This window comes from Microcoleus sp. FACHB-68, from assembly GCF_014695715.1.
GTDB lineage: Bacteria > Cyanobacteriota > Cyanobacteriia > Cyanobacteriales > Oscillatoriaceae > FACHB-68.
The window spans coordinates 1-57,671 of record NZ_JACJOT010000001.1 but is presented as its reverse complement, the minus strand read 5'-3'; the positions used below and the strand labels follow the sequence as shown (position 1 = coordinate 57,671).

Annotated in this window: 51 protein-coding genes, 1 pseudogene, 1 CRISPR repeat array and 1 riboswitch (1 of these 54 running past the window's edge); of the genes and pseudogenes, 19 read left to right on the top strand and 33 right to left on the bottom strand. The window is 45.0% G+C overall.

Features of this window, described 5'->3' with window-relative positions; translation table 11 throughout:
- The 3 genes from ileS to H6F73_RS00255 form a co-directional block, all read left to right on the top strand.
- On the top strand, positions 1-229 hold the final stretch of the coding sequence (gene ileS / locus H6F73_RS00265; protein ID WP_190756837.1) for an isoleucine--tRNA ligase. It extends 2,648 nt beyond the left edge of the window; 229 of the gene's 2,877 nt are visible here — the last part of the coding sequence; its start codon lies beyond the left edge, outside the window; it ends in the stop codon at positions 227-229.
- A 603-nt stretch (positions 230-832) separates the two neighbouring features.
- Positions 833-1,543, top strand: coding sequence for an alpha/beta hydrolase-fold protein (locus tag H6F73_RS00260; RefSeq protein WP_190756836.1), 711 nt, complete (start codon positions 833-835; stop codon positions 1,541-1,543).
- A 688-nt stretch (positions 1,544-2,231) separates the two neighbouring features.
- Complete coding sequence (locus tag H6F73_RS00255; RefSeq protein WP_190756835.1) at positions 2,232-2,675, top strand: YbhB/YbcL family Raf kinase inhibitor-like protein; 444 nt, start codon at positions 2,232-2,234, stop codon at positions 2,673-2,675.
- Here the strand turns inward: H6F73_RS00255 and H6F73_RS00250 are convergent.
- Positions 2,672-3,001, bottom strand: a complete 330-nt coding sequence (locus tag H6F73_RS00250; protein ID WP_190756834.1) for a YbjQ family protein — start codon at positions 2,999-3,001, stop codon at positions 2,672-2,674. The two genes, H6F73_RS00255 and H6F73_RS00250, sit on opposite strands and share 4 nt — an antisense overlap.
- 116 nt (positions 3,002-3,117) lie before the next feature.
- Here H6F73_RS00250 and H6F73_RS00245 point away from each other — a divergent pair, with 116 nt between their 5' ends.
- Positions 3,118-4,209 carry a tetratricopeptide repeat protein gene (locus tag H6F73_RS00245; protein WP_190756833.1) on the top strand — a complete coding sequence of 364 codons (1,092 nt, stop codon included), beginning with the start codon at positions 3,118-3,120 and terminating at the stop codon, positions 4,207-4,209.
- 225 nt (positions 4,210-4,434) lie between these two features.
- Here H6F73_RS00245 and H6F73_RS00240 read toward each other — a convergent pair whose 3' ends face one another.
- Together H6F73_RS00240 and H6F73_RS00235 are read right to left on the bottom strand one after the other, a co-directional pair.
- Positions 4,435-6,381, bottom strand: a complete 1,947-nt coding sequence (locus H6F73_RS00240) for a CHASE2 domain-containing protein (RefSeq protein WP_190756832.1) — start codon at positions 6,379-6,381, stop codon at positions 4,435-4,437.
- Between the two features lie 673 nt (positions 6,382-7,054).
- The gene (locus H6F73_RS00235; RefSeq protein ID WP_190756831.1) at positions 7,055-7,231 is read right to left on the bottom strand and encodes a hypothetical protein; all 177 of its coding nucleotides are present in this window, start codon (positions 7,229-7,231) and stop codon (positions 7,055-7,057) included.
- A gap of 901 nt (positions 7,232-8,132) precedes the next feature.
- Here H6F73_RS00235 and H6F73_RS00230 point away from each other — a divergent pair.
- The 4 genes from H6F73_RS00230 (at position 8,133) to H6F73_RS00215 (ending at position 12,762) form a co-directional block, all read left to right on the top strand.
- Positions 8,133-9,533, top strand: coding sequence for a carotenoid oxygenase family protein (locus tag H6F73_RS00230; protein ID WP_190756830.1), 1,401 nt, complete (start codon positions 8,133-8,135; stop codon positions 9,531-9,533).
- Positions 9,534-9,852: 319 nt separating this feature from the next.
- A complete protein-coding gene (locus tag H6F73_RS00225; RefSeq protein WP_190756829.1) occupies positions 9,853-10,260 on the top strand; it encodes a hypothetical protein in 408 nt (135 codons plus the stop codon).
- A gap of 332 nt (positions 10,261-10,592) precedes the next feature.
- Positions 10,593-10,689: riboswitch (TPP riboswitch) on the top strand.
- Positions 10,690-10,696: 7 nt separating this feature from the next.
- Positions 10,697-12,070 (top strand): phosphomethylpyrimidine synthase, encoded by a 1,374-nt coding sequence (thiC, locus tag H6F73_RS00220; protein WP_190756828.1) that lies wholly within the window; start codon positions 10,697-10,699, stop codon positions 12,068-12,070.
- A 248-nt stretch (positions 12,071-12,318) separates the two neighbouring features.
- Positions 12,319-12,762 carry a tellurite resistance TerB family protein gene (locus H6F73_RS00215; RefSeq protein ID WP_190756827.1) on the top strand — a complete coding sequence of 148 codons (444 nt, stop codon included), beginning with the start codon at positions 12,319-12,321 and terminating at the stop codon, positions 12,760-12,762.
- Positions 12,763-13,018: 256 nt separating this feature from the next.
- Here the strand turns inward: H6F73_RS00215 and H6F73_RS00210 are convergent, their stop codons facing one another.
- Entirely contained in the window at positions 13,019-14,221 is a 1,203-nt protein-coding gene (locus tag H6F73_RS00210) for a C1 family peptidase (protein ID WP_190756826.1), read from the bottom strand.
- 953 nt (positions 14,222-15,174) lie between these two features.
- On the opposite strand from H6F73_RS00210, the gene H6F73_RS00205 reads away from it, so the two are divergent.
- Positions 15,175-16,719: an adenylate/guanylate cyclase domain-containing protein gene (locus H6F73_RS00205; RefSeq protein ID WP_190757067.1), complete on the top strand. Its 1,545-nt coding sequence runs from the start codon at positions 15,175-15,177 to the stop codon at positions 16,717-16,719.
- 130 nt (positions 16,720-16,849) lie between these two features.
- Positions 16,850-21,783: direct repeats of the CRISPR family, unit length 37 nt; unit sequence GTTTCAATCCCTGATAGGGATTCAAGGGAATTTCAAG.
- Positions 21,784-21,892: 109 nt separating this feature from the next.
- Here the strand turns inward: H6F73_RS00205 and cas2 are convergent.
- From cas2 to cas3, 9 genes are all read right to left on the bottom strand, one after another.
- Positions 21,893-22,165, bottom strand: coding sequence for a CRISPR-associated endonuclease Cas2 (cas2, locus tag H6F73_RS00200; protein ID WP_190756825.1), 273 nt, complete (start codon positions 22,163-22,165; stop codon positions 21,893-21,895).
- Positions 22,166-22,178: 13 nt separating this feature from the next.
- Positions 22,179-23,249 carry a type I-D CRISPR-associated endonuclease Cas1d gene (cas1d, locus tag H6F73_RS00195; protein ID WP_347239439.1) on the bottom strand — a complete coding sequence of 357 codons (1,071 nt, stop codon included), beginning with the start codon at positions 23,247-23,249 and terminating at the stop codon, positions 22,179-22,181.
- Entirely contained in the window at positions 23,198-23,791 is a 594-nt protein-coding gene (cas4, locus tag H6F73_RS00190) for a CRISPR-associated protein Cas4 (protein ID WP_190756824.1), read from the bottom strand. Before cas4 ends, cas1d begins: the two co-directional genes overlap by 52 nt.
- 40 nt (positions 23,792-23,831) lie before the next feature.
- Entirely contained in the window at positions 23,832-24,680 is an 849-nt protein-coding gene (cas6, locus tag H6F73_RS00185) for a CRISPR-associated endoribonuclease Cas6 (protein ID WP_190756823.1), read from the bottom strand.
- A gap of 75 nt (positions 24,681-24,755) precedes the next feature.
- Positions 24,756-25,466: a type I-D CRISPR-associated protein Cas5/Csc1 gene (gene cas5d / locus H6F73_RS00180; RefSeq protein WP_190757065.1), complete on the bottom strand. Its 711-nt coding sequence runs from the start codon at positions 25,464-25,466 to the stop codon at positions 24,756-24,758.
- Positions 25,467-25,477: 11 nt separating this feature from the next.
- Positions 25,478-26,506: a type I-D CRISPR-associated protein Cas7/Csc2 gene (cas7d, locus tag H6F73_RS00175; RefSeq protein WP_190756822.1), complete on the bottom strand. Its 1,029-nt coding sequence runs from the start codon at positions 26,504-26,506 to the stop codon at positions 25,478-25,480.
- Positions 26,507-26,592: 86 nt separating this feature from the next.
- The gene (cas10d, locus tag H6F73_RS00170) at positions 26,593-29,982 is read right to left on the bottom strand and encodes a type I-D CRISPR-associated protein Cas10d/Csc3 (RefSeq protein WP_190756821.1); all 3,390 of its coding nucleotides are present in this window, start codon (positions 29,980-29,982) and stop codon (positions 26,593-26,595) included.
- A gap of 337 nt (positions 29,983-30,319) precedes the next feature.
- Positions 30,320-30,517: a hypothetical protein gene (locus H6F73_RS00165; protein ID WP_190671147.1), complete on the bottom strand. Its 198-nt coding sequence runs from the start codon at positions 30,515-30,517 to the stop codon at positions 30,320-30,322.
- A gap of 253 nt (positions 30,518-30,770) precedes the next feature.
- Positions 30,771-32,954 carry a type I-D CRISPR-associated helicase Cas3' gene (gene cas3, locus H6F73_RS00160; RefSeq protein ID WP_190756820.1) on the bottom strand — a complete coding sequence of 728 codons (2,184 nt, stop codon included), beginning with the start codon at positions 32,952-32,954 and terminating at the stop codon, positions 30,771-30,773.
- Between the two features lie 82 nt (positions 32,955-33,036).
- Here cas3 and H6F73_RS00155 point away from each other — a divergent pair, with 82 nt between their 5' ends.
- The 4 genes from H6F73_RS00155 to H6F73_RS00140 all read left to right on the top strand — a co-directional run bounded on the left by H6F73_RS00155 (position 33,037) and on the right by H6F73_RS00140 (position 36,433).
- Complete coding sequence (locus H6F73_RS00155) at positions 33,037-33,897, top strand: WYL domain-containing protein (RefSeq protein ID WP_190756819.1); 861 nt, start codon at positions 33,037-33,039, stop codon at positions 33,895-33,897.
- Between the two features lie 397 nt (positions 33,898-34,294).
- Positions 34,295-35,266, top strand: a complete 972-nt coding sequence (locus H6F73_RS00150) for a sodium-dependent bicarbonate transport family permease (RefSeq protein WP_190756818.1) — start codon at positions 34,295-34,297, stop codon at positions 35,264-35,266.
- Positions 35,267-35,270: 4 nt separating this feature from the next.
- On the top strand, positions 35,271-35,582 hold the full coding sequence (locus tag H6F73_RS00145) for a P-II family nitrogen regulator (protein WP_190756817.1): 312 nt from the start codon (positions 35,271-35,273) through the stop codon (positions 35,580-35,582).
- 134 nt (positions 35,583-35,716) lie between these two features.
- Complete coding sequence (locus H6F73_RS00140; RefSeq protein ID WP_190756816.1) at positions 35,717-36,433, top strand: carbonic anhydrase; 717 nt, start codon at positions 35,717-35,719, stop codon at positions 36,431-36,433.
- Positions 36,434-36,708: 275 nt separating this feature from the next.
- On the opposite strand, the gene H6F73_RS00135 is transcribed toward H6F73_RS00140, so the two are convergent.
- The 7 genes from H6F73_RS00135 to H6F73_RS00105 are packed head-to-tail and all read right to left on the bottom strand — an operon-like array spanning position 36,709 to position 40,653.
- Positions 36,709-37,368, bottom strand: a complete 660-nt coding sequence (locus H6F73_RS00135; protein ID WP_190756815.1) for a Na(+)/H(+) antiporter subunit B — start codon at positions 37,366-37,368, stop codon at positions 36,709-36,711.
- On the bottom strand, positions 37,365-37,979 hold the full coding sequence (locus H6F73_RS00130; protein ID WP_190756814.1) for a DUF4040 domain-containing protein: 615 nt from the start codon (positions 37,977-37,979) through the stop codon (positions 37,365-37,367). Before H6F73_RS00130 ends, H6F73_RS00135 begins: the two co-directional genes overlap by 4 nt.
- The gene (locus H6F73_RS00125) at positions 37,976-38,257 is read right to left on the bottom strand and encodes a monovalent cation/H(+) antiporter subunit G (RefSeq protein WP_190756813.1); all 282 of its coding nucleotides are present in this window, start codon (positions 38,255-38,257) and stop codon (positions 37,976-37,978) included. The genes H6F73_RS00130 and H6F73_RS00125 overlap by 4 nt, the downstream gene beginning before the upstream one ends.
- Positions 38,254-38,505, bottom strand: coding sequence for a hypothetical protein (locus H6F73_RS00120; protein ID WP_190756812.1), 252 nt, complete (start codon positions 38,503-38,505; stop codon positions 38,254-38,256). Before H6F73_RS00120 ends, H6F73_RS00125 begins: the two co-directional genes overlap by 4 nt.
- Entirely contained in the window at positions 38,502-38,891 is a 390-nt protein-coding gene (locus H6F73_RS00115) for a Na+/H+ antiporter subunit E (RefSeq protein WP_190756811.1), read from the bottom strand. Before H6F73_RS00115 ends, H6F73_RS00120 begins: the two co-directional genes overlap by 4 nt.
- Positions 38,888-40,321, bottom strand: a complete 1,434-nt coding sequence (locus tag H6F73_RS00110; RefSeq protein ID WP_190756810.1) for a cation:proton antiporter — start codon at positions 40,319-40,321, stop codon at positions 38,888-38,890. Before H6F73_RS00110 ends, H6F73_RS00115 begins: the two co-directional genes overlap by 4 nt.
- Entirely contained in the window at positions 40,318-40,653 is a 336-nt protein-coding gene (locus tag H6F73_RS00105) for an NADH-quinone oxidoreductase subunit K (RefSeq protein WP_190756809.1), read from the bottom strand. The genes H6F73_RS00110 and H6F73_RS00105 overlap by 4 nt, the downstream gene beginning before the upstream one ends.
- A gap of 201 nt (positions 40,654-40,854) precedes the next feature.
- On the opposite strand from H6F73_RS00105, the gene H6F73_RS00100 reads away from it, so the two are divergent.
- Positions 40,855-42,000 (top strand): AAA family ATPase, encoded by a 1,146-nt coding sequence (locus H6F73_RS00100; protein ID WP_190756808.1) that lies wholly within the window; start codon positions 40,855-40,857, stop codon positions 41,998-42,000.
- 124 nt (positions 42,001-42,124) lie between these two features.
- On the opposite strand, the gene H6F73_RS00095 is transcribed toward H6F73_RS00100, so the two are convergent.
- From H6F73_RS00095 to H6F73_RS00040, 11 genes are all read right to left on the bottom strand, one after another.
- A complete protein-coding gene (locus H6F73_RS00095) occupies positions 42,125-42,445 on the bottom strand; it encodes a HAMP domain-containing sensor histidine kinase (protein WP_190757064.1) in 321 nt (106 codons plus the stop codon).
- 46 nt (positions 42,446-42,491) lie between these two features.
- A complete protein-coding gene (locus H6F73_RS00090) occupies positions 42,492-43,346 on the bottom strand; it encodes an HIT family protein (RefSeq protein ID WP_190756807.1) in 855 nt (284 codons plus the stop codon).
- Between the two features lie 284 nt (positions 43,347-43,630).
- Complete coding sequence (locus H6F73_RS00085; RefSeq protein WP_190756806.1) at positions 43,631-44,230, bottom strand: RloB family protein; 600 nt, start codon at positions 44,228-44,230, stop codon at positions 43,631-43,633.
- A complete protein-coding gene (locus H6F73_RS00080; protein WP_242072280.1) occupies positions 44,223-45,452 on the bottom strand; it encodes an ATP-binding protein in 1,230 nt (409 codons plus the stop codon). The genes H6F73_RS00085 and H6F73_RS00080 overlap by 8 nt, the downstream gene beginning before the upstream one ends.
- 363 nt (positions 45,453-45,815) lie before the next feature.
- Positions 45,816-46,889 (bottom strand): catalase, encoded by a 1,074-nt coding sequence (locus tag H6F73_RS27165; protein ID WP_347239449.1) that lies wholly within the window; start codon positions 46,887-46,889, stop codon positions 45,816-45,818.
- A 69-nt stretch (positions 46,890-46,958) separates the two neighbouring features.
- Positions 46,959-47,450 (bottom strand): transposase, encoded by a 492-nt coding sequence (locus tag H6F73_RS00070; RefSeq protein ID WP_190756804.1) that lies wholly within the window; start codon positions 47,448-47,450, stop codon positions 46,959-46,961.
- A 94-nt stretch (positions 47,451-47,544) separates the two neighbouring features.
- A complete protein-coding gene (locus tag H6F73_RS00065) occupies positions 47,545-47,904 on the bottom strand; it encodes an IS630 transposase-related protein (protein ID WP_190756803.1) in 360 nt (119 codons plus the stop codon).
- Positions 47,905-47,929: 25 nt separating this feature from the next.
- Positions 47,930-49,918: an AAA family ATPase gene (locus tag H6F73_RS00060; protein WP_190756802.1), complete on the bottom strand. Its 1,989-nt coding sequence runs from the start codon at positions 49,916-49,918 to the stop codon at positions 47,930-47,932.
- A gap of 123 nt (positions 49,919-50,041) precedes the next feature.
- Positions 50,042-50,680, bottom strand: coding sequence for a Uma2 family endonuclease (locus H6F73_RS00055; RefSeq protein WP_190757063.1), 639 nt, complete (start codon positions 50,678-50,680; stop codon positions 50,042-50,044).
- A 133-nt stretch (positions 50,681-50,813) separates the two neighbouring features.
- Positions 50,814-52,214, bottom strand: coding sequence for a sugar porter family MFS transporter (locus tag H6F73_RS00050; RefSeq protein ID WP_190756801.1), 1,401 nt, complete (start codon positions 52,212-52,214; stop codon positions 50,814-50,816).
- Between the two features lie 868 nt (positions 52,215-53,082).
- Positions 53,083-53,394, bottom strand: coding sequence for a transposase (locus H6F73_RS00040; protein WP_190756800.1), 312 nt, complete (start codon positions 53,392-53,394; stop codon positions 53,083-53,085).
- Between the two features lie 9 nt (positions 53,395-53,403).
- On the opposite strand from H6F73_RS00040, the gene H6F73_RS00035 reads away from it, so the two are divergent.
- Together H6F73_RS00035 and H6F73_RS00030 are read left to right on the top strand one after the other, a co-directional pair.
- Complete coding sequence (locus H6F73_RS00035; RefSeq protein WP_190756799.1) at positions 53,404-53,886, top strand: helix-turn-helix domain-containing protein; 483 nt, start codon at positions 53,404-53,406, stop codon at positions 53,884-53,886.
- Positions 53,887-53,910: 24 nt separating this feature from the next.
- A complete protein-coding gene (locus H6F73_RS00030) occupies positions 53,911-54,237 on the top strand; it encodes a transposase (protein WP_190756798.1) in 327 nt (108 codons plus the stop codon).
- Positions 54,238-54,430: 193 nt separating this feature from the next.
- Here H6F73_RS00030 and H6F73_RS25830 read toward each other — a convergent pair whose 3' ends face one another.
- The gene (locus H6F73_RS25830; RefSeq protein ID WP_199330340.1) at positions 54,431-54,928 is read right to left on the bottom strand and encodes an IS630 family transposase; all 498 of its coding nucleotides are present in this window, start codon (positions 54,926-54,928) and stop codon (positions 54,431-54,433) included.
- 2 nt (positions 54,929-54,930) lie between these two features.
- Positions 54,931-55,431 (bottom strand): helix-turn-helix domain-containing protein, encoded by a 501-nt coding sequence (locus tag H6F73_RS25825; RefSeq protein ID WP_199330339.1) that lies wholly within the window; start codon positions 55,429-55,431, stop codon positions 54,931-54,933.
- 297 nt (positions 55,432-55,728) lie between these two features.
- Here H6F73_RS25825 and H6F73_RS00015 point away from each other — a divergent pair, with 297 nt between their 5' ends.
- The 3 genes and pseudogenes from H6F73_RS00015 to H6F73_RS00005 all read left to right on the top strand — a co-directional run bounded on the left by H6F73_RS00015 (position 55,729) and on the right by H6F73_RS00005 (position 57,505).
- The gene (locus tag H6F73_RS00015) at positions 55,729-56,088 is read left to right on the top strand and encodes a helix-turn-helix domain-containing protein (protein WP_190756796.1); all 360 of its coding nucleotides are present in this window, start codon (positions 55,729-55,731) and stop codon (positions 56,086-56,088) included.
- Positions 55,989-56,684: an IS630 family transposase gene (locus H6F73_RS00010; RefSeq protein WP_190756795.1), complete on the top strand. Its 696-nt coding sequence runs from the start codon at positions 55,989-55,991 to the stop codon at positions 56,682-56,684. The genes H6F73_RS00015 and H6F73_RS00010 overlap by 100 nt, the downstream gene beginning before the upstream one ends.
- A 59-nt stretch (positions 56,685-56,743) precedes the next feature.
- Positions 56,744-57,505, top strand: a pseudogene (locus H6F73_RS00005) (IS5 family transposase).
- Positions 57,506-57,671: the final 166 nt, after the last annotated feature.

Below are 57,671 nucleotides of genomic sequence, written 5' to 3'. Positions count from 1 at the left end.
TGAACTGCGCTACCTATTTATTTCCTCTGAGGTGGAATTACTAGATTCACCGGCATCTCTGGAAGGAGTACAATATAAATCCCAATCTGAAGCGCTGGGAATTGGCGTTGTTAAAGCAGATGGAGAGAAATGTGATCGCTGCTGGAATTACTCAACTCATGTTGGTGAATCAACCGAGCATCCTTTAATTTGTGAAAGATGCGAGCCGGCGTTGGCTGGGCAGTTTTAAACCTGTGAAATGAAAAGAGGAAAAGATGCCGGTTGTTTATCTCGGCATCTTTTTTATTGTCTTATAATGATTCCTACCCTGTTGCGTTGCTTGGCGAAGCTTAAACAGAACAATTCATAATTGTTTAGAAACAGTTTTTCTAGTTCTAACCTACTAATAATTTTTAGTTTCAAAGTAGCGAATCTCCATTATCTTAACTGGAATAAACTAGCTGAACAATTCTAGGTTAAAATCGGCACGATTATTGTGTATTATGTCACGTGGAAAGTTAACAATTCAATGAGCCTGAATCTTCCGAAAGAGAGAGGATAAGAAACCATCGAACGTCTTAGCGTGGAGGCATAATTTTCACTGATTGGATAAAGTCTTTGAGATTGTCAAACACACAGATATAGAAGATTTCTATATTTTCCCGCACCGGGACACTTATGTCCTCCGGTGTAGGCTCAGGAAATGCCTAATAGGACAAACGCTATGAGGCAATATAATCGGTTTCTCCCTAACTGGACACGACGACAACTTCTTCGGTTTGGGGTAGCCGCTGTTGTCTTACCCCTCGCTGTCTCTCAAATATCCAGTTGCCTAAAACAGGACTTATCGATTATGAGAAGCTCGAAGCAAGCTGGTTCAGCTGCGACTGAAGGACGATTGCGTTCTCGTCCAAGTCAGCCCACAGAAGCCGGAATTCCCGGACTCCATCCGTTGAAGTTGGATGTTAAGCGAGATGGCTTCCTCTACGTGCCCAAGGGCTATCGCCCTGAGCGTCCCGCCCCTCTCGTCTTGATGCTACACGGTGCAGGAGGCGACGCTGAGGGCGCACTGAATATCGTTCGCAGCCTAGCAGATCCATACGAGACGATTTTGCTCGCTGTAGACTCACGCCGGCAGACTTGGGATGTGATTATGGGTCAGTATGGACCCGACATTGCCTTCATGGATCGGGCACTGGCACAGACCTTCAGCCGTTATGCCATAGATCCAAGCCGGCTGGCAGTTGCCGGCTTCTCTGATGGCGCTTCCTATGCTCTCTCGGTTGGCGTCACCAATGGCGACTTGTTTACCCATGTCGTTGCCTTCTCACCCGGATTCATGTCACCGGCAGCCCAAGTTGGCAAACCCCAATTGTTCATCTCTCACGGCCAACGGGACGAGGTTCTACGAATTGATCGATGTAGCCGTCGAATTGTACCTGTAATGCAGCGAGCCGGCTATGAGGTGGTATACGAGGAATTTGATGGGCCTCATACGGTTCCTGGGCCAATTGCTCAGAAAGCCTTAGAGTGGTTTAGAGAAGCATCCCCAACTGAGAGTTGACCATCCCTTCTGCTTGAATCATTGAAAAGGCAGCTTCTCCTAAAATCCTGGGTGCTGCTGTTGCCGTTATGAAGCCAACCCAGAACAAAAACTTCTGTGGGTTCCCATCGTTACATTGATACAGCCAAACTTTCTCGGAGCGTGTTAGCATCTAGAGCCGCAATCTTCTAGCCAGAATGCTATTGACTTAATACCCTGACCGTATCCTAGGAGAAATGTTTACGGGATTCAAGACGATTTTGTTCAGCCGTTTGCCACGCGCTCCGGCGAATCGCATCTTCAACTTCAGCAATTGTGAATCTGTGTTGGCTTATGTAACCGAAAGTGTGTTGGGAAAGCTGAATCGGTTTTACTTTTGATTCAAATGTTCTCTAGATATTTCACCACTATTTGTGTTACTTCAAATTCAATCTTTGAGCTTTCTGATTTTCAAGCTTCATCTCCAGAAAACCAATCCTCATCTTTTTTTATTCTATAAGTTTTACTCAGAAAAAGCTTTCCAGAATTTTTTAGACAGGCTCAAATTAATCAATTTGTCACTGACATAAACCGGCAAATTTTTATTCGGCAAAGTGCGGGTTTGACAGGGTTGATGGGGAGCGGATTTCTCGACTTTTGTCAAGATACGTTAAAATCTGTCTCTACAACCAATCCTAGTCCGATATAAACACAAACGCTGATTGAGCCTATGAAACTTAAAAGTCACGCTTTTGCTGTAGACCAGTTGATCCCCGCTAAATATACCTGCGATGGGCAAAATATTTCCCCACCGCTGAGTTGGGATGAAGTGCCGGCAGAAACCCAAAGCTTCGCGCTGATCGTTGATGATCCCGATGCACCAGGGGGGACATTTGTCCACTGGGTTCTTTACAACTTGCCGGCAGAAACTCGCCAACTGCCAGAGAATGTAAGCAATCCCGGCGGCTTCCCAGGAAAAAATAATTTTGACACATTTGGTTATGGTGGCCCTTGTCCCCCAAGCGGCACCCACCGCTACTTTTTCAAACTCTACGCCTTGAATGACAACCTGGAACTCGAAGCTGGGATCGAAAAGGACGATTTGTTGAGAGCGATGGAAAGCCACATTTTGGCCACAGCAGAACTCGTAGGACACTACACCCGAAAATCTTAGCGCTGTAGCTTCACGGCGGTGCCGGTAGCAGTAATGAGCAACAGACTGCCGGCTCCGTCAATGTTAATCGTGCCGGTGTCTATTTCGACGCCAATCACCGCATCTGCACCCATACGCTGAGCGCGTTGTTCCAGTTCTGCAAGTGCATCCCGTTGCCCACGTTCAAACACCTGTTCGTAGCTGCCGGTACGCCCACCGATGATATCGCGAATGCCGGCAAAAAAATCTCGCACAGCGTTGGTGCCGTAAACCACTTCAGCCGTTACAATCCCCAAATAATCTTGAATGACCATCCCTTGAAGAACGTCAGTTGTTGTTACAATCATTGGTTGTCCTCGCAATGTGAAAAAAGTCGCACAAATCCGGATATCAATATCAATCATGGCTGATTGAATATTGAAGCAACAGTAGCACATTAGATTTGGCAGGAATATCTTAGGCCGTGCAAAAGCAAACTCTGTTCGTCGTCAGTTTCTGGTTGTTGGGATCGCTCCCCGCCACCCAGCCACCTGTCGCCCAAGCTCAAGCACTTGTGGCGCAAAACAACAACAACCAACAGCTGGGCAAACTTCTCCAGCAAGCCCGTGAATTAGTGAACAAAGGAGATTTTCCCACCGCCTTAACACTTTACGAACAAGCAGCCAACTTAGACCGCAAAAACGCCCGAATTTTCTCTGGCATAGGCTACGTGCAAGCGCGTCAGGCAAACTACGAAGCAGCAGCAGAAGCCTACCGGCAAGCCGTTGCCATTGAACCCAATAATGGAGATTTTCAATACGCGCTGGGATTCAGTTTAGCTCAAGCCGGCGATAATGCCGGTGCTGCCGGTGCCTATCGTCGCGCCGCCCAAATTGATCCGAAAAACATGAATGCTTTGGTGGCACTAGGCGTTGTGCTGATGCGCCAGGAAGACTACAAAGGCGCTGAGAATGCGTTTCAAAAAGCCATTGATCTTGACGGCAAATACTGGAAGGCTTATGAGTCGATGGGGTTATCGCTCGTACGGCAAGGCCGGCATCAGGAAGCAATTGAGGTGCTGCAGCGAGCCGCTGGAATGGCTCCCAGGCAAGCAAGTGTGAAGCTGGGTTTAGGCACCGCTTACTTGGCGCAAGGCAACTTAAACGCTGCGAGAGTGGAATTAGAACGAGCTGCCCAACTAGAGCCGCGTAATGCTGACATTCACTTCCAAGTTGGCAAAATATATCAAGCGCAAAATGATTTGGCTCGTGCTCTCGTAGCTTATAAACAAGCTATAACCATTAATCCCAAATCTGTAGAAGCACAAGCGGCAATTGGTGACGTTCGGTTGCAACAGCAGGATTATTTAGCAGCGATTGTGGCTTACGAAGAGGTTATTGAACTCGCTCCTGAAAATGCGGGAGCTTACTATAACCTGGCTCTAGCATTTAAAGGTCGCGATCGCCAGAAAGAAGCAAAAGAAGCCTTTGAGGAAGCCCGCAAACTCTATAAAAAGCAGGGCAACAATGAATGGGTGGAAAAAGTTGATAAAATGCTGCGAGAACTCAAAAACTGATTAGATTTAGAACTCAGGTAAAAATGAAGAATTAAGCATTGAAAATAGAGTCTCTTAATTCTTCATTTTTCTCAAGTTTCGTACCCTGGAAACGCGAACATATAACGTCTCCACTGCCCCAGAAACGAAGTTCATCTAGACTTATCGACCTATACCCAACAGTAGGCTATCACTCACATCTGCGTTGATCTGCGGTTGAAAAAAACCCAATTGCCGGCAGAACCTTTACTGACTTGGACTCACAGACCGGCGGCCAACCACCCGGTAAACATCAACCGTTTGCTGCTTACCCTTCAAAGCCAGGGGACCCCAGTGTTCTACGAAAAACTCATCTTCAATGTGAACCAAAGTTTCCTTAGCAATTAACACCCGGCAAATGCTAGATTGCCGGTCTTTCTCGCAACTTTCTAGCCGGGAAGCAATGTTAACACTATCGCCAATGATGCCGTATTCCATCCGCTCTTTGCCCCCCAAACTGCCGGCAACAACCGGCCCCGTAAAAATCCCTACCCGCATTTGAACCACCGGCAACCCCCGCCGCTGCCAGTCCGCGTTAATTTCCTTGAGGCGTTCTCCAAATGCCATCCCGCAAGACACGGCATGACGCGCATCCTCGGCAATCTCGGTATCACTGCTGCGAACCATTGGCACTCCAAACGCGGCCATAATGCCATCGCCGGTAAACTTATTAATAATGCCTTTATGCTCCCGCACCGTCTCACTCAAAACGCTGAGATATTCGTTTAACCACTCCAGCAAAACTTCTGGCGGCATTTGTTCTGAGATCGTGCTGAAATCTTTAAGGTCTGTAAACATCATGGTGGCGATCAGCTTTTGTCCGGAAAGCTTTCCCGACTTGAGTAAACGATCGCGACTGTTCCAAAGCGCCTCAGCCACTTCGGGGGAAGTATTTTGCCCCAAAAGCTTCATGACCATTTGTTGTTGCTGTTGGGCTTGATAGCCCCGGTAAGCAAGAACTAAACCACCAGTGACTAAGGTGGCTAAAGCCGGCGTTGCGGTGGAAACCCAACCGGCACGGGTGAACAGATAAAAGCTGGTGCCAAACACGATCACAACCACCCCGGTTACACTCATGATCAGCCCCACCGGATGGCGGACATACCAAGCCAAAGTTCCCCCAACAACTGCCCAGAACCCAACCCACAACACCTCCGCCCATTCTGGCCAAAACCAGAACAGAGGGCGTTCTCCTAGGGTTGCCGTGAGGATGTGGCTAACCATTTGCGCGTGAACCAATACCCCAGCCATCTTGGGTTCCTGCTTTTGGCTGGGACTGTAGGGGGTCAAGAAAAGGTCTCTTTTACTTGGCGCTGTGTAGCCAATGAGAACGATTTTGTCTTTTATCCAAGCCGGCTCGATCTGGCCATACAACACCTGCGTCAAGCTGACGACGCGTGCAACATTGCGAGCGGATCGATAATTGAGCAAGACCTGATAACCTTGGGCATCCAGCTTTTCATAGCCCCCAGAATTGGGCTGTAGCTGCGTAAATGCTGCCTTTCCCCAATAGATGAGGTAAGGGTCACTTTTGCTGTTTTGAGGCTCGATCCCGCGCTGTGCTAAATAGCTGGAGGCTAACTGTAAGGCGAACGAGTAAAGAACGGTGTCTGGAGTGAGGTTGCCAAACAGCAAACTGCGACGCACAACGCCGTCTGCATCTTGCAGGATGTCGTTAAACCCGATGCGTTCTACCGGCACACTTGGTGGCGGCGGCACTTCCAGTCTGCCGGTATTAGACAGACCCATTTTAGTAATGGCGATCACGTTGGGCTTTTTCAGTTGCACCTCAAGTTGATCGATCCCGGTTCCTTGGGCAATGTCTCGAAAGATGTCTAAACCAATGACTGCCGGCTGATATTGCTGTAATTTCTCCAGCGCTATGGCTACGAACTGATCCGAGACCGTTGATTGCTTAAGAGTTTGGATATCATCTTCTGTAATAGCGACCACCAGCAGCCGGGGATCTGGGCCTTCATCTGCCCTGCGTAGCACCATCCGGTCGAAAACCGCCAGTTCTACAGGTTGCAGCCAGCCCAACTGCCGCGCTGCCAGCACTGCGCCGGTTACAGATATAGAGGCGATGAAGACGGCCCCCCAACTCGTTAAGTCCGGTGTTTTATGGTGAAGCCGGCGAAAAAACTTAGAAATCACGGACGATCTAGATTCAAAGCCCTGAAACAATGGTGCCACACAGGTCGAGATCAGGGCGGACAAGTTTTTCGGTTTGCTGTTCAATCAACCTGCTTCTCTCTTAATAACTAGATTTCCAAAGGTTAATAATGGCAATTCAGAGGTTTGATTACCTTTTTTATCTGTCTGGGCTTAACAACCCTCCCTGCGGGTAAACCCTCATTGCTCTTAGCGCCTGATTCGCCTGTCCGGTTCGGCTAAATTCATCCAACTTTATTAAAAATTGTTTAGCCTTTTACGAGCGCACCGTCTGTTCAAACCCAACCTATTTTTTGCAGTGTTCTTATCATTTATTTTGCTGAGAAGGCATTTTCAAGCGCTTTTCTATAAAACAGTTAGCGCTGTATTTTTACAAAATATGGTGATAGCATAGCTGCGGTTAATCGAGTTTGTACAGATTTTTTATTGAAAATGATAGTAGACTACTCATAGACTAAAACATTTTTACATTCAAGTCGAGGGGTTGAGCCAAGCGAGTGTCAAACCCCTAGGCTGGCCGTCCGCCTGGTTGCAAACACCAAACTGAAGCCGGTTCTCAAAACACCCTAACTCAGCACTGATCACTCAAAACACCCTCCGACTCAGACAGTTGGGGAATTTGCGGGCCGGTTGTTACATTCGACAGCTTAATCGTTTAGTCATTGCCGGCACCGACTAAAATTTTCCCATCCCTGCTCATAGCCAGTGCCAAAATTGGCAGAGAATGACCGGCAAGGGTATGAATGACTTCGCCGCTGTTCAAACTCCAAATTTTGATAGTTTGTTCCCGACTGACACCAGCGATCACCGGCACTTCACTTTTTGTCCCCACAGCTTAACTGATGACGACGGCTGAATGTCCCGACAGGGTACGAGCAAGCTGATTTTGGATCTTAAAGTTTTCCCAGCTAGGCACCTCTTCCCTGGCTGCACTAACCGTGACAGATCTTAAGCTAGTGCAAAAAAGGCTAATGAGCGCGATCAAAGCTATCCTTTGCAATGGCATAATGATTTGATGTATTAATTCTTGAATGGATTTCAGTGTAGTCTGCTTTTTTCAACGTGCCTAAACAGCAGCGCTCGGTATAGCAGCACAGGGATTGCCATCTACATTTGTGCTTTATTTTCCCAAAATATATCTATCTCAAGAGTGAAGTTGGGTATTTAATCGCCCCAGTATAATTTTCTCTGTATGAGTATTAATTTACAACCTGTAAAGGTTAAATTTTATTATGTGGAATAACTTATACTCTCAAAAATTGAGAATAGCCGTCATAAAAACCACTAGAAAAATTTCAGAATATTTAATTAAAACGCGTCTTACTGAAGTTAATGATAAAATAACTGAAGTAATTAAAAAATGGGAAATCCCCTTAATAAATGAAACTTCTAAAGATCATATACATTTTGAAGGAGAAAAAGATATCGACAGCTTATAAAAAAATAAATCAAATTAAGAAAATATAAACTCATCTAATAGCTTTTCCAAAGTCGTCATTGTAATTTTTTTATCAATGTTTTAAGGATAGCTAAGCGCAAAAAACGTTGTTTTGGTGAAAAACGCGGTTGGTTGCTCCGATTTTCAAGGCTTGATCGATATCTTATTGCAGAAGCCGGCAACCAATTCTATAGAGTGTATCGGCATTTTTACAACTCCCCTATCGGGTGAGCCTGGATTTTCTGTTTTTAGCTAAGCTTTAAATAAAGAGATATCTATCATTAGAGCAAACACAATGGCTGTAACAGCAGTTGATCCCTTTTTACAGGGCAATTTTGCGCCGGTGCGCGAGGAAATCACAGCAGATAATCTTAAAGTGATTGGCGAGTTGCCTCCTGAGTTATCTGGGATGTTTGTGCGAAATGGCCCGAATCCGCAATTCTCACCCATTGGTCGCTATCACTGGTTTGATGGGGATGGGATGTTGCATGGGGTGCAAATTAGCAACGGCAAAGCTTCCTATTGCAATCGCTATGTCCGGACGCGGGGATATAAAATTGAACACGATGCCGGCAAGGCGATTTGGAGTGGGCTGTTGGAACCGCCGCAACCGAATAATCCCCACGGCCCTGGAAAAAATACGGCAAACACGGCTTTAATCTGGCATGATGGTCGCCTTTTGGCACTTTGGGAAGGGGGAGAACCTCATGCAATTGAGTTACCCGGTTTGGAGACTGCCGGCACCTATAATTTTGATGGCAAGCTGGTTTCTGCGTTTACCGCACATCCTAAGGTAGATGCGGTAACGGGTGAGATGATGTTTTTTGGCTACTCGATCGCGTCTCGACCTCACGTCAAATATAGTGTAGTTTCAGCAGAAGGTGAACTGTTGCGAACAGTGCCGATTGAGCTGCCGGTGGGTGTGATGATGCACGATTTTGCCATCACGGAAAACTACACAATTTTTATGGATTTGCCGCTGACTTTTCGCATGGATCGAATGCAAAAAGGTCAACCTGGTTTGATGTTTGAGCGAGATCGTCCAAGCCGGTTTGGGATTGTGCCGCGTCATGGAGATAATAGCAATATTCGCTGGTTTGAAAGTCCGCCCTGTTTCGTATTTCATACCCTGAATGCCTATGAAGATGGGGATGAAGTGGTGTTGCTTGCCTGCCGCATGAATTCTACCAGTGTGTTGGTGTCAGAACCGACACCCGGTGAAACAGAGGGAGAATTTGCTCGTTTATACCGTTGGCGATTTAATCTCAAAACCGGCACTGTGCAAGAGGAAGCATTAGATGATCGCCCTTCAGATTTTCCTCGGTTAAATGAACAATTCATGGGGCGATCTCATCGCTACGGTTACACAGCAAAAACCGCAGCGACTCCGATGCCGGTGTTTGATGGTTTGATTAAGTACGATCTCAATTCTGGAAGTTCCGAAACCCATGAATTCGGACGGGAACGCTTTGGCGGTGAGGCTGTCTTTGTACCCCATCCGGATGCAACAGATGAGGATGCCGGCTGGTTGATCACCTTTGTTTATGATGCCAAAGACGATGTTTCTGAATTAGTCGTTGTCAATGCTCAAGATATGAAATCTGAGCCGGTGGCACGGGTGATTATTCCCCAGCGTGTGCCTTATGGCTTTCACGGAATCTGGGTTTCTGATGAGCAAATAAAAGCAACTGTCTGAAACTTGTAATGCACCCCATCGTAAGGAAGAGAACCCCGGTTTGTTAAAGCAACCGGGGTTTTTCGTGTTCATTCGCAGAAAAATTACCCAAAAAACTTTCCTCAACTCTTCCTGTGGTGAGATTATCGGCAAACCCGTCACTTACAACCTTGGGGTGATGTTTGTGCCGGCTCCAACCAGATATAAACAAACTAGGACAGCAACACAATAATTGTTGTCAGTAAAAAACAGGGGAAATGCACAGAAAATAATATCCCCTAAATGCTTAAAAGCGATTCCCACAGGAACGCAACGAACTCAATCAGAGGAGGAACAACCCATGAAAATATGTGCCGCAATCCTTTCTATTGCCTGCTGCGGGGCAGCAGCATTAGTAGCGCAGAGCGCATACGCATCGGGTGAGTTTAAGGTTGCAGATTTTTCCGAGGCGTCTTGGAGTGCCGTACCAGAAACAGAATCCCCACGGGGCGGAGCCGCACATATAAACCTCAACACTCTGAAAAGGGATGGAGATTTAGTGGTTTATGATGTTGTGATTCCTGATGGTGAATATGGTCGGAATATCGCAAATTGCCAAACCCAAGAAACTCGGACTTTGCGCTTAGGCGGTTTTGATATTCCCTCTGTTGCCTCTTACAAAGAATTAAATTATCCTTGGACTAAGTCTTCTGAATATCAAACAAAGCTTTTAGAATTTGCCTGTTCGGTTTCCGTAGCGCAGAGATAATACGGATAAACTTGTAAGGTTTTTTAAAGTTAAATGCTAGATAGCCTCCCAGTAGCCTTACTGGGGGGTTATACACGTTGTTTGGCATTGAACAAATTTGTGAAATGCGGAATTTAGCAGAGCAATCCGCAAAACAGCGTTTTCACTCAGAGGACGGCTCAACCGGCAAGGGTAGAGAGAAAGATTTTTAAAGAGTGCCGGCACCGCTCAAGGTTGGATACGGCTGTGATCGCTTGGTAAAATTAGCGATTACTTCCAGTCTCTTATTTACCCAACCCATTAAGATTTGCTGAGTTAAGCCAATCTGGAGCAAATCAAAGTGATACAATCCTCAACCAAGCTAGGGGTGCCTGGATAATCAGGCTGAGATTAGACCCTTAGAACCTGAGTCCGGCTAATACCGGCGGAGGGAAGCTGTTTATTGAGGGAATGAAATATGCGTTCAGAATGGATTGCCAAGCGGCATGGACACAAAAACGTGTCTCAAATGCACTACGCTCGTCAGGGTGTGATTACGGAAGAAATGCACTATGTCGCCCAACGGGAAAACCTGCCGGCTGACTTAATTCGGGCAGAAGTGGCGCGGGGACGCATGATTATCCCTGCCAATATTAATCACACGAATTTAGAGCCGATGGGTATTGGCATTGCCTCTAAGTGCAAAGTCAACGCAAATATTGGCGCATCGCCGAACTCTTCTAACCTGGATGAAGAAGTCGATAAGCTGAAGTTAGCGGTGAAATACGGTGCGGATACCGTGATGGATCTGTCCACCGGCGGCGGCAACTTGGATGAAATTCGCACGGCAATTATCAACGCTTCGCCGGTTCCCATCGGCACAGTGCCGGTTTACCAAGCACTGGAAAGCGTCCACGGTACGATTGAAAAGCTGACCCCAGATGATTTTCTTCACGTCATCGAAAAGCACGCCCAGCAAGGGGTTGACTATCAAACCATTCACGCCGGCATTCTGATCGAACACTTGCCTTTGGTGAAAAGCCGCCTCACCGGCATTGTCTCTCGCGGCGGTGGTATCCTCGCACGCTGGATGCTACATCACCACAAGCAAAATCCGCTTTACACCCACTTCCAGGACATCATCGAGATTTTCAAGAAATACGATGTTTCCTTCAGCTTAGGCGACTCTCTGCGTCCCGGTTGCGCTCACGATGCCTCAGATGCCGCCCAACTTGCTGAACTCAAAACCCTCGGACAACTCACCCGCAGGGCGTGGGAAGATGACGTGCAGGTGATGGTGGAAGGGCCAGGTCATGTGCCAATGGATCAAATCGAGTTTAATGTCAAGAAGCAAATGGAAGAGTGCTCTGAAGCGCCTTTCTATGTGCTAGGGCCATTGGTAACGGATATCGCTCCCGGTTATGACCATATCACCTCTGCGATTGGGGCGGCGATGGCCGGCTGGTATGGCACGGCAATGCTGTGTTATGTGACGCCCAAGGAACACCTGGGACTGCCGGATGCAGAAGATGTGCGGAATGGGTTGATCGCTTATAAAATTGCGGCTCATGCTGCGGATATTGCACGGCACCGTCCCGGCGCACGCGATCGCGATGATGAGCTTTCTCGCGCCCGTTATAATTTCGATTGGAACCGGCAATTTGAGTTATCACTTGACCCGGAACGCGCACGGGAATATCACGATGAAACATTGCCGGCGGATATCTATAAAACCGCTGAATTCTGTTCAATGTGCGGCCCCAAATTCTGCCCAATGCAGACGAAGGTTGATGCTGATGCTTTAACAGAACTTGAGAAGTTTTTGGCAAAAGAGCCGGTGGCTCAAGGTTAAATTGCTAACCGAGTAATAGGGTGGGCAAAGCCCACTCTATTATTTAAAGCAGTTATCTTCAAGACAAGCTTTCTACTAAACTTTTATAAATTAGTGAGTAAATTGATAAAATAACATTGACATTGTCTTAATAAAATATTAATTTTTTACTCAAAAATCAGTTAATAAAGAAAGAATTAAGTTATTTGCCGGCAACAGAGAAAACGATGCTAGAATTTTGACCGCTCACCTTTAAGCCTTTAAAATCTATGGGCCGGTACGAAGTAATTTTTCAGAGTGATGCGGACATATCAGAGGAACTGACACCAGAAGAAGCCGGTGTTGCTATCTGTATGATGACAATGTATGCAGATGGTGAACCTTCCGATGAGGAAATTGAACTGTTAAATTCCTATTTGGAAGGTGCGGAACTGATAGAGAAAGCTGAACTCGATGCGGTTATAGAAAAAGTCAACGGCATTGCTAAGCGAGAAGGGCCGGGGCCTTTGTTTAATGCCGCAGTGGCAGCGACTCCTGAAGATGTGGTTCCAGACATTTATCAGTTAGCGCTTTATATTGCTGCCGGTGATGGAACAATTACGGAAGATGAAGCGGAGTATGCTGAACTTCTTGGTGAAGCTTTAGGGCTTTCTGAAGAGGAAATGCAGGAAATTATCGATGAAGTGTTTGCTGAGGAAGAAGAAGAAGAATGAAGATATTTTAGTTTAACTGAAAATTTCTCTGAATCGCTTGTAGTGCCGGCATCTTGCCGGCAAGAACGATGAAACAGATTTAGGGTTGCTATAGAATTGACAGAAATATTGACAGAAATTTTGTAAAAAACTTGGGTAGGCCGGCATCAAAGTCTATCCCACCTAAGAATTTATTACAGAAGTAAGTAGATATTATTCAACTAAACCTCTGATATAGGTTGGGTTCGTTCCTTAACCCAACCTACAAATCTAAAAATTACTCTTCTTCTTCTTCGTCCTCTTCTTCCTCTTCCCCTTCCTCATAATCTTCCTCTTCGTTCTCTTCTTCCTCTTCCTCTTCTTCTTCGTCCTCCTCGTAACCTTCCTCTTCTTCCTCTTCGTCCTCTTCTTCCTCTTCCTCTTCTTCTTCGCCCTCCTCGTAACCTTCCTCTTCTTCCTCTTCTTCCTCTTCTTCGTAAGAGTTTTCTACGTCTTCTGACTCTTCCTCCTCTTCATATTCATATTCTTCTTCCTCATAGTAGTATTCGTACTCTTCTTCCTCCTCTTCATCATAGGTGTAGAAATCCTCATCATCTTCCGCCCAGACGCCGGCACTAAAATCGAGGTCACTGACACCCCGAATTGTCCAGCATTGCCTGCAATATTCAGGATTAGTCATGTAATCATAGGGGATGTAACAATAGCCTTTATCTCCCCAATTTTCACCCCAAGAGTTACGCACCACAAATACTTTGTAGGGGTCAGAATAACCGACACATAGCATTGCGTGATTGCCGTGTTCTTCGCGACCATCTTCGTGATTCAGATCCGGCATGGGGACTCCTCCTTTGTGGCCGGCTTTATCAAAAGATTTGAAAAGCCTTAATCCAAAAGCAAAGGGATAGCCTTCTGCCAGACAGTGTTTCATGGCGAACAGATGGACATCAATTTCCTCTGCTTCTTCGATTAAAAATCTTGTCGCTTCGTCGTAAGCTTCAGTGTAGGGTTGTTCATCCCACAGTTGCGGATCGTAGGGCCAGGTGCCTTCTGTACAAGCGCCCATTTCTTGCAACACTCGGATGCTGGTGGTGATGCTGCTGCCTGCATCGCCTTCGATTCCATCGAATTTTCGGGCGTTGTAATAGATAAACAGCCGGCTGACATCTCCGGCGTCTCCCATTGCGCGTTTCGCTAGATATTCGTAAGCGCCGGCAATCGCGTTTGCCGTACAGCTAGCGACTTGTCCCTGATCTTCTACTTTCGTTAAGTAATGACGCAGATCAACCCTTATGGGCAACTCGGAAGCGCTAAACCGGCTGGCTGTATAATGCTTAGATTTGGGTGGCTTTTTCTGGGAGGGAAGGCAACCATTGATTCTGAGTTTTTTGCCGCTGGAACGTTCGACCAAGTAGGAAGCAATACTTTGTTTTTTGACGCTGGAACGTTCGATCAAGTAGGAAGCAATACTTTTTTTAGCCATATAATCCCTTTGGGCGCTGTCAGACAGGTTAAAAATTGCGAAATTTGCCGGTTATCCGCTTTCGACTGTCAAGTTGAGAAAGCGTGCTGACAAGTAGTTATTCGCTACAATTCTTGTCAAGTAGAGGAAAAGATACCTCCGGGAAAATACCTAAGTTTTTTATCAAATTGCTGAAATTAATTAAGCGCTCTTAACAAGGAGTTACCAAGTTAAATTTTAAGGCGTCTCAGGAAAAGCTAACTTCAGTAAAAATAACAAAAGTTCGGGTGCATCCCACATTGGTAAAAATATTAGGAGTGGGAGCATCTTGCGCCCTGAGATAACAGCCAGCCGGCAAGATGCCTGCGCTCCAAATTGACAAATAGCGATTGCAAATTGAGGCTACACAGACTAAACTTGTCACCGGCACGCGTTCAAAAATATACCTGAAGGCAATAGCTTTCTCTTTAGGAAAGTATAAAATTACTTTATTTGAATTGAATTAAAAATTTTTCTCTAGCAATTATAACACGAGTAGGTGCCAAGCAGCTAGGTGAGGAAAAACCCCTCGCAGTTTTTCACTTTATAGCGCTACAGTAAATATTCAAGATATTGCTTTAAAAGGGAAAAATTTTGCCGGCACTTTGACAAGTCACCAACAATAGTTTGTTGTAGTTTTATGTAAAAATTCGCTAGGCTAAGCGTATGAATCGTTCTAAAGTTTGCTTAATTTAGCCTGTTTGTTGCGATTGGGTAGAGAATTTTGAGTTGGAGAGTGCCTCAAAAAGATGAAGTTTGGCGTTTTTAAGGAGTATGGGGTTTTGCCTAAACCGGCTTTCTATAAAAAAACTCGTCAAAAAGGTTTTTATAAAAGTGTTACCAGGCTTGCCGGCTGGCTGACGAAGCTAGTCAAACGCTTAAAAAGTTCGCTAACTCGCTCTCCTAAGCGCCGGCCTCCTTCAACAATACCACCGATGCAAGTGGCTCCCAAACCCAGCAACGAGGAGGAGAGACTCAAGGCGCTGAATGAATATAACATTCTCGACACGCCGCCAGAAGAAACGTTTGATGACTTAACGCGTTTAGCAGCATCGATTTGCGGCACGCCTATCGCCCTCGTCAGCCTCATTGATAGCAACCGGCAGTGGTTTAAGTCAAAAGTTGGGATGGAACCCCTAGAGACTCCTGTAGAGCAGGCTTTTTGCGCTCACGCGATTCTCAATCCCGATGAAGTGATGATCGTTCCCAATGCGTTGGAAGATGATCGCTTCGCCGGCAACCCGTTGGTGACTTCTGCGCCAGATATCCGGTTTTATGCCGGCAACCCTTTAGTGACGCCGGATGGTTTTCCGATTGGGACGCTTTGTGTGCTGGATCGGATTCCCCGCGAACTGACCCCAGAACAGCTAGACGCGCTCCAGGTTTTAGGCCGGCAGGTGATCGCTCAGATGGAGTTGCGGCTAAATGTGAGCCGGTTGGAGCGCCAACTCGCCAGATATCAGCAAGTGGAAGCAAAATTGCGAGCATCTGATCAGCAAGTTGTTGATTTGCTGGAAAGTATGACAGATGCTTTTTTTGCCCTCGATCCGCAGTGGCGATTTACCTACGTTAATCAAAAAGCTGCTGAAATTTTGCAGCGAAATGCTGATGAACTTTTGGGTCAGAATATATGGGAAACTTTGCCGGAAATGGTGGGTTCGATGTTCGATGAGCAGTACCATAAAGCGGTTGCTCAACAAGTGAGTGTGAGTTTTGAAGATTTCTACTGGCCGACAAAGAAATGGTTTGAAGTTCGAGCGTTTCCTTCTTATGAAGGTTTGTCTGTTTTTTCTCACGATATCACCCGGCGCAAGGTAATAGAAGAGGCGCTGCGCTATCAGCAAGAGCAATCGGATCGGCTGTTACTTAATATTTTACCAGAGCCGATTGCCGATCGCTTAAAGCAGGAAGAAGACATCATTGCGGATAGCTTTGATGAGGTGAGTGTTCTGTTTGGGGATTTGGTTAATTTTACCCAAATGGCTAGTAGAATTTCTCCAACTGAATTGGTTGCTTTACTGAATGATATTTTCTCAATTTTTGACGACCTGACGGAAAAGCATGGGTTAGAGAAGATTAAGACAATTGGGGATGCTTATATGGTTGCCGGTGGCGTTCCGCTACCGAAGCGTGATCATGCAGAAGCGATTGCAGAAATGGCGCTGGATATGCAATCGAGTATTGAAGATTTCAATATTAAGCGAGGCACAGATTTTTCCCTGCGAATTGGGATTAACACCGGCACGGTTGTAGCTGGGGTGATTGGCACGAAAAAGTTCATCTATGATTTGTGGGGAGATACGGTGAATACGGCTAGCCGCATGGAATCTCACGGCGCTGCCGGCTGCATTCAGATCACTGAGACAACTTATCATCACATCCAAGATAAGTATCTATTTGAAGATCGGGGGGTTATTTCTGTTAAGGGTAAGGGAGATATGCAGACTTATTTTATTAAGGGCAGACGTGTTAATTTGTAAGGGAATTGACTGTGTATGCCGGTTGACTGGTGGGATATCTGTCCTGCCGGTGGTGTTGGCATAGAAGCCGGTGATTGATCTGGTGCCGGTTTACTATCAAAAATTAGTGGTTCTCCCATCGGTAATTTGATCAGCCTTACCTGATAGGGATTCAAGGGAATTTCAAGATGCAGATGCTTGTGTCGCTGCATTATGGATTCGTTTCAATCCCTGATAGGGATTCAAGGGAATTTCAAGTAAATAATCATTGTATGATCCCTCACAACGTTCTGTATGATAGTTTCAATCCCTGATAGGGATTCAAGGGAATTTCAAGTCTAATCGAGGTTAGCAAGTCAGATGAGCGTGATATGTTTCAATCCCTGATAGGGATTCAAGGGAATTTCAAGCAATTTCCGCACCTTTCCACGCTTTGTTATTATTGGTTTCAATCCCTGATAGGGATTCAAGGGAATTTCAAGGTACAATTTCCGCACCTTTCCACGCTTTGTTATTATTGGTTTCAATCCCTGATAGGGATTCAAGGGAATTTCAAGTCAAGCTCCATGTATTTAAATTTACAGCAACCAACAGAAAAGCGCGTTTCAATCCCTGATAGGGATTCAAGGGAATTTCAAGAGAACTCCTCTTGCCTATGAAAATATAGAATACAAAGTTTCAATCCCTGATAGGGATTCAAGGGAATTTCAAGCCTGGCCGGCGTGGATTGTTCGCACAAATCACACACGGGTTTCAATCCCTGATAGGGATTCAAGGGAATTTCAAGCCAATCACCCTTAAAACTTGATTGATATGCCACTGATTCGTTTCAATCCCTGATAGGGATTCAAGGGAATTTCAAGTTTTGAATTCATCCAAATACAAATATCGAATTCAATTTTATTTTGTTTCAATCCCTGATAGGGATTCAAGGGAATTTCAAGATTGCAGATCAGTTAAAAGTGTTGGGAATTAATTAGTTTCAATCCCTGATAGGGATTCAAGGGAATTTCAAGTCAGCGCTCGGTGGCGTGTTGTTTTCTCTCCATGTAATAAGTTTCAATCCCTGATAGGGATTCAAGGGAATTTCAAGAGATAGACTTGCACAAATTAAACTGATAGCTTAGAGTTTCAATCCCTGATAGGGATTCAAGGGAATTTCAAGTACAGCCTATCGCATTGCCAACTACATCTATTTCTCGTTTCAATCCCTGATAGGGATTCAAGGGAATTTCAAGTTAAAGAATGGAGGATTCAAAGTTAAGTAAAGTCTGTTTCAATCCCTGATAGGGATTCAAGGGAATTTCAAGCGGACGCCTCCATTAGGGAAGCCACTATTCATGATGGGTGTTGTTTCAATCCCTGATAGGTATTCAAGGGAATTTCAAGTAGCCCGAAATCTTCCATCTCTAAAGCTCAGCCGCAGTTTCAATCCCTGATAGGGATTCAAGGGAATTTCAAGGGCAGGATATCGAAAAGCATCAACCCACTCAGCCGCGTTTCAATCCCTGATAGGGATTCAAGGGAATTTCAAGCTTCCCCACCATGTCAGGGAGATAGCCGCGCTCGGTTTCAATCCCTGATAGGGATTCAAGGGAATTTCAAGCTTCTACTCCCCACAACAGGAAGCGTAATTATCATGTTTCAATCCCTGATAGGGATTCAAGGGAATTTCAAGTTAGGCTGGTCTTTCTGAGGTTTGGTAAGAAAAAAGTTTCAATCCCTGATAGGGATTCAAGGGAATTTCAAGTAATCGGTACTATAACCCCAATCAGTGCAATTGAGGTTTCAATCCCTGATAGGGATTCAAGGGAATTTCAAGCAGTTGGTCGGCAGAATTGGGCAATAAATAGGGCGTTTCAATCCCTGATAGGGATTCAAGGGAATTTCAAGAGTTTAACCTAGCACAAAGCCGGCAGCGCCACCCTTGTTTCAATCCCTGATAGGGATTCAAGGGAATTTCAAGTTAGGGTCATGCTACACTGCGGTAACTACAATGCTGAAATTTTGTTTCAATCCCTGATAGGGATTCAAGGGAATTTCAAGCTGAAGCAAGATGGCCCAAGATCCCTGCTGGGAAGTTTCAATCCCTGATAGGGATTCAAGGGAATTTCAAGATGTGCTGGCTCAGTTGGGGCTGCACGAGTTTGAGTTTCAATCCCTGATAGGGATTCAAGGAAATTTCAAGTTGGTAGCGGTGCGTTCCTTCACTTGATAACACCCGGTAGTTTCAATCCCTGATAGGGATTCAAGGGAATTTCAAGAATCTCTGTAATGCAATCAGCAAACTAGGTGGAGTGTTTCAATCCCTGATAGGGATTCAAGGGAATTTCAAGAAGTTATGCAGCTAAGAATTGTAGAAATGCCTTTGGGGTTTCAATCCCTGATAGGGATTCAAGGGAATTTCAAGTACAGATTGCCAGTCACCACTGCTAAATTTTTCCTGAAGCGTTTCAATCCCTGATAGGGATTCAAGGGAATTTCAAGGACAGGAATTCTCTACCTGAGACTTTCCGACAATTCCAACCCTACGTTTCAATCCCTGATAGGGATTCAAGGGAATTTCAAGAATTAGGCTTGCCTGTATTGATTCAGCCGAATCAGGTTTCAATCCCTGATAGGGATTCAAGGGAATTTCAAGCCCTGATTTTAGCGTAGGAAGCTCCGCACAGAATGTTTCAATCCCTGATAGGGATTCAAGGGAATTTCAAGCAGCAACACGCTTGCGCTTACAGGTGGATCGAAAGGGTTTCAATCCCTGATAGGGATTCAAGGGAATTTCAAGCTTCTGAAAAGTAATCATGCTCTGGGTATTCCGGAGCGTGTTTCAATCCCTGATAGGGATTCAAGGGAATTTCAAGTTGAAGGCTGTCTTGATTTAGGACTAGATATTGTTTTCTTGGGTTTCAATCCCTGATAGGGATTCAAGGGAATTTCAAGTTTGAATCATATTGGGATGTCTCACCCTGGCTTGCTGGTTTCAATCCCTGATAGGGATTCAAGGGAATTTCAAGATGCAGTGCAATCGATAAAGCATTAAATCGTCAAGTTGTTTCAATCCCTGATAGGGATTCAAGGGAATTTCAAGTTACTAGCACTGACGGCGGAACGTTGGCAACAATCTTGTTTCAATCCCTGATAGGGATTCAAGGGAATTTCAAGTGGGGTCGCTGATATTTTTTTTTTCATCCTCTTCTGGGGGCGTTTCAATCCCTGATAGGGATTCAAGGGAATTTCAAGCGATACCGCCAGAAGCAAAGAAGTGCAAGCGAAAATTCTAGTTTCAATCCCTGATAGGGATTCAAGGGAATTTCAAGACTACAAGAATGCATTAGTTGAAAACACGGATTCGTTTCAATCCCTGATAGGGATTCAAGGGAATTTCAAGCCAAAGCATCCTTTTAATGATGCCCCAAGAAGTCTTGTTTCAATCCCTGATAGGGATTCAAGGGAATTTCAAGTGGCCAAAGCTGCCATAAAACTTACTGAATTTAACGTTTCAATCCCTGATAGGGATTCAAGGGAATTTCAAGCCGGGGCGCACCGCAGAGCTAGAGTCTAAGGCTGGCGTCGCTGCCTGTTTCAATCCCTGATAGGGATTCAAGGGAATTTCAAGCATTTACCGCTTGTACTAACAACTTACAGCCTAAGTTTCAATCCCTGATAGGGATTCAAGGGAATTTCAAGAAGGAAAGAAAAACGCCCATTTTACAACTCTCTTAAAGTTTCAATCCCTGATAGGGATTCAAGGGAATTTCAAGTCTCTAAACTTCTATAGCAATCCCCAGTTTCCAGAAGTTTCAATCCCTGATAGGGATTCAAGGGAATTTCAAGATGAGCGGCTATACGGGCCGCCCATTGAGTTAGCAATCGTTTCAATCCCTGATAGGGATTCAAGGGAATTTCAAGGTTGTCCCTGAAAAGACAAAGTTGTCCGATTCGGGTTTCAATCCCTGATAGGGATTCAAGGGAATTTCAAGTCAGCAAACCCTTTAACTAGCAAAAATAGCCATGAAGTTTCAATCCCTGATAGGGATTCAAGGGAATTTCAAGTCAGAGGGAAGCTCAGACCGACGAACCAATAAAGAGTGAGGGTTTCAATCCCTGATAGGGATTCAAGGGAATTTCAAGGCAGTTCCCGCAGTACCAAGCCGTTGGGCAGTGGGATGGGTTTCAATCCCTGATAGGGATTCAAGGGAATTTCAAGCTGCTGAATGCTTAGCATCGCTATTGGATGGCACGTTTCAATCCCTGATAGGGATTCAAGGGAATTTCAAGTTTCTGCATTTTGATGGAACAAATCACTCATGCTGCAGTTTCAATCCCTGATAGGGATTCAAGGGAATTTCAAGAGGGGACAGCCGCGCCCGCACTACTGCCAAGTTCGCTCATCCTGTTTCAATCCCTGATAGGGATTCAAGGGAATTTCAAGCTATTTTTGCTAGTTAAGGTTTGCTGAGGCAGTTTGTTTCAATCCCTGATAGGGATTCAAGGGAATTTCAAGTGCCAAGGTTAAGGCCGGCACCATCGATATGCTCGGTTTCAATCCCTGATAGGGATTCAAGGGAATTTCAAGTCGCATTGCTGGGATGCTACTGTTTGGCCCCTGCCTGTTTCAATCCCTGATAGGGATTCAAGGGAATTTCAAGCATCCATTGGTAGAGCGCCTTGATTACACTGTCGAGTTTCAATCCCTGATAGGGATTCAAGGGAATTTCAAGGATAATTACTCGTGATGATGAGCAAATCCAAGTCGTTTCAATCCCTGATAGGGATTCAAGGGAATTTCAAGGTGCTGATGAAGGGCAGACACTTCGCAGGCCCCATTGTTTCAATCCCTGATAGGGATTCAAGGGAATTTCAAGAATCGCATTCTGGTATATGGTCCCACCGGCAGCGGCAAGTTTCAATCCCTGATAGGGATTCAAGGGAATTTCAAGTTGGCAGGGTTTGATTTAGATTGTGCTCGGTAAGCGTTTCAATCCCTGATAGGGATTCAAGGGAATTTCAAGTCCTGCCGGCTGGCGGGAAAAGCAGGTGACTCACACGTTTCAATCCCTGATAGGGATTCAAGGGAATTTCAAGTAGCTGTTTCCTTTAAGAGAGTACAAAATTTTAACTCTTACAACATAGGAACTCAGCTCGGATTTTCCACCCCATCTCTGCTAAACACCAACCCATCCGCGCAATAACCTCAAGCAAAAAACACTGTTGTATCCCTCACCGGCTCGCCCCCAATTCTTTCTACCTTGCCGGCACAGCAAGCGCATAGAAAATAAAATCGAATATTATCTTCCGGCGCTTTAATCAACTTAGCCAGACGCGAACGCAGCCTAGCATACTGTGTTTCCGTCAAGTCACACTCAAAAATTGAATACTGAACCCATTGCCCGTAAGACTTCAGCACCTTGTGGATTTTGGTGCGCCGCTTATCCTCAGAAACATCATAGGACACCACAACAAACACAGCCCCTCACCCCCTACTTCAACAGCAGTGGCGGATATTTCTCAATCTCTCCCATCAGGTACTTCGCCAGCAAGCGAGATTGAATTTCAAATGCCTCTCGATAAGTACACTGGCGATCCATCACCGGATGCTTAAATTTCACCTGTTTCTTTTGTTCATACAGGCGCAAAAACGTCCGCAACCCTTCAGGCGTGAGAGAAACTGCCCCACTCAGCGGTTCAACGGTAAAATCATTGGGGGAAATCACACGCTTGTTGATCGCACCCAGCACCACCGCATCCACCACCGGCCTAAATTCTTCCATCAAATCTAGCGCCAAAGAGGGACGCCCGTAGCGTTCGACGTGCAAATATCCCAAATACGGATCAAACCCAACAATATTCACCGCCCCCTGCACATCGTGGCGCAGCAAAGCATATCCCAAACTCAATAGCGAATTCACCGGATCAGTCGGAGGGCGTCGGCGTCGCGCTTCAAAACTGAACCCATCTGCCCGGATCAGCCGGTTAAAACAGCCAAAATAGGCGGCGCTGCCGGCACCTTCTAACCCCCGTAAAGAATTAACGGAATCGGTTTTATTAATCGGTGCGATCGCTGTTTCTATCCGCTCAATTCCCTTACTCAAATCCAAAGTAGAATTTTCTCGCTGATATCTCTGCAAAATATGGCGATAATTTTTCAACTTTCCCCGCACAAAAGCCTGCACCGCCTGAATTGCTTTTTCCGACTCCCCGGCAGCCTGCCACTGCGCTTTTCTAACGAAAATATTCTTCGTCACCTCCGGTTCCAGCCGGCCTAAATAACGTCCGCCACTGGTCATAAAAGAAAGCGGAATATGCCGTTGCAACAATTCCATAACCGCTGCCGGTGAAATCGTCGCCCGTCCTAAAATCACGACCCCATCCACCTTAATTAGCGGTACATCCTGTAGGATTTCCTTATTCAATTTCACACACAACCGCTCATCAACCTTAGCGATAAACGCATCTTCTTTCGTAATGTAGAGCGTTCCCATGATTTCCTCCTTTTTTATTAACCCACTTCCTGATACCGGCTCACCTTCGCCACCGCTTGTGGCAAACATTGCTGATACAAACTGCATCCCTTGCAGCGTTGGGAGTAAACTGCCGGTGGCATGATGCCGGTTTCCAGCAATTGCTGCACCGCCTCAATCGTTTCCACCGTCATCTTTCGCATTTCTTCCGTAATTTCCACCGGCACCCTTTGATGGGAGTGCGTGTAGTAAACATAGCCACGTTCAACCGTCTTGCCGGTCATTTCTTCCAAACACAAAGCTTGAGCGCAAACTTGCAATTCATCATTTTCCCAATCGCCGGTTTGCCCCCGTTTGTACTCCACCGGATAAAAGCAACCGTCACTTTCTTCAATCAAATCCGCCTTACCAATTAACTGATAGCGTTCTGATTTCAACCAAATTGCTCGTACTTGCCAAACTTCCTGCCGGTGTCCCTCTCCCAGGGTGTGAACTCGCTGATGTAAACTCGTTCCTTCGATGGTGTAATGGTTATCAATAAATTCGCCGGCGCAGAACATTCTCCAACAGCGATGAGCGCAGTAACTAAATTGATTCAGCGCTGCAATTGGAATCTCATTCAAATCATTCATGATTAATCGTTCCCTGATAGAACGTGAGTTATCGCCTACCCTAGGGGCGAACTTTTGTATGTACCCCTACCCGACGGATCATTCCCATTCCCATCGGCGTTTTTCGCCCAATTCCACAGTAAAGTGCAAAATCTGCAAGCGCATTAATTTGCTTAATCGCTTGCGGTTCTACATCCCCTAAAATCCGATAGCTTATTTCTCCCAGACAACCAATAAATTTACTCCGAGAATCGGCCACCATTTCTGTGCGAATATCGAAAAAACTCGGAAAAACCTTTTCTAAAAATTCCCCAGAAAACTCGATGCCACTGTATTTATTCCAGCGGTGTAAAAGACTACCAAAAACACATTCTCGCGTCGGCAAAGCAGAATCATACTGTCCTTGACGGAAGCCGGCTGGGGAACAAATTGTCAGGGCAATTTGGCGATCCACCTCAGATGCTTGCTCGTATAATTGAGCGTAGGTAGTGGCATTTGCCCAAGGTTGAGAAGATCGGGGAGTGCCTAGGATGCCGGTGATGTGTAAATCTGCCGGTCCCAAGTGCCAAGGTTGTTGAGGGTTAAGATTTAGCCACAAAGGAGTCAGCCGGCTAAATAAAGTATCATCCAACAGGGAAACACGCCACCAACAAGGAGTGCCGGCTGGAATCGGTTTGTGATATTCCCATTCCAGGGAATAAATACCGTGAGAAAATCGCTGATGTCCGTTAATTTGCAAAGGACTGAGGGTGAAAGCTTTTTCACTTTTTTCGTTATGCAAATTGTCACCAAGCTGTTGATCAACAGCGCTAACAAGGGTTAGAAAAAGAGCGTGCAGATGTCTGCCGGTGAGGTATTGCGGGGAAATCGGTGATTGAGGAAGTAAGTTAAGGACAAGGCTGTGAGGCATATTAATCTATTTCATGTGAAGTTTCAGCCGTAGGTTGGGTTGAGCAATAGCGAAACCCAACTCCAACCCACCCGATTAAGCCGTAAAGCGATATTCCATGAGTGCGGGCAGTTTTAGCTTGTCATTAAAGCGGTAAAAATAACCCTGCATTCTGACATTTTGAATTAAACTAACCGGCGGCATATTCACAGTGTCGTAAGTCAAAACTTGATGAGAAAACATCACATCAAGGGGATTGAGCGGATAAGCAAAAGAAAAGTTTTCCTCAGAACTTGAGGCATTCACTTCTTGCGTTTCCTCAACTTTCACTTCTGCCTTACTCGCCCACTTTCCCAACCGAATCCAGCGACGGAATTTCAGAGGTTTTTGCCGGCTAATTACAAAAAACTCAAACTTGCTCTCGGCTGCAATCTCTTTTGCACGTCCAAAACTCGGAATATTCTTCTGAGTTTTTTCCATCTCAACATGATAGTTATTGTTAGCATATTTCCAGGTATGCAAAACTGCCGTATGGTTGAGAGAACGAGCGGGAGTGATATAAATGCCGGCTTGATTCAGCGGAGTCAAGTGTTCCTGATATTTCGGCACTTGTTCCGGGCAAAAATAGCGATAAGAATGTTCTTCAGCAACAGTAGTGGCGTAGATTTCGCTATCCACAATTCCCAGCGCATAGCAGAGTGCGTAGTTGTGAATCACCGGCTCAGTTTCATAAAGCCGGCCAATTTCACGAGTTGCAAAGTAAAGGCTGTCGTGAAGTTCTAATTGACATCGGTAAATAAATGCCATTTTTGTCACCTTTACTTTCCTGATTTGCCGGCTTTTGCTTTTTCCCCTTCAGGCTTTTGCTTGATGTGTTTTTTCGCATAAGCTTTTGCTTCTTCATCAGCTTTTTGCAAAATCGCTTGAATGCCGGTTTCACTGCCGGTGAGTGCTTTCACCTCATTTAACAAAGGAGAAAATTGCTCTCCCAAAAAATCTGTATGCACAATAAATTCCTCGGACATTAAGGTTTGAATTGTACTTCTGGCAGCAGCTAGCGCATCATCTTCATTCAGCGGATCTGCGGAGTTTATTTTTCCTTCACTTTGCAATTGATCGTAAATTGCCTGAGTCCAGCGCAGGTTACTTGTAATTTCCCCATCCGCAAAAATAACTCCGACCAACTCATTTCGCACGCGCCCTGTTCGCGTTGTTTGTGCCCCATAATGGCGGGTGCGAAGAATGTTGTTGAAAACGTATAAAAAGCCAGCTTCAGTTGGATCTTTTAGAGTGACGATGCTGGGAAAGAAAACTTGGGGCTTAATGTGATCTTGCTGGTTAATTCGGCTAGTCACTTCCCCTACTTTTGAATCTCCTTCCCCTTTAGATGCCATTGTCCCATTTTCAAAAGGGGCATTGAGCGTGAAAGTTTCGTGCGATTCATCAAAACCTGTAATTGAAAACGCTGTATCAACAACCACCTTAGATTTCTCAGAACCAGAGTCACCAATAGCAAAGCCGTAAATAATGCAATCGGGATTATTCATGGCGAATTTAACATTATATTCGCAATCTTCGGCTGTCATCAAGCCGTAATTCCGCAGCAATTCCCGACCGACTAAACGCTCTGGGGTGGACTGTTTGCGCTTAAACATGGTGAGCCGGCTAATCGGTTTTGCTTCTTGAATGCCGGCACGCACTCGCGCTTTATTTAATTCGCCATCCGTTTGAAACAGCGGGTAAGATTCTGTGACGCGCACAGTCAGAAAGTGAGCGTATTTTCCCATTGGTTTGTAGGGAATTTCGTCATGGAAAGCTTTAGAATCAACCGTTTTTAGCAAAGCCATAATTTACCTCTAATGAATTGATATTTTTTGAGCAAAAATTTTCAAGTGGGTACTTTGGATAGAGACACCGCATTGCTGCGTCCCTACTATTCCTCTGTTGCCTCAGATTCTTCCTCGGCATTTTTGTTGTCTTGCGCTTTATTGTATTTATCGTTCTCCAAACGATATAAAAATTCGCAAGTATCTTTGTACAAGTTAAGCTGACGGCCAGCTAAACGAGCGCGATCGCCGGCAAAAGCTTGCTCAAATACATCCACAACAAAGTAGCGAGCAAAATCTAAAATCGCTTCGCGTTCTTCCTCTCGGTTGCTTATCACCGCAAAGCCTTCCGCACGCGAAGCGCGAACGCGATCCATTAACTTAAATACTTCTGCCGCCACTACATGAACTAATGCCTCGCCTTCAAAACTTGGATCGGCTTTGAGAAGGGTATCTGCCGCCACATCTATCGGCTTTAAAACTGCATTTGCCTTGGGATTGTAGCGCTTATTGGCGCGGTAAAATCGGCAGTATAGTTCCGTCAATTTCTTCGGATGGTTCATGCTAGATTTAACCTCATTTTTTACCATTAATGTTGCGGTTTCAGCGTCAAATTCAACGTAAGGATCAAAACAAGGATAAAAGCGGTGGGCATACAGTTTGATTTTCTCAATCCGAGCCGTTTCAACTCCTTGATTGCGAACCCATCGATTTAGATACGCAAAAACGTAAAGCGGACTGGTTTCAAGATCCTTAGCCAGTTCGGAAAATTTCCCCCAGTTAGGGTCATAACCAGTTTTACCCTGGCGAGCGTTGACATCAAGATGAATGGCATAAGCAGCAGTAAGAACCTTTAAAGGTGCTGGGTATTGTCTCTCGCCATCTGTCCAACCTTCAAGAATGTAATTTAAACGGAAACGCTCACCTTTTATCAGAACACGGAAGGCTTGCGGCGCACTGTCAAGAAATAGGCTTTCCTCAAATTCGGAACCATCATTAAATGGCGGAATTGGCGATTCAGAAACTACAGTTTTTACATCTAAAATCATTGGAAAAGCAAAGGCTAACCAAGCCGGCATCACCCAAGATTCTGTATCCGTTCCATCTCGTCCCGGAGGCATTGCCATGAAATAGAAGGTCAAAGGCTGGTCTTCTGGGTAAGATAGTTTAAAGGTACGGTCTTGACTATGATCTATTTTTTCATCAATGATAAAGCCATCGACTCTTTGATAATGGTCTTTTTCAAAATTAGCCTGCAAATCCTTGCTGATAAAGTGATTGCGAAGCTTTGTATCAAACCGAGTTTGAGCAATATTTTGGTAGGCTTTTTGCAGAAATTTGTTAGTTTCTGGAGTGAAGTAATAGGTAGGATAAAAGTAGAGGTAGCGGTACTTACCATCTTCAAATTTTTTGCCCACTGCCTGAGTTTGGTTCATCAAGATTTGTCTCAGCATCATTTCAATGCCGGCAATGCTGGAAATATTGCGTTTTGCGTTCGACCCTCCCAGCATTTGTTTATTTGTATAAACTTGCGGAGTGAACAAAACCGATGATTCCATTTGCTCAGTAACGGTGTACGGTGAATGCGAAATTGAGCAAATTAACTGTCGTCCCCGTCCAGATTTTTTGGCAGCTTGATAGAAGGCTAGCTCATTTAGAAATATCTCTGCCGGTGAAGAATTTAATTCTGCTTTTCCCGGAAGCATCACAACTCGTTCTACCCACCGGCGCAAGTCATCCCAACCATCCGGCAATTGATACGATGAGACAAGCGGTGCAATAAGCTGTGCGACATGGGTGATCGTTGGTTCACAAATTTCCCGCACATCTTCTACGCCTGGATGATGTTCTAGATATTTTGCTGCCAAGTAATACCATTCGTAAGGAACACCGCCAGTGTTACCTTTGAGTTTTTGTTCCTTCAGACTTTCGTTAATTCGCTGAATTTCTCGAATTTGGGGTAAGTATTCTGAGAGATTCCAGAAATTAGCAATTTCAACAACTAAATCCAGATCGGGTAGTTTAGCTAGCTTTTTATCTTGCTTGCAAGCAGTTTCGATTTTATTTACCCTTTCTCCCCAAATCTTCCGGCTCAATAAGTCGCCAAATTCTGCGATTTGATCGATCCGGATATCATCAGTAAAGGAAAAATCGTAATCTGCCGGCAAAACCCCCATTTCTTGTTGAAATTTTATCAGGTTCTCGCTGCGGCTTTCCGCAACCGAATCTTTTTTAGGATTGAGAATTCGCAAAGTTGCATCTAACGCCACTCGCATTAAATCCGCGTCATCAAAAAACAAGCTGTAATATTCGGCATACTTCATGCCTTTACCGTCTCTGCCGAAGCCGGTTTGTCGTCGGCGTAACTGACCGGCACATAATTGCTTAATCTTGCTTACCACTCTTTCTGGTAACGTTTCCACCGGCACCGGCGGTGCGTCTTTTATCGCTAAATAAATTACACCAGTTGTTAAAAACAACAAAGGCTCGTAGTAAGTGCAATCATCAGAATTTAAATCGGTGTGAGCCTCCATCAAGGCATTATTCACCACATTTGTCAGGACGCCTCGATTTTCAGCAATGCTGTGATAAGTAAATTTCAGCTTTCCATCACTTAAAGCGTGAAGTAATTCGTACAGTCGTGTATTTTCTGCATCTTGGGGATGTTTGATAATAGAGGCGAGAGAATCTGCCAAGCAAGTTAAATTGCAAAGGCAAACCAGCGTCCGGTCATTCAAAGCAGGATTTAACCCAAATTCTGAAAAATTCCAGTTAGTATCCCACCGACGTTGAGCGTTGTATGCCAGACACAGTAAATCGTCAAGATAGTTTTTATAGGCTGCGGAATCGTCAGGATTGATAAAGCGATCTAAACCCAGTTGCTGCACCTTTTCATCAATCATTTGCCGATGCTGTTCAATCGAAAGCTGCCGACAATTTTCTGGAGCGCCTGGGAATTTCTCAAAGTCATGCAAAATAAATCCCGCAACCAAGAGCCGGCGTTCTCGCTCTCGCACCACCCGCCGCACAGTGGTATCCATTTTTTCCAAGCGTTGCTCAATTAAATTTGCCGGAAATAACCCATTCAACAAGTGAGTATTGAGGGATTGATCCGCAGCATTATCCCGTCTAACTTTATCTTTCCCTTCAGCTTCATGTTTGCGATCTAGCTCATCAAAAAACTTACCACCTTTGGCAGTTACACCAATCGCAACTCGCAGCAAATTTGGCAATACATATTCTGCAAAGTCTGTCATTACCGGATCATCAGGATTTTGCGCCTGAATAGCTTCCCGCAAGAGTTGCAGAGTTAGTAACTCAGTCCGAGCCGGTTCAACCGTGCGCTCTGAGGGTTCACCAAACCCATCATCTTCATTTTCATCGGGTGTCCAGTTATCTTCTGATTCCTCGGCTAGATTATTATCTATTTCTGGGTCTTGATCGAACAAAGATAGCTGATGTCCTTCTTCGTTTAATTTTTTGCTTTTTTTAGCCATTTTTAATCTCAACAAAATTTAAGTAATTAGTAATTTTTCGCGCATAAAAAGGGTATTGCTATAAAGCTTTAAAAATAGGCGATTGTCTCCCTAAATATTAAACTAAAAAACCAAAATCATAAAGAAAAGGGAAGCTATTAAAGAACAGAACGTTTGAGAACATTCAAGTTATTTTGCTAAGTGACTTAACCAGCCGTCTGCTATCAAGTTTTCCTTTATAGCGTCAGGGGGTTGAGATTACCTACGCCTGAACTTAATGCCGCAAGCTACTGATAGGCTTCCCTTTTTACCCGCTTGATGTGCGGACTCTCTAAGAAATAGAGAGTCCCAAAAAAAACTAAGCGCTTTGCTTCTGTTCTTGTGGCATTTGATATTGATACTGGTTGTGGCCAACCCGGATTGTGTGAATCATATATCCTTCCTCACGAAGTGAAAAAATAGCAGCGCTAAACCGATGAGAAACTGCCACTAGCTCAGGGACTGAGTGAGGTTGTCCGTCTGACAAAAGTTCGTGGACACGCTTTTTGATGCTCATATAGCTCTCCTTGTTAAATTCTGGACAATTTGACGCTAACACCTGCCAATTAACAGGTCAAGGAATCGCATACAGACATATTTAACCAGTCAAATCCGTCAAGACTTGATGTTCTGTGGTAAAGTTAAATCTGGACGGACTTTGACCCCAATTGAATCCCTATCAGGGATTGAAATAAATAGGTCTGGACTTAGTGGCGTAAGCTGCAACCTCTCCGTCACACTCAAATGAATCCCTATCAGGGATTGAAACTTTAAGCTATCCATATCTCACCCCCGTTGCTTTTCAGCCAGCCGGCCAGCGTATCAACCAGTAGTGCCGATTGACCAAACGCGATGGAATAAGGCGCACCGGCATCGTGAATGCTGTAGTTATCGCTGATGGGATATATCTGAAAGTGCATTGGCAACCGTAGACGCGATCGCACCTCAGTCACCGGCTTGCTGAGTGCATAACTCACAAGTCCCTGCTTTTTCAGCCGCTTATTAATGTCGTTAATCCAGTAATTTTCAGGCTGCCAAACTTGGATGCCGGTGAGCACTTGCACTTTCCACGCATCCGCCACCGGCTGCAAATCACCCGTATAAGTAAACTTCCAGTTCAACCGTTCTTGCCGGTAGGCGCGTAATTTCATAAATGCCAAACTGTACTCGTAGCGTCCCTTGGGGATGGGTTGTCCGAGGCGACCGGCTGTTTGTTCCAACAGCCGCATAAACTCTGCTTTTGTTATCACTTCAATTTCCAAATTGCTCAAAATTCCCGGTAAATCATAAGTTTTAAACCTATCTGCCTCATTCGGTTCTGTTAAATCGTAAATTCCGCACTGAAGCGAACTCGACCCCCTGAAACTAGAAGCATCCTCAGCAACGGGATTGCCGGTTTTATTTCCTGATAAATCTTGCCATTCTTCTTTCCATTGCTTAACCTTCTCTGAAACACCCCAAAGCTTTGTTTTGAAGACTTCTTCGCAAGCTTTGCGAAAGGCTAACTGGCTATCTTTATACTGTTGCTTGATAGTCTTATGTCCTAGCTTGCTGCAAAGAAGAAGCGATTGCACCGCACCCCACCGGCCATAATATCCTTCAAAGTTATTAATCTTGCGGTACTTGTCTTCAATTTGATTGTTAAAAAATGGCCGAGTATAAGTTGCACCGGCTTCTAAAGGTGCATTATCCCCCAGAAATAAACGCTCTATCAAAAAGTTTGGAGCCAAAGCGTAGGCGGTGAAATTCTCAAACGTGATTTTTTCTCCATTGCGTTCGTAACCCTCATGCCGGCCTAATCTGCCTAACCGTTGAATAAAGTTGCCGGCATCTGCGGATTCAAAAATCAGAAAATTAATTTTAAAATCTACCCCGACATCAATGGTACTTGTTCCCAACACTAAATCAGCTTCTAGCGAACTTGCCTTTTCTTGGCTACCCGATAAGCCGGTGTTTTCTCCAACCACTAACCCATAAAGCTTGAACAATTCTTTAAAAAATGGGGTAAGTCGTTTGACCGCAGCAATTGAATTTAGAATAATTGCCCCTTTACTACCCGGATACTGTTGGAAATGAGCTAAAACGAGCTGGCTGTTTTCTTTCAGCCAATTTTCAGAAGCTTGAAAAGCCGGCTCTAGAGAGATGAAGTGAAGAGAAACATACCGCAAGATTTGCCGCCAGCCGGTTTGTATTAATTGCTTGCCTTGATCGGCGGATTCTGGAAACTGATATTTCCCTTCCTTCAAGGGATCGATGTGCCGGCAGCGAAATCCAGCTATCTCTAATTTTTCGATAAGCTGATCATTGGGAGTCGCTGAAAGAAAAAGAAATTTATTTTGCCTATTTGTGTGCTTAATTAGCAGCATGGTATTAAGCACACTGGCAATCTGTGGGGCTTGGAAAATATGAAATTCATCAAAAATCAGCAAATTAAAGTATTTATCAATTTTCCCCCACAGCTTATCAGGGCTGTCTTTATCCGTTAAGTAAGCGCCTTGATGCAAGTAGTGAAAAATATCTGGATTCGATAGCAAAATTTCTGATTGGCCGGCACGAGTATCAATCGCCGCTGATTTCCTCAGTCCTTCATTCTCTGCGTAAATTTCCAAATCAGCCCCACTCAGCCGGTTTACACGCGGTTCATAAGGTGATTTCAATCGCTGAATATACCCCTGAATTTGCTTTTCTTGATCGCGGGCGAGTTCGTTTGTTGGGTAAAGCCCCATCGCGTAGCAATTTTCAACCAGGGGTTTCAGATAAGCCGCAAAACTCTTACCATCGCCAGTGATTGCTGTATTAAACACCACGTCAATCGCCGGATCACTAAGCGCTTCGTAGGTTTTTACTTGATGCCATGACAGCGAACGCCAATGACTCGGCAACGTCACACCTGCCGGCAGAGAATCAGCAAGACGAGAATAAACCGGCTTCAAATAAATAGAGTAATCTGCCACGGCTGGATTTCCTCGAACGCGCCATGTACATTTAAACTGTAACCACAATAGTAGAAACTGTCAATAGTGTATTTATACATTTATGCCCAGAAAAACAGAAGCATTTACAATATCCGTACCTCCAGGCACCAAGGAGAAACTAGAAGCCATTGCCTCCAGACTCAATATCCTGTGGGGCAAAAAACCCAGCACGTCTGGGCTAATTGTCGCCATCGCCCAAGGAAACGTAGAAGTCGGGCAGTCCTTTAGCCTCACTCAAGAGCAAGTCAACTCCATACAACAAGCGATTAAAGCCCTAACAGATGCCGGTCACCTGCGAGATGCTGAAATTCTTGCAACGCTGGCATTAGAGCGGGGAAACCTCAGCCCTCAACAGCGTCAAACCATCATGCAACAAGTCAGCCAGCCTAACCAAGCATGGCGTCTAGAAGTTGACCGGCACCGCCAAAATCACCAACCCTTTCATCTGCTCTACTGTGACAGTCAGGGGCAAAACTTAACCTACACCGTCCGCTATGCCGAGATTTCCTTTGAGGAAAAGCGGTTTTACTTGCAAATCTGGTGCGACGAAACCGATGACATCAAAGACACCCCTTATCCTGAACTCATTCACAATCGCTGTCTGCGTTTCGACCGTATCCAAGCAATCTTACCCATCACCGGCACCTGGCGACAAGAAGGTTTAGACTCTATCAAAGTGTATTTACACTTTTGTCGTGGAATGGTGAAAGCCTATGAACCCAGGCAACATGATATTCAAGATGAAGTTATTGGAGGTGTGCGCCAAGTCGTCAGACGTGTCACTTACCCCTTCTGGCTGGTTCGAGAAGTCCTGCGCTATGGGCAAGATTGCGTTGTCATCTCCCCGGATAACGTGCGCGAGGCAGTCGCAAAGGAATTGCTCGAAATGTGCCGGCACTACAACCTGACTCTGATGGAATAAGTTGCCGGTTTAATCACAACTGGGGCGCAAGTTGCCTAAAGTTAGCAACAGCGCTTCAGAATGAAAGTTATCCCATAGGCAGACCGAGGGCGTGCCGGCCAGAAGCTGAGCAAACAATGTTTGCACTCAGGCTTTTGTCTGGGAGCGATCGCAACCAACGACCGGACGCCCTCGCTGCATCGAGCCTACCATGCCCGTCAAACCCAGTCCCCAAAGCCCTTCTGGGCTGAAAAAAGTCTTTTTTATGAGACCTATAACAATTCCATATAGCTTTTTATTCGCTCAATTGGCATACAGTGGTTCTACGCAATCTATGATGCTTTACATTTAACCGCATCAAGTCAGTCATGATTAAAATTTGTTGCAAATTCTTTGCTGTTTAGCATAAGGAGTAGATATGGATGCAAGTTTGATCATTTCTAATATTCTGAACCCACCAATCCTTTTTTTCTTTCTAGGGATGGTGGCTGTTTTCGTTAAATCCGATCTTGAAGTACCGGCTCCTTTTCCAAAGTTACTGTCACTTTATCTGCTATTTGCCATTGGCTTTAAGGGTGGAGTGGAACTCATTAAAAGTGGCGTTACTCAGGAAGTGGTCTTTACCCTCCTGGCAGCCATTTTGATGGCGTGTTTTGTGCCGATTTATACGTTTTTCATTCTTCGGCTCAAGCTCGATACCTACGATGCCGCCGCCATCGCCGCAACCTATGGCTCCATCAGTGCCGTCACTTTCATCACCGCCGGAGCCTTCTTAAGCGAATTGGGGATTGAGTATGATGGATATATGGTTGCAGCTCTAGCGCTCATGGAATCACCGGCAATTATCGTCGGGCTGATTCTCGTCAATCTGTTCACAGCCGACCAGGGAGAGCGGGACTTTTCCTGGCCCGAAGTGCTGCGAGATGCCTTCCTCAATAGCTCGGTATTTCTGCTAGTTGGCAGCCTGATCATCGGAGTCCTAACCGGAGAACACGGCTGGAAAGTTTTGGAACCCTTTACTCAAGGGCTATTCTACGGTGTCCTGACGTTCTTTTTGCTCGATATGGGACTGGTTGCTGCCAGAAGAATTAAGGACTTGCAAAAAACCGGCACATTCCTCATCTCTTTTGCGATCCTGATCCCAATCCTCAATGCAGTCATTGGGATTTTCATTGCAAAATTTATCGGAATGCCCAAGGGAGACGCCCTCTTATTTGCAGTGTTGAGTGCAAGTGCTTCTTATATCGCCGTTCCCGCTGCCATGCGCTTAACAGTTCCGGAAGCAAACCCCAGCCTGTACGTTTCTACGGCTCTGGCTGTAACGTTTCCTTTCAATATCATTGTGGGAATTCCTGTTTATCTGTACGCAATTGATATGTTCTGGAGGTAAAATCGTGCATTCTGTTAAACGAATAGAAATCGTTGCGAATTCATTTGAACTTGGCAAGATTTTGGATGCCTTAAAACAGCCTGATGTAACGGGTTATCTGGTGATCCGAAACGTCGCTGGGCAGGGGTTTAGACAAGGCTACGAAGATTTAGACATGACCATGCTGGATAATGTCTGTATCATCGCGTTCTGCGCCCCAGAAAAAATCAAGCCGGTTGTGGCACTGATTCGACCCATTCTCAACAAGTTTGGCGGCACCTGTTACATTTCCGATGCGATAGAAATTCGCTCGACCCAATGCGTTGCCTCACTGTAAGATAATAAAATTCTGTCTCTGGCAAGATCTGAATAAATTAACAAAAAAAGCTTCAGTCAAAGCCAGAGGCAGTCTTGTCTCACAGTTTCAACTTTTAATTTTTCATCTGCAAACTTTACTTCTCTTCAATAGCCATGAATGAAAACAATGGGTTGATGGGGCGTCGCAATTTCTTGAATTTAACCGGCAAGGGTGGAATCGCGCTGATGGCTGCTGTTGCCGGCAGTGCATTCTGGAACTTGCAATCAGACCGGGCGAACGCTGCTGTACTTGAGTCTACCAGTCCGGATGCTGCCCTAAAACGGTTAATGGACGGCAATCAACGATTTGTCCAAGAAAAGGGTACGCATCCCGATCAATCGCCGGCACGAATTAAAGAAATTGCCCAAGGACAACACCCCTTTGCAACGCTGCTAACTTGTGCAGATTCACGAGTTTCTCCAGAAATTTTGTTTGATGAAGGACTCGGTGACTTATTTGATATCCGCGTTGCCGGTAATATCGTGACTCCAGAGGTGCTGGGTAGTCTGGAATACGCTGTAGCAATGCTTGGCACGCCTCTGATTATGGTTTTAGGTCATGAACGCTGCGGGGCTGTCACTGCCGCTGTAGAGGGGGAACCGCTTCCAGGTCAGATCGGTTCTTTTGTTAAGGCGATTAAACCTGCTCTCGCCAAGATAAAAGATCAAGCCGGTGATCCGGTTGATAACGCCGTGACTGCCAATGTTCATTATCAAATTGAGAAATTGAAACATAATTCACCGATCATCTCTCAACGATTGCTAGATGAAAAACTCAAAATCGTTGGAGGCCGGTATGATTTGGACACGGGAGAAGTCACTTTAATTTAGGCACAGAAGAGTGATCGCTTCTGTTGCAATCATTGCTACTTCCCCTTAATTTGGAAGTTGTTAGTAGTAGGGCGATCCTCCTCATTTTTCGCGCAGAATCACCGATGATTCCATCAGTGTATCCCTCCATGCCGGCAGCGCGAGCGCTACTTGAGGTTAAGATAAAACTAGGGTTTGTTCGCGTCATTTCAGCACTGTTTGAGTAAAGCGCTGATAGGAATTGGATGGATTTCCAAATGAGAATTGCTGAGTGTAATTCCCCAGCCTCCTATCCCTCACAACAATCCTCGATAATGAATAAAAACCAAAATAGCCGCCCAAGAACCCAACGCAACTTTTATTGCCACCAAAATATTGAGTAAGGGGATAACTCCGCCGCTGAAAAGTGTGCCTAATTCTCCGTGCGGTAATTCTAAGCCGGCTAGAGTGATCACCGACAGGACAATGAAAATAAGAACTGAAATCTTTTCCCATGTAGCAGCGTGCCAGCGCTTATAAATCTCCTGCATCCACTCGGTTGATGAGGTAATCGCAACAAGGCCGATTGCCGTTCCACCCGCCACGCCGGCTGCAAAACCACCGCCGGGACTCAAATGCCCCCGAATCGCCAGTTCGATACCCACCAACGCGGCAATGGTTGCTCCCAGACGCGCCATAACAATCGATGGTTGATCGGTGAACTGATAGATCGTGCAGAACGGTCTTTCATCAGCTAGCAGAAACTTTGCACCCATTACCGCGATCGTAAATACCACCACTTCAAAGATCGTGTCATACAGCCGATTCCTGAGAATGACAGCCGTAACTGCATTAGGTACTCCACTCTCATGTACAAGCGTTTGGACAATCGAGAGCGATAAGTCCGGTGCCGGATTGGGCATGACCAGGAATTTGACAAACAGCGCTATCCCCGCAGCAATGTAAACCCATTTCATAGATGTTTCTCCCCTGAATCCGGTGCATTTACATAGGTTAGGCTTGTCGCCGGTGACGAAAGTTCGGTTCGCATGATGTCATAGAGGCGTTGAACCCTAGTTGTGGTGTGATAGGGTTGCTGTTCGTCCTCACTCGCTACGAGGTCTTGATTGTCGTAGTCTCGTATAGCGCAGGTTGCATGGACTTCTTTGTCCATCAGCGCTCGGTGCAAGGCTTGCATATTCGTGTACGGGACTACCTCAAGACGCATATAATGTTTGCCAAAAATTGTTCGTAAGTCATCCATTAGTTGCCCAAAATGGGACTCGTCATCTGTCTTGATTGCCTTTGGCACTGCGCTTTGCCCAATCGCCCCATCTTCGAGTACACCAAGACGCATCACCAGCGATGAACGCACCGCGATCGCATAAAGCGTAATCGCCAGGAGAGTACCCATCAAAGCTTGCGTCAAAGCAACATCCGCCGCCCCCAAAACCGCAAATACCAATGTTGCTACCGCTCCCTGTATTCCCTGGATTACCAGGGCATGGTATGGATTGGTCTGAAGTAGCAGCATGAGCGCGGACAACGGCATCAGGGCGGTTATGACATAGATATAGCTATCATTCATGATTGATTCCCTCCACTGCTGGAACAGTAGGCCAACACATACCCGATCACTGTATTCCAGATTGCCAAGGTGATGATGCCAAGGATGAGCAGCGGCCATTCGCTAGGTACTTTCGGCAGGAGCAGTCCAACAATGATGAGCATCGAGCCGAGGGTATCTGCAACCGAAAGAGTATGCAGCTTGAATAATACCGAGCGATCGCCGATTAGGGGGAAGGTTCCCCAAAACCAGAAGAAAATTCCTATACCGATGCAGGTGTAACTAAGTGCGGTGATCATACTTCATTCAGGCGTTTAAGGATTTGTGCCAACAACATTAATCCGGCATTACCCACACTCAGGATGATGACTCCTACAACACCGAGCATCCAATCATCCCGTAAGACCGATACAACCAGGAGTATGATTGATGCTTTGGTAGCGACACTGGCAAATGCCAACATTTTTTGCCAAATATCATCATCCTGCCAAGCCTCGTACATGGGTATGAGCAGAGCCAGAATCATCGCAATCAGTGCCAAGTTCATGCTTTTCTCCTCCTTCGTACCCAGTGGACTTCGTACCAGCCATTTTCGTGGTACTTCAAGACAATGGTCTTGGGCGTAAACGTGATTAGAAAGATATCCAGGAAGATGAGTCCAGGTGTGCGTTGTGGTTTGACTTGTTCCATCGTCACATCTTCGTGATTATGGGGACGGACGATCATTTCAAAGGCTTCCATATATGCCTGCGGAATCGCCACCAGAGTTTCCCACAGCGCCCGCAGCCAATCATTTAATGCTTCCGGGGTTTTGGGGCGTCCCGGTAATAAGAGTGCGATGCTGACACCGATGATGATATTTGCCACACTCAGATTGGCGGTGAGCAAAAACCAGATGGCTAGTCGCAATATCAGATTCAAATGTCCAATCATGCCATCACCATCCAGAAGAGCAGGAGCAACATTAGACTCATTCCACCGATCAGATGCTCAAATTGCTCCACAACACGGGGCAGCTTGAGTAGGGATCGTTTAAAAATCAAAAGATACGCCAACCAGCCAAGGCCGATAGTTGCCAGTGGTTTCACAATATTGGCAAGGCTATACGCCTCGTAATACACAATGTTTGCCGCAAACAGGCCACCGAGCAGCAGGATTGTCGCCGGCCAGAAACCGGGCTTTACTACGTCCTCGCCGGCAGCTTTATGCGGCAAGAATATGAATTTGGCAAACGAGATGGCTGTTCCCAAAGCCGCAACGTTCATGGCGATCGCTTGCCAAGGCAGTAAATTTTTCGTCGTCAACACCTTTGCCCCAAAGCCAGACAATAAGGGAAAGCCTGAGATTGAGAAGCTGGCGATGACCAGAGCAATCCAGACGGTTGTATTGATGGGCTTGTGTTGCAACTCCTTGAAGTTGCGGCTCGGTAAAGCACCTGCAATCAGGAAGAGTGCCGATTTGACCAGTCCGTGAGTCAGTGCATAAAAGCCACCTACGACTGGGGCAGCGAGGATAAAGCCTAACTGCGAAACCGTATGAAACGCCAGCATCCGCTTGGTATCTTTTTCAAAGACGGCATAGCCTACTCCCAGCAACGCTGTCCCGACTCCGAAGATCCGAATCAGCGGATCGACCTCCTCCACCATCAGCGCACAACGCACTAGCGGATAAACACCGGCTTTTACCACAACTCCCGACAGCATCGCTGACACCGGCGTTTCCGATTCCGAGTGGGTCAACGGTAACCACAATCCTGATACAAAGATTCCCCCCTTAACCAAGAGTCCCAGAAAGATCAGGGCCAGCGCCTCCGGTGGTGCCCCGCGCAAACTTGCAAAACTAAACGAATGATTGGTCTGATAGGCTAGCGCCGCGCCCACCAGATAAAACAGCATTGCCGTGTTGCTGATAAACAGATAGCGCAAGGCAACCCAAATCGAGCGATCGGTGCGGGGATAGGCAATCAAGAGAAACGCAGCAATCCCGCTGACCTCTAGCGCCACGTATAAACTGATAAAGTCCGCACAGGCGAATGCGGCATTGATGCTGCCATGCAAAATGATGGCTTGTGCATAGAAAAAAGCTGTTTTATCGCTGTGCCAACAGTAGAGGATGACTGCGGCTGTTACTAGCGCATTGGTCAATATAAAGTAGCCGCTTAACTGATCGACAATTAATGTGACGCCGAAATGATCTAGTAACTCTAGTGTCAGGCGTGACTGTTCGGCAAATAGCTGCAAGGCATATCCAGCCGAAACAAATGCCGTGAACAGTGCGAGGTATCGGTCAACTTTGGGGAGCAGATAAATGGTGAACCCCAAAAGAAACGGGAGTGCAATCCATGCGATGGTAATGGTAGTCATGGCGTATTGCTCTTCTCAATCTCGTTGGTTTCCAGGGTGGGATTATCCCGCGCCAACTTCATGACACCGACCAGCATTAAGCACTGAATCGAAAAGCCAATCACAATCCCCGTCAATATGACTGCCTGGGGAACCGGATCGGCGTAAGCCCCATTTGCCGCGTCTGAAATAATGGGCGTGAATAAACCATCTCGTGATGCAACCAGCACGTAATAGGCGATAACCCCGGTACTCATAACATCCATAGAGATGATCTTCATAACGAGGTTCTTTTTAAGGATGATGCCGAAAAATCCGCAGAATATTGTTGCGAAGACAAATGCTTCTAACACGGGAATTGCCTATGAGTAAATACCTGAAAAATGGTGCTAAAACATATATAGCACTGTTTAATGGTGCTAGGGCGTATCAACACTATTGAAAAGTGCCAAGGGAAACGATAGACTCATACCATACCAAGCCGTTGGTTTGAGCTTGAGATCGGGTAGGATGAAACACGCAATAGCCGGAAAAGAGAACCGATTGACAAATCAATGCTTAACCTCAGCCCTGACTCGCCCACCGATATAGTCAATCTTTTGGATTTATCAGCACCGTTTGAATTAGTTGGCCGGCAAGCGCAATTCCAGCGAATTACCCAAGTTTTAGCCCGTGATGGCGACCTGCTAATTGTGGGAGTGCCGGGAAGCGGAAGGCGGACTCTGGTGCGGCGGGCGGCTCAGGAAGTTAGCGCTAAAATTCTGGAGGTTGACTGTATCCGAGTTACCGATGCTCAGCGCTTTGTGCAACTGCTGTGCGAGAGCATAGAGCAGGCTTTTCAAAGTGCAAATGCTCAAGCGCTAATAGCAGAGTGGATTGAACGCAAGGCATCTGAATTATTTGTCCTGAAAGATGAAGGAAATGGCACTCAGCGGCTGAAACCCTTTCGTGTAGAAGATCAACAGCAACAATGGAGAGCATTTGAGCGCTTACTCCCTCTCCTGCAAAGTTTAGCCGAATCTTCCGGCGAACGAGTGGTGCTGATTTTGGAAAGCTTTCCCCATATCCGCTCTTGGGATCGCAATGGGGTGTGGGAAAAATTTTTGCGGAAAGAGATTGAGCGTCAGACTCAGGTGAGTTATGTACTGGTGGCAACGATCGCAGAAACCTGCATTCATCCCGATGAACTGGGCAATAATTTGGAAATCGTGCAGCTGGCTCCCTTAGCTAATGATGTGGTTGCTGCTTGGGTTCAGGAAGTCTTGCATACTGAAGCGCTGAGGTTCGATCCGCGATCGCTTGCGCTGGAACTCTTTGTCAATGCGGTGCAGGGACACTTAGGCGATGCTTCGGCACTGGTGCGACGCCTCAAGTCGGTACGAGTGTCTGACGGGCTAATTCGCGATTGGCACGTCCAGCAGGCTATCCAAGAATTACTAGCCGACTTATCAATGGTCTTCGAGTCATTACTGATGCTGCTGCCAGCCAATCAGGCGCATCTGTTGGAGTCTTTGGCGTTAGACCCTACCGACAAGCCACAAAGTCGAGATTACATTCACAAGCATTACTTGTCCAGAGGGGGCAGTCTCCAAGGCGCAATCGCGGGATTGCAGCACAAAGGCTTGATTTATGGTTCTGAACAAGGCTACCGACTTGCTTTGCCTCTCTTTGCTTTGTGGCTTCGCCAGCGCTTGAGTTAAAGAAGGCAGAGGGGATAAGGGATATCAAGGTATTGATTGTTACCCTACCAAGAGCCGAATTATCCTAATTCTGTAAGCGGTAGAATATTGGGAAAATGAATTAACAGGCCGGTGATTAGCCTTCTCAAGTTTTCTTGTCAGGTTGCTGCTTTTGCAAGGGAATTTCAATCACGAATTCTGTTCCCTTTCCCGGCCTTGAATGACATTTAAGCAGCCCGTTATGAGCTTCTGTAACAATTTGATAGGTAATTGACATTCCCATTCCTGTCCCTTTGCCGGCAGGTTTGGTCGTAAAAAATGGTTCAAAAATTCGTTGTTTGACCTGTTCCGGGATTCCTGGCCCATTATCAGCAATTTTAATCGCAACTCGATGATCGCTCGTAATTTCGGTACTGATGCAAATTTCACTAGAAGTTGTTGCATCAGTGTAGGTTATGGCATTCAGGACTGCCGATGCCGGTTTACCTGGCTCAAAGCCATATTTTTAATTTCTAATTTTTCTTAGGAATCACATTTCTCATGCCGCTTTTAGCACCGCCGGCATCCCCTGGGTAACGAGGGATAATATGAATATTCGCGTGCATCATTGTCTGGCCGGCAGCTCGATTAATGTTCATTCCCACGTTAAAGCCGGCAGGATGAAATTGCTCAGTTAAAATTTCTTGGACTTTGTTAACCATAAACCAGCAAGCCGATTGCTCTTTAAATGGCAGTTCAAAATAATTGGCAATATGTCTTTTTGGTACAACTAAGACATGACCCTTACTCACAGGATAACCATCCAACATGGCATAAGCTGTGGCTGATTCCGTTACCAGCGTTAAACTTTTATAGGGATTACAGAATATGCACTTATTCTCTGAGTTTCTTTGATAGTTATAATGAATGTATTCGTAGATTTCACAATACTCATCTGAATGAATTGATTTAAAAGGAAGTTTAACGATGCACTGATATGTCTGCTTTTTATGAATATAATGTTCTCGAAAACCTTCTTTTTTTAAATCTCTTCTCACTGCGTAATAAGCTTTGCCTCCCGGCTTCAATAAATGTGACACTTCCATGAGAACGTTCGCTTGTTCTTCAGGAAACAAAACGTTTAGCACATAAAAACAAATGATTGTGTCAAATTTGTCAATAGGGTGTTTGGGAAAATAATAAGGATCGTAGCCGGTAATATCAAAGCCTTTTTGTTGCAATAACTTCACGTCATTACCGAAGCCACAACCAAAATCTAGAACTTTACCTTGTATTAGATTTTTATCCAATAATAACTGTGCAGGAAATGACAGATTAATTCTTTCGATTGCCGTGAGGTGGCTAAATTGATTTTTTAGCTTTTTCATGGAACCATAAATCTGTCTCGATTAGACAGAATTTGAGGGTGCACCGTTCAAACCGCCCAATCAGCAGCATAACAAATCGCTGCACCCAACCGCTTAAAAGTTGTCTGTTGAGTTTTGAAAGGTTATCCACCGGCACGCAACGTCACACTTAGCCGGCTGTAGTTCTTGGTGAGGGCGTAGCGAAAGATTATCTGTTGCTGTTCAGGGTTTAGAGCTACCATCAACTGATAAATTGATGCCATTCAGTATCTTGAGAAGTTGGTGTCAAAATACTTTTAAGCCTTTTATCGAATAAACCTATTGAGTTCCTTAACCAGTCGATGTACTGTTGTTGATGGGTTATCTTTCTCTGGATTATGAGGATCATACTGTTCAAGAAGTTTTTCAGCATTCTTGATCGCAGTCGTCTGTTTGTCGAGCAAGTCATCATACATACGCGGACTATTTTTCTGATAGTTTTTACCAAGCAGAGAGGTCAGCTTTTGAGAATAGTCACTTCTGGAAATTCCACTGTTGAGGGGCTGGAAATGTAGGACATACCATAATTCAAAAGCTTCATTAGAATAAGCTACTGCAAAGCCTTGACTTTCAGCATTGGAAATAGCATTATTGAAATCTTGCTTAGTCCAAGAGTCACGGTCAAACACGCACCAAACCTGATCATACTCTTCCTTATCATTCAAGTCCTTAGCTGTCTTAATCAAGTTACTCGGATTCTTTCCTAAACCCTGTATTTCTATTTTCACTGTAGGTACACGAAAACCTCTAAAGTAATTGGGTTCTGTTTCCACTCCCTCACACACAATGAGAAATCTCTGCTTAATTTCTCTAATATTAACTTTCCTAAGCGAATACCCCCTAGAGTTATCTCTCTGCTTAGACATGAGAATCCGCCCAGTAATTCAGATTTCCAATATAGGGAATCGCACCGTACCTACCTTTTATATATTCACTCTCAAATGAAGCATCATTGCGTACCTTATATTCTGCTAATGAGTATAAGTCTGTTGCACCATATCTATTTTTTTCCGTAAACCATATCTGATCTCTACGAAAAAGTTTATTACTGAGCAAATTAGTATCATGAGTCATAAATATTAACTGAGCATTATTAGGGTTTGTCTCATTTGAATTAAATAACTCAACAATCGCCAAACTGATCAAAGGATGAAGTCTTGCATCAAGCTCATCAACAATCAGAACTTCGCCCTTCTTGATTACAGTGAATAGGGGGCCGGCTAAAGCAAAAACTTTGCGTGTCCCTTCAGATTCATGGCTATGAAAATCAAGTTTCTCGATTGATTTATAATTGCCATCTTTATCAAATTTCCTATGTATAGTCCTAATTGAAGTTGCTTTACCTTCTATAGCAGCTTTAAGAATTAGTTTTTTAATTTCTTCAGGCATTTCATCAGGCAGCAAATCAGCCGTCAAGTCTTCCTGGTTAACCTGTATTTCATCAATCCCTAAATCTAAGTTTTTAACTATTTGAAGAATCTCGTTTTTATTTTTATTATTGATTAAACAATTAATTGTATAGTTTAAATACGCTTCATCATTTGATCCAGAGATAATATTTAGCTTTTCAGTTACCCATTCTAAAATATTTTCTGCAATTTTAACATTAAACTGAGCAGAAACAGACAAAAATAGTGCATTGTTTCTTGTTCTGTGCTGAAGGCCCTCAGCTTTATAACTCTTAGATATTTTGAACCTATCAAGTTCACGATAAAATAGTTGGGTTTCTCTTATGTTGGGTACATAAAACAGCCATTCTGAAACAATTCTTTCTCGATTTGCCTCAAATCCATATCTATACTTTCGACCATCCATTAAAAATACCAGCTGGAAGCAGGATGGTTCCTCCTCGGTTTCTGTACTAAGTCTGAAAGGCTCCACCCCTATTTCATCTGTACTCTGGGTTTCTTTAGATGAATTAACCATGAACCATTTCATAAAGCTCAAGGCTTTGGCAAGGTTGCTTTTACCACTAGCATTCGCTCCATATATGGCAGCGCTTTTGAGCAACTTCAAATCGTTGTCTACTGCGAAAACATTGTTGTCATCAAGCTGCTTATCTTTTGCATGAATATTCGCAGCCACCATACTAAAGGTGACTTCCTCCTTAAAAGATCTGTAGTTGCTAACACTAAACTCAATAAGCATGACTCTTGCTTCGCATTAAACGCAATATGTGTGAATAAATCACATATTTATGTAATAAGGATAACAGTCATTGGAAAAAAGCGCTAGAGGAGAAGAATGTTTTACTTTGTGCATAGGTACTGATGGCAACCTAACCAGCACAATTAAAAGTTAGCCGACTGTAGTTTTCGATGCCGGCAACACCTGAAGATTGTCAGATCCAGAAAGGGAAGCCGGCATTACGCAAAAACTCCTTTGGGTAGGAGTACACCCCTCTTCGCAAGAGGTTTACCCACCCAAAGGAGAAAACAGATAGCTAATGATTTAAATTGTTATTGGCTGAGGATTGTTTTGTTGGTTTTGTTGCAACATAGCCGGATCAAGCTCAATGGTCAACGCCTGAGCAACACGCTGACCGTAATCGGCATCAGCCCGGAAGAAGTGGCACAGTTGCCGCATTTGGATATCTTGCCGTGCGCCGCTCAGTGCACCGGCGATCGCTTGTGCTGTGCGGTTCTTCTCGTCTTCAGAGAAGATGCGCCAGAGATTGCCGGCTTGAGTATAGTCATCTTGATCGCGGGAATCATAGCGATCTGCGACTACATCCCCTAAACTCAATCCGGGTTCCTTGTAATCAGGGGCTTCTTTGGGAGCACTGTCATAAGTGTTGGGATAGTAATTAGGGCTGCTGCCGCCGTAGCCGGTGGACATCGCACCGTCCCGTTGGTAGTGCATCACCGGACAGCGAGGCTGATTAACCGGCAACTGCTGATAGTTCGTACCAATGCGATAGCGCTGAGCATCCGGATAGGACATCAATCGCGCCTGCAACACTTTATCAGGGCTAGGGCCAATACCGGGCACAAACACGGAGGGGCTAAACGCCGCTTGCTCTACTTCAGCGTGGTAGTTTTGGGGATTGCGGTTTAACTCCAGAACCCCAATTTCGATGAGCGGAAAGTCACTGTGGGGCCACACTTTCGTCAAGTCAAACGGGTTCCACTGGAAGGTGTTAGCCTGCTCTTCGGTCATGACTTGGACTTTAACTGTCCAGCTAGGAAACTCACCCCGTGCGATCGCTTCAAACAGATCGCGCTGATGAGATTCACGGTCAATCCCAATGAGATTAGCAGATTCTTCGCCGGTCATATTCTTGATGCCCTGACGAGTCTTGAAGTGGAACTTGCACCAGAAGCGCTCACCCTCGGCATTCACAAAGGAGAAGGTGTGGCTGCCATAGCCATTCATGTGGCGGTAGCTGGCCGGCAGTCCCCGATCACTAAACAAAATTGTAATTTGGTGCAGCGACTCAGGATTGAGCGACCAGAAATCCCACTGCATATTCGCATCCCGCAGGTTGGTTTGGCGCTCTCTTCCTTCAAGTTTACAATTACATATACTGCTTTATACGAATTGCCTGATAAATCCTCATTAATCTCTAATAGTTACTTACAGCAAATTCGGAGCTTATGAGGTACAGTAGCAGCAATGTGTAAACCAATTTTTGAGATGTTCGGGATTCATTAATTGAAGTGCTATTTTAATTAAACCATCAACTCCAGACGCGGTGACAGGGGAAAATTGTTTAAGGAACGCTTTTAATTGTGACCACCAATGTTCAATAGGATTAAACTCAGGAGAATACGGAGACATATACAGAATACTTGCACCAACTGATTCAATCAAAGGTTGGATTTCTTTAACTTTATGTGCAGGTAGATTGTCCATGACACCGACTGCACCTACCCATAATTGTGGAAGGAGAAAATGTTCGATGAAAACTTTGTAGACATCCCCATTCATTGAGCCGTCTAGGGTCATGACTGCCAAAACCTTCTTTAAGCTGATTGCCCCAATCACACTCACTTTCGCGCCTCGGTAATAAGGCTTAAAGTCATAGACTCTGCTACCGCGATTGCTTCTGCCATGAGTTCGGGCCAGACCTAGTAAAATCCCCATTTCGTCAATAAAGATTAGGTCTTCTGGATCAATGTGTTTGACCTTTTCCCAATACTCTATCCTCCGCTTTTGGACTGCCTCTGTCTTCGCTTGGCTACTGCGTAACGTTTTTTTTTCTCTTTAGTTGTTGTTTTTGTAATGCACAGCACATCACACTGGCACAGACCCAAACGTTATATTGCTCTCCAAAATACTCGCAGTATTCTGCTAGAGTTGCGTCGGGATGGCTTTGAACCATTGCCGCTAATTCGCTACCGTACCCATCTAATTTACCCCTCATTGCACCGCCTTGCTTTTTGGGTTCTAGATGACCTTGAGTTTTCTTAAGTTGGAGAAGCTTTTGTACATAGCTTTTCGCTACACCAAATTGAATGGCTACTTTTCTAACCGACGTGTCGCCTCTGTTGTAAGCATTGACTATTTTTTCTCGCAAATCAACTGAGTACGGTTTCATTGTGATTCTTAATACCTTTAATGTTTCATTGAGTGTACCTCATATCTCTCAAAAGCGCTGTATTAACATTCTGTATTGCTGAAAATAAAGAGATAAAATCTTTAGAAAGAAGTTGTGGGATGTCGTCAACAACCTTCAACAATATCTCTCGTTTGAGTTTATCTTCTTTTTGAAAGCGTTTTAGTTCAGGAAAAGTCTCTTTTATAGTGTTTTCTAACTGATGTCCGTTAATTTGGAGGAACCATACTGGCAAGTTAATCGACTGTCCACTAATATACTCACACGTCTGTTTTTCTTCTTCAGTTTGTGGGGGAGCATAAGTTGTTCTAACCTTATCCACTATGAAGTCAGCTACTAGCTGAAGCCGACTGTTGTCAAAATGAGCCACATGAATATATGTCTCATTTTCACTCAAACCGACTTCAGAGCGTTTAATCCACTTCTCTCGAAGTAAGAAAGCTGTTAAAATAAGTGGATCGAAAATATAGTTTTCAATGCTATAACGATTTTCTTTTCCAAGGACTCTTACCCGGTTGTTTCCCTGATTCTTTAAATCCCAATCAATAATCCCATAAACGGTTTTATTGCCCCCTTCATATAGTCGATTAACGACCTCTTTCACTTGCTCGCAATTTCCTTTTCCTGCTACTCCAGATGAAATGAAGTTCAGCGAAATTCCTGGTATTAGCTTATCCTTTAATTTTTCGTAAATGCGTTCATAAAACTGAACATCATATTGACTTTCAACAAAGACCTGGCGACGATTTTCGTAATCGATGCTCAGGGTAGGAACTCCAGTTGTTAAAAGAGCTAATGCTTTATCTTTTGTTGTCTTTTGCAACCGCTGTTGATCAGTTTTTTGCATAGCATACAGCGAGTTTTCTGGCGCTAAGGCAACCGTTGATGGTGAATGTGTTGTTAGTATTACTTTAATTGCATGACGATTGATCAGTACCTCTTGGATTGTACGTAAGAGTGACTGAGTCATTGAAGGATGAAGAGGAGCATCAATTTCATCGAAAAGTAAAACTTCTGGATAATCTACAAGCTGACGACGATCCTCTGCGTAGTAAAGACATAGTGCGAAGGACATTAAAATTCGTTCTCCCGAGGATAAATCGGCAAACTTTACTTGGGTTCCTCTTACTTGATCAGTCAGAATTGGTTCATAAGGACGATCGTCATATTGAGGCGGTTGATTGATTCGGAAATCTAAATTCGCGGTCTCAAGAATACTATTTACAAAAACCCAGGGTGGTTCTCCATGTCTTACTAAAAATTCTTCATTTGTCAAAAAACTGACAGGTTCACCTTCTGAATTTGCCAAAGCTTTGAGCCGATTATTTAGCCAATTGTTCTGATACTCCACGAAGAGCCTGCCGAAAGACTGTTGGAACATATCAACGGATAGCCAAATCTTAGGAAAATTTTCATAAAAGTCATCCTCCTCAAAAGCAATGAGAGGAATGCTGAGATTCTCTTGCAGTTGATTAATCAATGGTTGACGACCTGGAGTATTTTGTATAAATCTGGAAATTACATTTTGAGTTGCACTAGAAGCTGCGTTTTGAATTGCTTGAATAATTTGCTTTGCTTGCTCTGGATTACTCCCTGTTGCTATTAAGTCTTCTTGCTTCATACTGATAAGCTGGCGAGTATTCATGTTCATAAGATCAAGCCGATTCCACTGTCGCAGCATATCCAGAATCTCAGGACGATATTCCTTGATGTGCCCAGAAAGCTCCTGCCAAAGTCCATACTTTTCTTGAGTTCTCTGATAAAGGGAAAAAGCTCCACTATCTTGCGGAACAAGATTCGTCCAATTGTATAAACGAATTGGTCGTGTCTGGTTGTTTAAAGCGATATTGTCAATCTGAATCGAGCCATTTTCAATGGCTTCTATTAGATGAGTCTTTCCTGCACCATTAACGCCGGTAAGGATTATAAAATCAGCTAGTTCAGTTTCTGGGAAAGAAGTAATTGATTTATAGGGTCTAACAAAGGTGAGTTTCATTCATCTAGGATGGATAAGTCAAAAGCATAGCTCGTATAATACAAATATACTACATTTTAAATAAGTCAACATCCATATATGATATTTGGTTTTCCTTTCCCAGGAATAATGCATCTACAACCACTATTGAAACTGAGACAGCAACCACGCACTTACTTTACCATGATTCATTTGCCGGCTCAGTCGAAAAGCTTCTTCTAAAACTGCAATTTCTAACCCGGCAAGCACCAGAGATTGCTCAATTCTGCGACTGCCTCGATTTTGAATCTCAAAGGCGATTACCTGAACATTTTGCACATCAATAATCCAATACTCACGAACTCCAAGTGATTCGTAAAGTAAACGTTTCTCCCCTTTGTCATCAGCAAGAGAAGAATAAGCAACTTCAATCACTAAATCTGGGGTTGGGTAAGTATCCAGATCGATAATGGTAGCTTCCCAAGGTACAATCTCTGCATTGTCACCCAGATAAAACGAGACATCCGGTTGCGCTTCCTCACTGCCGGCTTTGCGGTAAGTACAGTTATCGTGTCCGTCCAAGTCGATGCCCCGAATACTTGCAAACAGAGCAATCGCCGCAATCACAATGAAATGATCGCGGGAATGGGGATTACCAACTGGAGACCTTTCCAACCTCATGCGTCCGTTATAGTAATAGCCTCTAGCTTTTTCATAGGCAGGATCGCTGAGTGCCAGAAGGTATTCATCCCAAGTGGCATTCACCCAAGTATCGGTTTGTAATGTAGCTTGTAGCCGGCTCATCATCGCACCTCCGCTACGGATAGCTGATATTGTAACTTGACCGCAAACACAACAACGGATTGGGGAACTCAATCAAGTAAAATTATCCCCAATCCGACAATGGTATTTTCTGTTAACTGGAAGCCGGGTTTTATTACATTTCTTCCAGTTCTTTACCCTTCGTTTCTTTAATGAAAAACAGAACAAAGAACAGGGAAATTGCGGCAGCAGTCGTATACAAACCATAGGCAAAACCCAATCCCACATCCTTGAGGGGCGGAAAGCTAGTAGAGACGGCAAAGTTGGCAATCCACTGGGCAGTAGCAGCGACTGATAGGGCAGCGCCGCGAATTCTATTGTTAAACATTTCGCCCAACATCACCCAAACCACGGGGCCCCAAGAGAAGCCAAAGCAAAAGACATAGAGGTTAGCAGCTAGCAGGGCAACGATGCCGGCATTTCCGGTTAAGGCAGGGTTGCCGGCAGCGTCTAGTGTCGCACTGCCAAAGACTGTCGCGAGTGTTCCTAGGGTAAGCGTCATGCCAATCGAACCCAGGATCAGCAGCGGTTTGCGTCCAAACTTGTCTACAAAAGCGATTGCTATGAGCGTGGTTACAATATTGGTGATACTGGTAATTACAGTAATCCAGAGGGAATTTTGCTCGGAAAAACCCACCGCTTGCCACAGCACACTGCTGTAGTAGAAAATCACGTTAATGCCCACCAGCTGTTGAAAGACGGATAGCCCAGTCCCGATCCAGACAATTGACAGAAGGCCATGCCGGCCTACAAGATCGGACAGTTGGGGCTTGCGTTCCCGCAAGACTGTCTGCCGGATCTCCACAATTTTAGCCTGAACATCCCCGCCTAGAACTCGTGCTAAAACAGCTCCAGCTTCCGATTCCCGTCCTTGTGCTACTAAATAGCGGGGTGATTCTGGAATCATCAGCGCCCCGATCCCGTAGAGGATGGCTGGTGGCACCTCAGTCCAGAACATCCAACGCCAAGCCGGCACTCCAAACCAAAAAGGGGCATCCGCAGAACCGGCACCCACGGCGATGAAGTAATCGCACAGCAAGGCGACAAAGATGCCGGTAACGATCGCCAACTGCTGGAGAGAACCCAGCCGTCCGCGCAGATGTGCTGGTGAGACTTCAGCAATGTAGGCGGGGGCGATCACGCTGGCAGCACCGACCGCTAACCCGCCCACCAATCGCCAAAACATGAAATCCCAAATACCAAAGGCAATCCCGGAACCGATGGCGCTGAGCAAAAACAGGCCGGCGGCGACGATCATCGTTTTGACCCGCCCGTAGCGATCAGCGAGTTGGCCGGCGAAAAAAGCTCCCGCAGCTGAACCCAGTAATGCCGAGGAAACTGCCAATCCTACTTCCACACTACTAGCCTGAAAAGCTCTTCCCAAAGCCCCTACCGCGCCATTAATCACAGCAGTATCAAAACCAAATAAAAAGCCGCCTATAGCGGCCACCAGTGCCAGCATTAACACATAGGATGTGCTGGCATTATGAATAACTGGTTCGTTATCAATCCTCATTGGTTCATTTTCCTATCAAATACACAGCTAAATTGATGTCGGTTCGCTCATCCATACGAACCTTGAGATAAAAAGCCGGCCAAGGAATAGTAAGCAACTGCTACAGGTAGTTTGCCATCCGAGAGACTGCTTCTCAACTTGGCCATTTCTACTTTTGTAAACGAGCGGGACAATGACCGGATTTGTCTGCTGTTCAGCTTCCCTGTCTAGCCCATGTTTAATGTGAGAGCTGGCATAAACCCGCTTATGAGAAGGATGTAAATTTATTTCTCACTACAGGAACATTCTTTCGCTCTAATGCCGGTGTTCGCATCAATCTTTAGGACTAAAGCAGTGGCGATGTAAGAAACTGTAATATTTAGTGAATAAACTTAACACTGTAGCTCCATACCAATTAAGACTGACTTATAATTTTGAATGAAGTAGCTCGGTTCTTCTGGAGTTCTGGTGATAAGTGGAGCTAATCAGAAAAGCAAGCTAATAACCGGGTAGGAAAATTGTCAAAGTTAACAAAGTCATAAGCCTGTCGTTTTATCAGCTTGAGCCGATTGTTACTTCCCTCCATAACTGCGCTAGTTGTGTGAGTTAAGAAGTAATTGCAGATTCCCTTTAAATGATTTTTGATAGTTTTTAAGACAATCCCATATACGGAATCGGCTTTTCCGAGCCATGTGAGCAGTTGTTCCTTGCCCTCTTCAACAGTATTACAAGTTTCAGAAATATTTCTAAATTCCTATTTTAATTTATAAGCGACCTTAAAACGCTTAGAATGCTGCAATATTCCGATGAGTTTGACTTGTTATTCGCCCAAATTCACACCATTTTTGATCAAAATAAATTTACTCCCTTTAATAGCCATCCCGGTTTATTAGCGGACGGTATTTAATTCTTCATTGACGAGTCTCATTACATGAAATCGGTCGAATACAAGCGAGGTATTGGGTAATCCTCCCCACATATCCACACTGACTTCATCAACCCGTTCTCGCACCTCTATCGGTTGCTGCTTCAAAACTTCAATAATCTCTTTCTGCTGGTGACTGTCGGTAACCTCCAAGAGTAGACCTGGCTCAATATTACAAACAACTGTTGCAAAATCTTGATGGCCTTTGCGCTTACTAATCTTATCTATACTAATACCAAATTTAGGTGAAGTTGCATAGAATAGAAAGAGATTCAAAAGGTGCTGATGATGGCGAGAAGTTTATTGTTGGAGATCAAAGAGAGCGCAGAATTTTTAGAAAAACAACTAAAACAGACTCGCACAGCAGCTCAAAGAGAACGAATACAAATATTGTGGTGGCTGAAAACCGGCCAAGTCCAACAACATAAAGAACTAGCCCACCGCATAGGACGAGATGGCTCGACAATCACGCGATGGTTACAAAAGTACAGACGGGGTGGATTATCAGAGTTGCTGGAGGTGAAAACCGCTCCCGGTCAAAAACCGCGCTTAACGTCAGAAGCGCTCACGGGACTAAAAGAACGTCTGGAAACCGGAGTGGGCTTCACTAGTTACGCAGAAATTGTGCAGTGGCTCAAAACAGAATATGACTTGCAATTGAGCTACGCCACAGTATACTCCTGGGTACATTACCGATTGAAAGCCAAATTAAAAGTGCCTCGGCCTTGTAGCGCCAAACAGGAAGTAGAGGCAGCTTTAGCGGTTTAAAAAAACATCGGATCGGCCCTATTAATGTTGCAAAAGTTATTTATTCAAGGTCAGCGACTACGATATTTGTGCCAAGATGAGAGCCGCTTGGGATTAAAAACAGAAACAGGAAAGTTAATTACGGCTTTTGGGGTGAAGCCAGTTGCACCTGTGTTATGGAAGCGGGAGAACTTTTGGTTGTACGGAGTAGTGGAACCATTAAGCGGTTGGCATTTGTGTCGTGAATATGCCCAGCTCAATAGAGAATATTTCCAAAAGTTTATTGATGCAGTAGCTGTTGAATTAGGCGAAGACATTGCCTTAATTCAGTTGGATCAATCAGGCGCTCATCTGAGCAATGAACTGCGATAGCCAGAAAATTTAATTGGGATCTGTCAACCGGCACATAGTCCAGAACTCAACCCGATTGAAAGAGTGTGGGAATTTATTAAGCAGCAACTTCAAGGTGAAGTTTTTACAACTATTGAACAATTACGGCAGCGTTTGCAACAATTCTTGGAAGAAATTACACCCGAACAAATCTGCTCACTGTCATCCTATAATTTCATTCTAGAAGCCTTATTCTATGCAGCTTCATATTAAATTGGTATAATTTCTTTGGTAATTCCCATCTCAAACCTCGCTTAAGATATTGCCACACTTGTTCTATGGGGTTTGATTCCGGTGTGTACGACGGCTGAAACATTATTTTAATGTTTTTCGGTATTTTCAGTTTTTTCGCTTTATGAAACCTTCTATTATCTAATTGAATAATCAACACGCTATCCGGAATTTTTTGGGCCACCCATTCTAAAAATATCTGAAAGCATTGACTATTCAAATGGGTAAACTCATAAAAGAAATGCTCTCCGGTTTCGGGTTCAACCACCCCATATATATACGTTGCTTGGAATTTCCATTGCACTTTTCCGTATGGTTTTACCCCCCGACAAGTAATTCTTCTGCCACTTATTGTTTTTAGTCCTATTCTCGTTTCATCTTGACAAAAAAATCGAATGTCTTTCCCTAACCCCATGACTGTTACTGCTATCACGCTCAGCATGGCTAGGTTGACTTCAAAGTTTTTTTAAAATCTTTTAATCTTTCTTCTGACTGTTCTGCGCTTTTTGGTCTGGCTATTTTTGGGGAGGCTTTGAGTCGATAATACACTAACTGATGCATTGTTTTATAATTCGCTTCTATCCCTAGCCTCTCCCTTAACCAGGAGCAAATTTCTCCATAACTCTCGAATCCGGTCGGGGACTGAAGTTTCTTCTCTAGTTCTTTTTCTGCCCACGCCGGTATTTTCCTCGGTCTTCCTGTCCCGACTTTTTTCTCTAAAAGCTTAATCAGTCCTCCTTGACGGTATTTAGTTAACCAATCTTGGACTGTGACTTGATTTCTCCCTACAAGTTCTGCGGCTTCTTTGATAGTTTTAGCTTTTTTTGTTTTGAGGATGTACAACAGTTGTAATCGTTCTTTTCCTGATCCTGTTTTTTCTTGGCTCAGTCGTTTTTTTAGCTCGCTTTCACTTTCTGTGATTTCTAGCTTATAAACTCCTGCCATTTTTTCCTCAAACTCTACTCAAGGTACTATTTTCCACGATTTGTAGTCACCTTTTCAAGAATTGGTATTAATTAGGATCTGTAGTATGAGGAACTGAGGGCGGCCCAGTTGCTTCTCTAGATGCTCGTCATAAAATTGGATTAGCATTTTTTTGATTTTTGGGTTTGTTTGTCACTATAGCCAACCCATCTTTTTTTGTTTACCTAGGGCGTGTCATCAATTACAGCGGTTATTGATTGAGTAAGCCACAGTAGGGTAGGCTAGAAATCACCGATGAAACCACAGAAGACTCCAGCTATGCCAGCTCCACTGTCTATGGATTTACGCCAACGGGTGATAGCAGCCTATCAAGCCAAAGAAGGGTCGCAACGGCAACTAGCAAAACGCTTTAAAGTCAGTTTATCTTTCGTCAGAGATATCACCCGACGCTATCGACAAACTGGAACCGTAGAGCCTAAACCTCATGGGGGTGGAGCCGTTGCTAAATTGGGACAGTCTCAGTTGCTGATTGTCAAAGCCCTCGTAGAGGCTCAACCTGATGCACTGCTTGAGGAGTTGTGTGCAGGCTTAGCCCAAAACAGTGGGATCAATGTCAGTGTCTCAACCATGCAGCGAGCTGTAGAACGTCAGGGCTTGAGCGTCAAAAAAAAACCCTAGTCGCCTGTGAGCAAGAGAGTGAGCGAGTCAAGGAATTGCGCTTTGCTTATCGGCTGTGGAGTTTGAGTGTAGACCCACGGAATTTGGTATTTATCGATGAAACTGGAGTCCATCTGGCATTGACTCGTTTGTCCGGTCGCGCCCCCAAGGGCGAACGCCTGTATGACAGTGAGTCTCCTGGCAATCGTGGGCAGAATATTTCATTAATCGGTGCGATGAGTATTGATGGCTTGATTGCGACCCTGACTGTTGTGGGCAGCGTTAATACTCATGTGTTCTTGTTCTATATTCAGGAGGTTCTGATTCCCCAACTTTGGCCGGGGGCGATTGTCTTGATGGATAACTTGCCAGTTCATCGTGCCTATGTGATTCGAGAGGCTATAGAATCTGCTGGAGCCAAGCTTGTATTTTTGCCTCCCGAATCTCCAGACCTCTCACCCATTGAGTTGTGCTGGTCCAAGCTTAAGCAGCTCCTACGTTCTGCCAAGGCTCGAACCCGTGAAGCCCTCGATCCAGCCTTAACCCAAATTATCAATGATTGTATTTCCTCTGATAATGCTCTAGATTGGTTCGCTCACTGTGGCTTATTCATTTGAAAACCTCTGTAGGTAAGCTGGAATCAGCAATGCTGAGAATAGAATCGACCAAGGAACAGATGACTCGACGTTACGCGCTGCGAGATGACCAGTGGGAGCGGCTCAAAGACTTACTGCCTGGACGCAAAGGGTATGTGGGAGTAACCGCTAGAGACAATCGGTTGTTTATCGAAGCCGTGCTGTACCGCTACCGGGCAGGGATACCCTGGCGAGACCTGCCAGCACGATTTGGAGATTTTCGAGTGATTCACACTCGGTTCAGCCGATGGTCAAAAACCGGCGTGTGGCAGCGAGTGTTTCAGCACTTGGCAGAGGATGCAGACAACGAATACGCGATGATTGACTCAACAATTGTGCGAGCCCACCAACACAGTGCGGGCGCAAAGGGGGGGAGCCAGCTCAAGAAGCGATTGGTCGCAGCAAAGGCGGATTAAGTACCAAAATTCATGCCACGGTGGATGCATTGGGCAACCCCCTGAGCTTTCACCTCACCCCTGGACAAGCTTGCGACCTGGATGGAGCCGAGAAACTGCTGCCCGACGTGGTTGCCAACACCGTGCTTGCAGACAAAGGATATGATGCGGATAAGCGAGTGCTTGACCAACTTCAGAGACAGGGAAAAACCCCTGTGATTCCTCCCAAGCGTAACCGCACTACCCTCCGTGCTTACGACAAGGACTTGTATAAAGCCCGTCATCTCATTGAAAACTTCTTCGCCAAACTCAAGCAGTACCCTTGCGATTGCGACGCGCTATGACAAACGTGCTACCAACTTTCTGGGGGCAATTTATCTGACTGCTTCTGTTATTTGGTTGATTTGATGACACGCCCTAGCTCTCATCCTTTCTCTGTCAAGGTTTCAGCTTCCTTGTTACCCCCCCAGGTCAAGATGAAAGTCCATAGCTAGTTGAGAAGTTTTATGTATCTCATTATACGAAATTCACCCAAAACCCAGAATAGCCTAAAGAAGTTAAATTACCTCAAGGA

What these genes read in the sequence shown, in the direction of transcription:
- H6F73_RS00260 (WP_190756836.1), top strand. Translation starts at nt 833, where the DNA reads ATGAGAAGCTCGAAGCAAGCTGGTTCAGCTGCGACTGAAGGACGATTG.
- H6F73_RS00255 (WP_190756835.1), top strand. Translation starts at nt 2,232, where the DNA reads ATGAAACTTAAAAGTCACGCTTTTGCTGTAGACCAGTTGATCCCCGCT.
- H6F73_RS00250 (WP_190756834.1), bottom strand. Translation starts at nt 3,001, where the DNA reads ATGATTGTAACAACAACTGACGTTCTTCAAGGGATGGTCATTCAAGAT.
- H6F73_RS00230 (WP_190756830.1), top strand. Translation starts at nt 8,133, where the DNA reads ATGGCTGTAACAGCAGTTGATCCCTTTTTACAGGGCAATTTTGCGCCG.
- H6F73_RS00225 (WP_190756829.1), top strand. Translation starts at nt 9,853, where the DNA reads ATGAAAATATGTGCCGCAATCCTTTCTATTGCCTGCTGCGGGGCAGCA.
- thiC (WP_190756828.1), top strand. Translation starts at nt 10,697, where the DNA reads ATGCGTTCAGAATGGATTGCCAAGCGGCATGGACACAAAAACGTGTCT.
- H6F73_RS00215 (WP_190756827.1), top strand. Translation starts at nt 12,319, where the DNA reads ATGGGCCGGTACGAAGTAATTTTTCAGAGTGATGCGGACATATCAGAG.
- H6F73_RS00210 (WP_190756826.1), bottom strand. Translation starts at nt 14,221, where the DNA reads ATGGCTAAAAAAAGTATTGCTTCCTACTTGATCGAACGTTCCAGCGTC.
- H6F73_RS00205 (WP_190757067.1), top strand. Translation starts at nt 15,175, where the DNA reads ATGCAAGTGGCTCCCAAACCCAGCAACGAGGAGGAGAGACTCAAGGCG.
- cas1d (WP_347239439.1), bottom strand. Translation starts at nt 23,249, where the DNA reads ATGTTTGCCACAAGCGGTGGCGAAGGTGAGCCGGTATCAGGAAGTGGG.
- cas4 (WP_190756824.1), bottom strand. Translation starts at nt 23,791, where the DNA reads ATGAATGATTTGAATGAGATTCCAATTGCAGCGCTGAATCAATTTAGT.
- cas6 (WP_190756823.1), bottom strand. Translation starts at nt 24,680, where the DNA reads ATGCCTCACAGCCTTGTCCTTAACTTACTTCCTCAATCACCGATTTCC.
- cas5d (WP_190757065.1), bottom strand. Translation starts at nt 25,466, where the DNA reads ATGGCATTTATTTACCGATGTCAATTAGAACTTCACGACAGCCTTTAC.
- cas7d (WP_190756822.1), bottom strand. Translation starts at nt 26,506, where the DNA reads ATGGCTTTGCTAAAAACGGTTGATTCTAAAGCTTTCCATGACGAAATT.
- cas10d (WP_190756821.1), bottom strand. Translation starts at nt 29,982, where the DNA reads ATGGCTAAAAAAAGCAAAAAATTAAACGAAGAAGGACATCAGCTATCT.
- H6F73_RS00165 (WP_190671147.1), bottom strand. Translation starts at nt 30,517, where the DNA reads ATGAGCATCAAAAAGCGTGTCCACGAACTTTTGTCAGACGGACAACCT.
- H6F73_RS00155 (WP_190756819.1), top strand. Translation starts at nt 33,037, where the DNA reads ATGCCCAGAAAAACAGAAGCATTTACAATATCCGTACCTCCAGGCACC.
- H6F73_RS00150 (WP_190756818.1), top strand. Translation starts at nt 34,295, where the DNA reads ATGGATGCAAGTTTGATCATTTCTAATATTCTGAACCCACCAATCCTT.
- H6F73_RS00140 (WP_190756816.1), top strand. Translation starts at nt 35,717, where the DNA reads ATGAATGAAAACAATGGGTTGATGGGGCGTCGCAATTTCTTGAATTTA.
- H6F73_RS00135 (WP_190756815.1), bottom strand. Translation starts at nt 37,368, where the DNA reads ATGAAATGGGTTTACATTGCTGCGGGGATAGCGCTGTTTGTCAAATTC.
- H6F73_RS00130 (WP_190756814.1), bottom strand. Translation starts at nt 37,979, where the DNA reads ATGAATGATAGCTATATCTATGTCATAACCGCCCTGATGCCGTTGTCC.
- H6F73_RS00125 (WP_190756813.1), bottom strand. Translation starts at nt 38,257, where the DNA reads ATGATCACCGCACTTAGTTACACCTGCATCGGTATAGGAATTTTCTTC.
- H6F73_RS00120 (WP_190756812.1), bottom strand. Translation starts at nt 38,505, where the DNA reads ATGAACTTGGCACTGATTGCGATGATTCTGGCTCTGCTCATACCCATG.
- H6F73_RS00115 (WP_190756811.1), bottom strand. Translation starts at nt 38,891, where the DNA reads ATGATTGGACATTTGAATCTGATATTGCGACTAGCCATCTGGTTTTTG.
- H6F73_RS00110 (WP_190756810.1), bottom strand. Translation starts at nt 40,321, where the DNA reads ATGACTACCATTACCATCGCATGGATTGCACTCCCGTTTCTTTTGGGG.
- H6F73_RS00100 (WP_190756808.1), top strand. Translation starts at nt 40,855, where the DNA reads ATGCTTAACCTCAGCCCTGACTCGCCCACCGATATAGTCAATCTTTTG.
- H6F73_RS00090 (WP_190756807.1), bottom strand. Translation starts at nt 43,346, where the DNA reads ATGAAAAAGCTAAAAAATCAATTTAGCCACCTCACGGCAATCGAAAGA.
- H6F73_RS00085 (WP_190756806.1), bottom strand. Translation starts at nt 44,230, where the DNA reads ATGTCTAAGCAGAGAGATAACTCTAGGGGGTATTCGCTTAGGAAAGTT.
- H6F73_RS00080 (WP_242072280.1), bottom strand. Translation starts at nt 45,452, where the DNA reads ATGGTGGCTGCGAATATTCATGCAAAAGATAAGCAGCTTGATGACAAC.
- H6F73_RS00070 (WP_190756804.1), bottom strand. Translation starts at nt 47,450, where the DNA reads ATGGGGATTTTACTAGGTCTGGCCCGAACTCATGGCAGAAGCAATCGC.
- H6F73_RS00065 (WP_190756803.1), bottom strand. Translation starts at nt 47,904, where the DNA reads ATGAAACCGTACTCAGTTGATTTGCGAGAAAAAATAGTCAATGCTTAC.
- H6F73_RS00060 (WP_190756802.1), bottom strand. Translation starts at nt 49,918, where the DNA reads ATGAAACTCACCTTTGTTAGACCCTATAAATCAATTACTTCTTTCCCA.
- H6F73_RS00055 (WP_190757063.1), bottom strand. Translation starts at nt 50,680, where the DNA reads ATGAGCCGGCTACAAGCTACATTACAAACCGATACTTGGGTGAATGCC.
- H6F73_RS00050 (WP_190756801.1), bottom strand. Translation starts at nt 52,214, where the DNA reads ATGAGGATTGATAACGAACCAGTTATTCATAATGCCAGCACATCCTAT.
- H6F73_RS00035 (WP_190756799.1), top strand. Translation starts at nt 53,404, where the DNA reads ATGATGGCGAGAAGTTTATTGTTGGAGATCAAAGAGAGCGCAGAATTT.
- H6F73_RS00030 (WP_190756798.1), top strand. Translation starts at nt 53,911, where the DNA reads ATGTTGCAAAAGTTATTTATTCAAGGTCAGCGACTACGATATTTGTGC.
- H6F73_RS25830 (WP_199330340.1), bottom strand. Translation starts at nt 54,928, where the DNA reads ATGCTGAGCGTGATAGCAGTAACAGTCATGGGGTTAGGGAAAGACATT.
- H6F73_RS25825 (WP_199330339.1), bottom strand. Translation starts at nt 55,431, where the DNA reads ATGGCAGGAGTTTATAAGCTAGAAATCACAGAAAGTGAAAGCGAGCTA.
- H6F73_RS00015 (WP_190756796.1), top strand. Translation starts at nt 55,729, where the DNA reads ATGCCAGCTCCACTGTCTATGGATTTACGCCAACGGGTGATAGCAGCC.